The 54,764-nt window shown below is 66.0% G+C and carries 54 protein-coding genes and 2 other RNA genes (2 of these 56 only partly in view); 33 read left to right on the forward strand and 23 right to left on the reverse strand.

Annotated elements, in window-relative coordinates:
* From hemA to ppk2, 5 genes are all read left to right on the forward strand, one after another.
* Positions 1–859, forward strand: partial view of a glutamyl-tRNA reductase gene (hemA, locus tag ABQZ00_RS15520; protein ID WP_323538837.1) — the 3' portion only. 440 nt of this gene lie to the left of the window's left edge; the window shows 859 of its 1,299 coding nt (coding positions 441–1,299); its start codon lies off the left edge, out of view; its stop codon occupies positions 857–859.
* Positions 837–1,922: a peptide chain release factor 1 gene (gene prfA / locus ABQZ00_RS15525; protein WP_055851331.1), complete on the forward strand. Its 1,086-nt coding sequence runs from the start codon at positions 837–839 to the stop codon at positions 1,920–1,922. Before hemA ends, prfA begins: the two co-directional genes overlap by 23 nt.
* Positions 1,919–3,625 (forward strand): O-linked N-acetylglucosamine transferase, SPINDLY family protein, encoded by a 1,707-nt coding sequence (locus tag ABQZ00_RS15530; protein WP_323538836.1) that lies wholly within the window; start codon positions 1,919–1,921, stop codon positions 3,623–3,625. The genes prfA and ABQZ00_RS15530 overlap by 4 nt, the downstream gene beginning before the upstream one ends.
* Before the next feature lie 430 nt (positions 3,626–4,055).
* Positions 4,056–4,574 (forward strand): molybdenum cofactor biosynthesis protein B, encoded by a 519-nt coding sequence (gene moaB / locus ABQZ00_RS15535; RefSeq protein ID WP_115561393.1) that lies wholly within the window; start codon positions 4,056–4,058, stop codon positions 4,572–4,574.
* A 31-nt stretch (positions 4,575–4,605) separates the two neighbouring features.
* On the forward strand, positions 4,606–5,388 hold the full coding sequence (ppk2, locus tag ABQZ00_RS15540) for a polyphosphate kinase 2 (RefSeq protein ID WP_055851321.1): 783 nt from the start codon (positions 4,606–4,608) through the stop codon (positions 5,386–5,388).
* On the opposite strand, the gene ABQZ00_RS15545 is transcribed toward ppk2, so the two are convergent.
* The 4 genes from ABQZ00_RS15545 to ABQZ00_RS15560 form a co-directional block, all read right to left on the reverse strand.
* Positions 5,370–6,599, reverse strand: coding sequence for a hypothetical protein (locus ABQZ00_RS15545; RefSeq protein ID WP_323538835.1), 1,230 nt, complete (start codon positions 6,597–6,599; stop codon positions 5,370–5,372). The two genes, ppk2 and ABQZ00_RS15545, sit on opposite strands and share 19 nt — an antisense overlap.
* An 84-nt stretch (positions 6,600–6,683) precedes the next feature.
* The gene (locus tag ABQZ00_RS15550) at positions 6,684–6,950 is read right to left on the reverse strand and encodes an acylphosphatase (protein ID WP_323538834.1); all 267 of its coding nucleotides are present in this window, start codon (positions 6,948–6,950) and stop codon (positions 6,684–6,686) included.
* Positions 6,950–7,558: a TlpA family protein disulfide reductase gene (locus ABQZ00_RS15555; protein ID WP_323538833.1), complete on the reverse strand. Its 609-nt coding sequence runs from the start codon at positions 7,556–7,558 to the stop codon at positions 6,950–6,952. The genes ABQZ00_RS15550 and ABQZ00_RS15555 overlap by 1 nt, the downstream gene beginning before the upstream one ends.
* Positions 7,555–8,832 (reverse strand): YihY family inner membrane protein, encoded by a 1,278-nt coding sequence (locus ABQZ00_RS15560; protein ID WP_115527186.1) that lies wholly within the window; start codon positions 8,830–8,832, stop codon positions 7,555–7,557. Before ABQZ00_RS15560 ends, ABQZ00_RS15555 begins: the two co-directional genes overlap by 4 nt.
* 110 nt (positions 8,833–8,942) lie before the next feature.
* Here ABQZ00_RS15560 and wrbA point away from each other — a divergent pair, with 110 nt between their 5' ends.
* The 4 genes from wrbA (at position 8,943) to ybaK (ending at position 10,932) form a co-directional block, all read left to right on the forward strand.
* Positions 8,943–9,539, forward strand: coding sequence for an NAD(P)H:quinone oxidoreductase (wrbA, locus tag ABQZ00_RS15565; RefSeq protein WP_323538832.1), 597 nt, complete (start codon positions 8,943–8,945; stop codon positions 9,537–9,539).
* Positions 9,536–9,880, forward strand: a complete 345-nt coding sequence (locus tag ABQZ00_RS15570) for a DUF2069 domain-containing protein (protein WP_323538831.1) — start codon at positions 9,536–9,538, stop codon at positions 9,878–9,880. Before wrbA ends, ABQZ00_RS15570 begins: the two co-directional genes overlap by 4 nt.
* An 88-nt stretch (positions 9,881–9,968) precedes the next feature.
* A complete protein-coding gene (locus ABQZ00_RS15575; protein ID WP_055851295.1) occupies positions 9,969–10,454 on the forward strand; it encodes an asparaginase domain-containing protein in 486 nt (161 codons plus the stop codon).
* 4 nt (positions 10,455–10,458) lie between these two features.
* The gene (gene ybaK / locus ABQZ00_RS15580) at positions 10,459–10,932 is read left to right on the forward strand and encodes a Cys-tRNA(Pro) deacylase (RefSeq protein WP_323515151.1); all 474 of its coding nucleotides are present in this window, start codon (positions 10,459–10,461) and stop codon (positions 10,930–10,932) included.
* A gap of 176 nt (positions 10,933–11,108) precedes the next feature.
* On the opposite strand, the gene ABQZ00_RS15585 is transcribed toward ybaK, so the two are convergent.
* From ABQZ00_RS15585 to sufT, 5 genes are all read right to left on the reverse strand, one after another.
* Entirely contained in the window at positions 11,109–12,806 is a 1,698-nt protein-coding gene (locus ABQZ00_RS15585; protein WP_323538830.1) for a S8 family peptidase, read from the reverse strand.
* Positions 12,807–13,147: 341 nt separating this feature from the next.
* Positions 13,148–14,557: a S8 family peptidase gene (locus ABQZ00_RS15590; RefSeq protein ID WP_323538829.1), complete on the reverse strand. Its 1,410-nt coding sequence runs from the start codon at positions 14,555–14,557 to the stop codon at positions 13,148–13,150.
* Positions 14,558–14,820: 263 nt separating this feature from the next.
* The gene (locus ABQZ00_RS15595; protein ID WP_323538828.1) at positions 14,821–16,566 is read right to left on the reverse strand and encodes a S8 family peptidase; all 1,746 of its coding nucleotides are present in this window, start codon (positions 16,564–16,566) and stop codon (positions 14,821–14,823) included.
* A 314-nt stretch (positions 16,567–16,880) separates the two neighbouring features.
* On the reverse strand, positions 16,881–17,966 hold the full coding sequence (locus tag ABQZ00_RS15600) for a branched-chain amino acid aminotransferase (protein ID WP_323538827.1): 1,086 nt from the start codon (positions 17,964–17,966) through the stop codon (positions 16,881–16,883).
* Between the two features lie 65 nt (positions 17,967–18,031).
* Positions 18,032–18,586, reverse strand: a complete 555-nt coding sequence (sufT, locus tag ABQZ00_RS15605; RefSeq protein WP_011260066.1) for a putative Fe-S cluster assembly protein SufT — start codon at positions 18,584–18,586, stop codon at positions 18,032–18,034.
* A 174-nt stretch (positions 18,587–18,760) separates the two neighbouring features.
* Between sufT and ABQZ00_RS15610 the strand changes: the two genes are divergently transcribed.
* Positions 18,761–19,180 carry a hypothetical protein gene (locus tag ABQZ00_RS15610; RefSeq protein WP_055851280.1) on the forward strand — a complete coding sequence of 140 codons (420 nt, stop codon included), beginning with the start codon at positions 18,761–18,763 and terminating at the stop codon, positions 19,178–19,180.
* A 145-nt stretch (positions 19,181–19,325) separates the two neighbouring features.
* On the opposite strand, the gene ABQZ00_RS15615 is transcribed toward ABQZ00_RS15610, so the two are convergent.
* The 3 genes from ABQZ00_RS15615 to ABQZ00_RS15625 form a co-directional block, all read right to left on the reverse strand.
* Positions 19,326–19,718: a DUF6714 family protein gene (locus ABQZ00_RS15615; protein WP_323538826.1), complete on the reverse strand. Its 393-nt coding sequence runs from the start codon at positions 19,716–19,718 to the stop codon at positions 19,326–19,328.
* Between the two features lie 67 nt (positions 19,719–19,785).
* The gene (locus ABQZ00_RS15620; protein WP_407078658.1) at positions 19,786–21,228 is read right to left on the reverse strand and encodes an NAD(P)(+) transhydrogenase (Re/Si-specific) subunit beta; all 1,443 of its coding nucleotides are present in this window, start codon (positions 21,226–21,228) and stop codon (positions 19,786–19,788) included.
* Positions 21,229–21,359: 131 nt separating this feature from the next.
* Positions 21,360–21,671 carry an NAD(P) transhydrogenase subunit alpha part 2 gene (locus tag ABQZ00_RS15625; RefSeq protein WP_055851467.1) on the reverse strand — a complete coding sequence of 104 codons (312 nt, stop codon included), beginning with the start codon at positions 21,669–21,671 and terminating at the stop codon, positions 21,360–21,362.
* A gap of 113 nt (positions 21,672–21,784) precedes the next feature.
* On the opposite strand from ABQZ00_RS15625, the gene ABQZ00_RS15630 reads away from it, so the two are divergent.
* Genes ABQZ00_RS15630 through ABQZ00_RS15640 form a run of 3 tightly spaced genes read left to right on the forward strand, consistent with a single transcriptional unit; the run spans position 21,785 to position 23,189 of the window.
* On the forward strand, positions 21,785–22,348 hold the full coding sequence (locus ABQZ00_RS15630; protein WP_323538825.1) for an RNA polymerase sigma factor: 564 nt from the start codon (positions 21,785–21,787) through the stop codon (positions 22,346–22,348).
* Positions 22,345–22,692: a hypothetical protein gene (locus ABQZ00_RS15635; RefSeq protein ID WP_323538824.1), complete on the forward strand. Its 348-nt coding sequence runs from the start codon at positions 22,345–22,347 to the stop codon at positions 22,690–22,692. The genes ABQZ00_RS15630 and ABQZ00_RS15635 overlap by 4 nt, the downstream gene beginning before the upstream one ends.
* Before the next feature lie 5 nt (positions 22,693–22,697).
* A complete protein-coding gene (locus ABQZ00_RS15640; protein ID WP_055851463.1) occupies positions 22,698–23,189 on the forward strand; it encodes a DUF3106 domain-containing protein in 492 nt (163 codons plus the stop codon).
* Positions 23,190–23,308: 119 nt separating this feature from the next.
* Here ABQZ00_RS15640 and ABQZ00_RS15645 read toward each other — a convergent pair whose 3' ends face one another.
* Together ABQZ00_RS15645 and ABQZ00_RS15650 are read right to left on the reverse strand one after the other, a co-directional pair.
* The gene (locus ABQZ00_RS15645) at positions 23,309–24,400 is read right to left on the reverse strand and encodes an NAD(P) transhydrogenase subunit alpha (RefSeq protein ID WP_323538823.1); all 1,092 of its coding nucleotides are present in this window, start codon (positions 24,398–24,400) and stop codon (positions 23,309–23,311) included.
* A 132-nt stretch (positions 24,401–24,532) separates the two neighbouring features.
* Complete coding sequence (locus tag ABQZ00_RS15650; RefSeq protein ID WP_055851269.1) at positions 24,533–25,132, reverse strand: TetR/AcrR family transcriptional regulator; 600 nt, start codon at positions 25,130–25,132, stop codon at positions 24,533–24,535.
* A 130-nt stretch (positions 25,133–25,262) separates the two neighbouring features.
* Between ABQZ00_RS15650 and ABQZ00_RS15655 the strand changes: the two genes are divergently transcribed.
* Together ABQZ00_RS15655 and ABQZ00_RS15660 are read left to right on the forward strand one after the other, a co-directional pair.
* Positions 25,263–26,126: an alpha/beta hydrolase gene (locus tag ABQZ00_RS15655; RefSeq protein WP_323538822.1), complete on the forward strand. Its 864-nt coding sequence runs from the start codon at positions 25,263–25,265 to the stop codon at positions 26,124–26,126.
* Between the two features lie 136 nt (positions 26,127–26,262).
* A non-coding RNA gene (locus ABQZ00_RS15660) (sX9 sRNA) lies at positions 26,263–26,338 on the forward strand.
* Between the two features lie 332 nt (positions 26,339–26,670).
* On the opposite strand, the gene pacR is transcribed toward ABQZ00_RS15660, so the two are convergent.
* Complete coding sequence (gene pacR, locus ABQZ00_RS15665) at positions 26,671–29,028, reverse strand: PacR family protein (RefSeq protein WP_115561382.1); 2,358 nt, start codon at positions 29,026–29,028, stop codon at positions 26,671–26,673.
* A gap of 205 nt (positions 29,029–29,233) precedes the next feature.
* On the reverse strand, positions 29,234–31,483 hold the full coding sequence (locus tag ABQZ00_RS15670; RefSeq protein ID WP_323538821.1) for a DUF1631 domain-containing protein: 2,250 nt from the start codon (positions 31,481–31,483) through the stop codon (positions 29,234–29,236).
* Between the two features lie 133 nt (positions 31,484–31,616).
* Between ABQZ00_RS15670 and ABQZ00_RS15675 the strand changes: the two genes are divergently transcribed.
* The 4 genes from ABQZ00_RS15675 to ABQZ00_RS15690 are packed head-to-tail and all read left to right on the forward strand — an operon-like array spanning position 31,617 to position 34,501.
* Positions 31,617–32,192 (forward strand): nitroreductase family protein, encoded by a 576-nt coding sequence (locus ABQZ00_RS15675; RefSeq protein ID WP_323538820.1) that lies wholly within the window; start codon positions 31,617–31,619, stop codon positions 32,190–32,192.
* Positions 32,189–33,175, forward strand: coding sequence for a 5'-3' exonuclease (locus ABQZ00_RS15680; protein ID WP_323538819.1), 987 nt, complete (start codon positions 32,189–32,191; stop codon positions 33,173–33,175). Before ABQZ00_RS15675 ends, ABQZ00_RS15680 begins: the two co-directional genes overlap by 4 nt.
* The gene (locus tag ABQZ00_RS15685) at positions 33,172–33,723 is read left to right on the forward strand and encodes an NUDIX hydrolase (RefSeq protein WP_005988855.1); all 552 of its coding nucleotides are present in this window, start codon (positions 33,172–33,174) and stop codon (positions 33,721–33,723) included. Before ABQZ00_RS15680 ends, ABQZ00_RS15685 begins: the two co-directional genes overlap by 4 nt.
* Positions 33,704–34,501, forward strand: coding sequence for an N-formylglutamate amidohydrolase (locus ABQZ00_RS15690; RefSeq protein WP_323538818.1), 798 nt, complete (start codon positions 33,704–33,706; stop codon positions 34,499–34,501). The genes ABQZ00_RS15685 and ABQZ00_RS15690 overlap by 20 nt, the downstream gene beginning before the upstream one ends.
* 135 nt (positions 34,502–34,636) lie before the next feature.
* On the opposite strand, the gene pip is transcribed toward ABQZ00_RS15690, so the two are convergent.
* Both pip and prmC read right to left on the reverse strand, forming a co-directional pair.
* The gene (gene pip / locus ABQZ00_RS15695; protein WP_115512442.1) at positions 34,637–35,578 is read right to left on the reverse strand and encodes a prolyl aminopeptidase; all 942 of its coding nucleotides are present in this window, start codon (positions 35,576–35,578) and stop codon (positions 34,637–34,639) included.
* A 135-nt stretch (positions 35,579–35,713) separates the two neighbouring features.
* Positions 35,714–36,568 (reverse strand): peptide chain release factor N(5)-glutamine methyltransferase, encoded by an 855-nt coding sequence (gene prmC / locus ABQZ00_RS15700; RefSeq protein WP_323538817.1) that lies wholly within the window; start codon positions 36,566–36,568, stop codon positions 35,714–35,716.
* 202 nt (positions 36,569–36,770) lie between these two features.
* Here prmC and ahpC point away from each other — a divergent pair, with 202 nt between their 5' ends.
* The 6 genes from ahpC to ABQZ00_RS15730 all read left to right on the forward strand — a co-directional run bounded on the left by ahpC (position 36,771) and on the right by ABQZ00_RS15730 (position 42,992).
* The gene (gene ahpC, locus ABQZ00_RS15705; RefSeq protein ID WP_011036070.1) at positions 36,771–37,334 is read left to right on the forward strand and encodes an alkyl hydroperoxide reductase subunit C; all 564 of its coding nucleotides are present in this window, start codon (positions 36,771–36,773) and stop codon (positions 37,332–37,334) included.
* A gap of 190 nt (positions 37,335–37,524) precedes the next feature.
* Positions 37,525–39,117 (forward strand): alkyl hydroperoxide reductase subunit F, encoded by a 1,593-nt coding sequence (gene ahpF / locus ABQZ00_RS15710; protein ID WP_055851236.1) that lies wholly within the window; start codon positions 37,525–37,527, stop codon positions 39,115–39,117.
* Positions 39,118–39,207: 90 nt separating this feature from the next.
* Entirely contained in the window at positions 39,208–40,149 is a 942-nt protein-coding gene (locus ABQZ00_RS15715; protein WP_055851233.1) for a LysR substrate-binding domain-containing protein, read from the forward strand.
* A 397-nt stretch (positions 40,150–40,546) separates the two neighbouring features.
* Positions 40,547–40,987 carry a nucleoside diphosphate kinase regulator gene (gene rnk, locus ABQZ00_RS15720; protein WP_055851460.1) on the forward strand — a complete coding sequence of 147 codons (441 nt, stop codon included), beginning with the start codon at positions 40,547–40,549 and terminating at the stop codon, positions 40,985–40,987.
* Between the two features lie 51 nt (positions 40,988–41,038).
* Positions 41,039–42,007 carry a transaldolase gene (locus ABQZ00_RS15725; protein WP_323538816.1) on the forward strand — a complete coding sequence of 323 codons (969 nt, stop codon included), beginning with the start codon at positions 41,039–41,041 and terminating at the stop codon, positions 42,005–42,007.
* 415 nt (positions 42,008–42,422) lie between these two features.
* Entirely contained in the window at positions 42,423–42,992 is a 570-nt protein-coding gene (locus tag ABQZ00_RS15730; RefSeq protein WP_323521734.1) for a type 1 glutamine amidotransferase family protein, read from the forward strand.
* Between the two features lie 314 nt (positions 42,993–43,306).
* Here the strand turns inward: ABQZ00_RS15730 and msrA are convergent, their stop codons facing one another.
* Together msrA and ABQZ00_RS15740 are read right to left on the reverse strand one after the other, a co-directional pair.
* Positions 43,307–43,957, reverse strand: a complete 651-nt coding sequence (msrA, locus tag ABQZ00_RS15735; RefSeq protein ID WP_323538815.1) for a peptide-methionine (S)-S-oxide reductase MsrA — start codon at positions 43,955–43,957, stop codon at positions 43,307–43,309.
* 96 nt (positions 43,958–44,053) lie between these two features.
* The gene (locus ABQZ00_RS15740; protein ID WP_323521732.1) at positions 44,054–44,569 is read right to left on the reverse strand and encodes an SgcJ/EcaC family oxidoreductase; all 516 of its coding nucleotides are present in this window, start codon (positions 44,567–44,569) and stop codon (positions 44,054–44,056) included.
* A gap of 124 nt (positions 44,570–44,693) precedes the next feature.
* Between ABQZ00_RS15740 and ABQZ00_RS15745 the strand changes: the two genes are divergently transcribed.
* Genes ABQZ00_RS15745 through ABQZ00_RS15755 form a run of 3 tightly spaced genes read left to right on the forward strand, consistent with a single transcriptional unit; the run spans position 44,694 to position 47,769 of the window.
* Positions 44,694–45,401 (forward strand): helix-turn-helix transcriptional regulator, encoded by a 708-nt coding sequence (locus tag ABQZ00_RS15745; protein ID WP_055851220.1) that lies wholly within the window; start codon positions 44,694–44,696, stop codon positions 45,399–45,401.
* Complete coding sequence (locus ABQZ00_RS15750; protein ID WP_323517751.1) at positions 45,398–47,308, forward strand: ATP-binding protein; 1,911 nt, start codon at positions 45,398–45,400, stop codon at positions 47,306–47,308. Before ABQZ00_RS15745 ends, ABQZ00_RS15750 begins: the two co-directional genes overlap by 4 nt.
* Complete coding sequence (locus tag ABQZ00_RS15755; protein ID WP_055851215.1) at positions 47,305–47,769, forward strand: response regulator; 465 nt, start codon at positions 47,305–47,307, stop codon at positions 47,767–47,769. Before ABQZ00_RS15750 ends, ABQZ00_RS15755 begins: the two co-directional genes overlap by 4 nt.
* A 151-nt stretch (positions 47,770–47,920) precedes the next feature.
* On the opposite strand, the gene ABQZ00_RS15760 is transcribed toward ABQZ00_RS15755, so the two are convergent.
* Together ABQZ00_RS15760 and ABQZ00_RS15765 are read right to left on the reverse strand one after the other, a co-directional pair.
* Positions 47,921–48,151 (reverse strand): putative signal transducing protein, encoded by a 231-nt coding sequence (locus ABQZ00_RS15760; RefSeq protein ID WP_055851211.1) that lies wholly within the window; start codon positions 48,149–48,151, stop codon positions 47,921–47,923.
* Positions 48,151–48,792 (reverse strand): glutathione S-transferase family protein, encoded by a 642-nt coding sequence (locus ABQZ00_RS15765; protein WP_323538814.1) that lies wholly within the window; start codon positions 48,790–48,792, stop codon positions 48,151–48,153. The genes ABQZ00_RS15760 and ABQZ00_RS15765 overlap by 1 nt, the downstream gene beginning before the upstream one ends.
* A gap of 310 nt (positions 48,793–49,102) precedes the next feature.
* Here ABQZ00_RS15765 and ABQZ00_RS15770 point away from each other — a divergent pair, with 310 nt between their 5' ends.
* Entirely contained in the window at positions 49,103–50,842 is a 1,740-nt protein-coding gene (locus ABQZ00_RS15770) for a glutamine--tRNA ligase/YqeY domain fusion protein (RefSeq protein ID WP_055851208.1), read from the forward strand.
* Positions 50,843–50,901: 59 nt separating this feature from the next.
* Here ABQZ00_RS15770 and ABQZ00_RS15775 read toward each other — a convergent pair.
* Positions 50,902–50,978, reverse strand: a non-coding RNA gene (locus tag ABQZ00_RS15775) — sX9 sRNA.
* A 380-nt stretch (positions 50,979–51,358) separates the two neighbouring features.
* On the opposite strand from ABQZ00_RS15775, the gene ABQZ00_RS15780 reads away from it, so the two are divergent.
* From ABQZ00_RS15780 to rlmM, 4 genes are all read left to right on the forward strand, one after another.
* Positions 51,359–52,288 (forward strand): DMT family transporter, encoded by a 930-nt coding sequence (locus ABQZ00_RS15780; protein ID WP_323521729.1) that lies wholly within the window; start codon positions 51,359–51,361, stop codon positions 52,286–52,288.
* Between the two features lie 565 nt (positions 52,289–52,853).
* Entirely contained in the window at positions 52,854–53,222 is a 369-nt protein-coding gene (locus tag ABQZ00_RS15785) for a hypothetical protein (RefSeq protein ID WP_115561371.1), read from the forward strand.
* 24 nt (positions 53,223–53,246) lie between these two features.
* Entirely contained in the window at positions 53,247–53,807 is a 561-nt protein-coding gene (locus ABQZ00_RS15790) for a nucleoside deaminase (RefSeq protein ID WP_055851196.1), read from the forward strand.
* A 21-nt stretch (positions 53,808–53,828) separates the two neighbouring features.
* On the forward strand, positions 53,829–54,764 hold the 5' portion of the coding sequence (rlmM, locus tag ABQZ00_RS15795) for a 23S rRNA (cytidine(2498)-2'-O)-methyltransferase RlmM (protein ID WP_323538813.1). 108 nt of this gene lie beyond the right edge of the window; the window shows 936 of its 1,044 coding nt (coding positions 1–936); the start codon lies at positions 53,829–53,831; its stop codon lies off the right edge, out of view.

Consider the following 54,764-nt stretch of genomic DNA (forward strand, 5'->3'; position numbering starts at 1 on the left):
TACCCGTGTCGGCGCCAATCCGGTGTCGGTGGCCTCCACCGCCGTGCGCCTGGCACAGGAGTCCTTTGCCCGGCTCAACGAATCGACCGTGTTGCTGGTCGGCGCCGGCGAAACCATCGAGCTGGCCGCCAAGCACCTGAGCGAAGGCCGCGTGCGGCGCCTGTTGATCGCCAATCGCACCCTTGCGCATGCGCAGACACTGGCCAGCCAGCACGGCGGCTATGCCTTGCCGCTGACGGATCTGGAACGCCATCTGGCCGAGGCCGATGTGGTGTTTTCGGCCACCGCCGCGCGCGAGCCGGTCATCACGCGGGTGCAGGTGGAACAGGCGCTGCGCGCGCGCAAACGCAAGCCGATGCTGTTGTTCGACCTGGCGGTGCCGCGCGATATCGAAGCCTCGGTGGCGACGCTGAGCGATGCCTACCTGTACACCGTGGACGATCTGGAACGCGCGGTCGAAGACAACCGCCGCAGCCGCCGCGAAGCCGCAGACCAGGCCGAGGCGATCATCGACCTGCAGGTGGCGCGCTATGTCGAGACCGTGCAGGCCAACGCGCGCCAGGCACCGCTCAAGCGGCTGCGCGCGTTCGGCGACAGCACCCGCGACGAATTGCTGGCCAAGGCGCGTCAACAGTTGAGCAACGGCAAGCCGGCCGACGAAGTGCTGGAGCAACTGGCGCATGCGCTGACCAACCGCCTGTTGCACCCGCCGACCGCCGCGCTGCGCGATGCCGCGCTCAACAACGACCTGGAATTGACCAGCGCGGCCGACCGGCTATTCCCGGAAAAGCCCGGTTACCCACATCCCCCTGTAGCTACCCCGATCGTGAGGACTGATGACGCCGACCCTGCGCCGTAAGCTCGAAGCGCTGGCCGAGCGCCGCGAAGAACTGCAGCACCTGTTGTCCGACCCGGACGTGGTCAACAACAACGACAAGTTCCGCAGCCTGTCGCGCGAACTGTCGCAACTGGAGCCGGTGGCCGTAGCGCTGGAAGACGAGGCGCGCGCCAAGGCCGACCTGAGCGCGGCCGAAGCCATGCGCAACGATCCGGAAATGCGCGAGTTGGCCGAAGAGGAAATCGCTGCGGCACAAGCGCGCCTGGACGAACTGGATGCGCAGCTGGCATTGCTGTTGGTCCCGCGCGATCCGCGCGACGACGGCAATCTGTTCCTGGAAGTGCGCGCCGGTACCGGCGGCGACGAGGCGGCGATCTTTGCTGGCGACCTGTTCCGCATGTACGCACGTTATGCCGAGCGCCAGGGCTGGAAGGTCGAAATCGAATCCGACAGCCCCGGCGAACACGGCGGCTACAAAGAAGTGGTCGCGCGCGTGGTCGGGCGCGGCGCGTATTCGCGGCTGAAGTTCGAATCCGGCACCCATCGCGTGCAGCGCGTGCCGGCGACCGAGTCGCAGGGCCGCATCCACACATCCGCGGCGACGGTGGCGATCATTCCCGAAGCCGACGACGTGGAAGAGATCGTGATCAACCCGGCGGATTTGAAGGTGGATACCTTCCGCTCGTCCGGCGCCGGCGGCCAGCACGTCAACAAGACCGAATCGGCCATCCGCATCACCCACGTGCCCAGCGGCGTGGTGGTGGAATGCCAGACCGAGCGCAGCCAGCACGCCAATCGCGACAAAGCGATGAAGCGGCTGAAGGCGCAATTGGTGGAAGCCGAACGCAGCAAGGCCGCGGCCGCCGAAGCGCACACGCGCAAGTTGCAGGTGGGCAGCGGCGACCGCAGCCAGCGCATCCGTACCTACAGCTTTCCGCAGGGCCGCATCACCGACCACCGCGTGGAGGGGCTGACCCTGTACGACCTGCCCAACATCATCGAAGGCGATCTGGATGCGTTGGTCGCACGGTTGCTGCACGAGCATCAGGCCGACGAACTGGCGCGGTTGAGCGACAGCCCGTGAGTGCCAACGTCCCGCGCGAGCTACTGCAGCTGCGCGAGGCGGTGCAGCGGCAGCCCGGCGATTTCGTTGCGTGGTTGATGCTCGCCGATGCCGAACTCGGCATGGGCGGCATCGCTGCTGGCGAGTTGGCCGTGCAACGCGCGTTGGCCCTGCATCCCGGCCACCCGGAAGCGATTGCGCGACTTGGGCGCGTGCGTTGGGCGCAACAGCGGCATGCCGAGGCGTCGCGTCTGCTGCAGCAGGCATCGGACGTGGTGCCGCAGCATCCGGGCATTGCGCTGTGGCTGGGCCATGCCTTGGAAGACGCCGATCAGCCGGAACAAGCGGCAGCGGCCTATACACGCGCGTATCACCTGCTGCCTGACGAGCCGTACATCGCCGCGCAGCTGCTCAACTGGCGACGTCGTTTATGCGATTGGCGCGGCCTGGATGCCTTGGCCGCACAGGTCCGTAACGCCGTGGCACAGGGCGCAGCGGCGGTGGAGCCGTTCGCGTTCCTGAGCGAAGACGCCACTGCGGCCGAGCAACTGGCCTGTGCGCGCACGCGTGCGCAGGCGATCGCCTCAAGTCTGCAGCCACTGCCACCAGTTGCGCTACGCAGCCGCGGCGGGTTGCGCGTGGGCTTCGTGTCCAATGGCTTCGGCGCACATCCCACCGGTGTGTTGACGGTGGCATTGTTCGAGGCATTGCAGCGGCGCCAACCCGAGCTGCAGCTGCACCTGTTTGCGACCAGCCAGGACGACGGCAGCGCAATTCGCGCGCGCTTGACGCAGGCCACGACCCTGCACGATGTCACCGCGCTTGGGCATCTGGCCACCGCGCAGCACATCCGTGCGCAGGGCATCGACGTGTTGTTCGATCTGCGCGGCTGGGGCGGTGGCGGACGCCCGGAAGTGTTCGCGCTGCGGCCGGCGCCGGTGCAGATCAATTGGCTGGCATACCCGGGTACCTCCGGTGCGCCCTGGATGGATTACGTACTGGGCGACGCGTTTGCATTGCCACCGTCGTTGGGGCCGTTTTACAGCGAGCAGGTGCTGCGCTTGAACCGCGCGTTTCAGCCGTCGGACACCACGCGCACGCCTGGCGAACCGCCGTCACGCACCGCGTGTGGGTTACCCGCGCAGGGCACGGTGTTTTGCTGTTTCAACAATAGCTACAAACTCAATCCGCGCAGCATGGCGCGCATGCTGGCGGTACTGCATGCGGTGCCCGGCAGCGTGCTGTGGCTGTTGTCGGGGCCGGGCCAGGCCGATGCGCGGTTGCGAGCGGCAGCACAGGCGCAGGGCGTGGATGCGCAGCGCCTGGTCTTCATGCCGAAGTTGCCACACCCGCAGTATCTGGCACGTTACCGGCACGCGGATCTGTTTCTGGATACGCATCCTTATAACGCGCACACCACCGCCTCCGATGCGTTGTGGGCGGGCTGTCCGGTGCTGACCACGCCCGGCGAGACGTTTGCCGCGCGGGTCGCGGGCAGCCTCAATCAGCATCTGGGGCTGGAAGAGATGAACGTGGCCGACGACGCGGCGTTTGTGGCCAAGGCGGTGGCATTGGCAAGCGATGCGGATGCGTTGGCCGATCTGCGTGCGCGGCTGGCTGAGCAACGGCAGCGCAGTGGCGTTTTCGATATGGATGGGTTTGCGGACGATCTTGCGGCCCTGCTGCAGACGATGGCGCGGGAGCGTGGTTGGTTCGGGGTTTAGATGTCGGCCAAACACTGCCGGTGGACCTGCTGCCTTCTCCCGTCGGGAGAAGGTGGCGCGCAGCGCCGGATGAGGGTGCGAGCAAGCCTGCAATGCTCAGGCTGTGACCGATCGTCAATGCTCGGGGGCTCTACTGATCACTGCTGCCTTGTGCTCACCCCATGTAGCAAGTGCTGCCATGCAGGCTTCGCCCGTACCCTCACCCCAACCCCTCTCCCGCAGGAGAGGGGCTTTGGTCACTGCGCTGGCACCTGAGAAGAAAGGATTTTGTGCCTGCGCGCCGAAAGCTCCGGCGCACATGATGGCTGACGCTAGAAATTTCCAGCACTGATCGACTTTCAACACTAATCGACATGCAACGCTCGAACTCTAATCCTCGAATTCACACCACGGCGCTGTACCCGGCCGCTGCAGCTGGTTACGCTGCGGCATGCCTTCTACTCCCGACTTCATTCCCCTGCGCTTGTGCGTGCTGACAGTGTCCGACAGCCGCACGCTGGCTGACGACCGCTCCGGCGATTACCTGGCCGACGCCCTCACCCAGGAAGGCCACGTGCTGCACGACCGTGCGCTGTGTCCGGACGATCGTTACCGCATGCGTGCGGTCGTGTCGGCGTGGATTGCCGATGCGCAGGTGGACGGCATCCTGGTCACCGGCGGCACTGGCTTTACGGGCCGCGACAGCACGCCTGAGGCGATCACACCGCTGCTGGACAAGATCATGCCGGGCTTCGGCGAGATGTTCCGCGCCATCAGCGTGGAAGAAATCGGCACGTCTTCGCTGCAATCGCGCGCGTTTGCGGGGCTGGCCAATCACAGCTTCGTGTTCTGCCTGCCCGGCTCCACCTCGGCGTGCCGCACGGCGTGGGAAAAGATCGTGCGTGCGCAGCTGGATGCGCGCACCAAGCCATGCAATCTGGCGACATTGCGTCCACGGCTGGGCGAATAGCCTGCGCGTTCGATCGTTGAACGGAACCCGCATGTCGCACCTGAAACGCAAGGCCTATAAAAAGTTGCTGGCACCGCTGCAGTTGGAGCTGGTCGGCATGGCGCGCTGGTTGCGCCACACCAATCAACGCGCCCTGGTGCTGGTGGAAGGCCGCGACACCGCCGGCAAGGGCGGCGTGATCCAGACCATCGCCAGCCATCTCAACCCGCGCCAGTGCCGGGTGGTGGCACTGCCCAAGCCCAACGACCGCGAAAGCACGCAGTGGTATTTCCAGCGCTATGTGACGCATCTGCCGGCCGGCGGCGAGTTGGTCCTGATGGACCGCAGTTGGTACAACCGCGCCGGCGTGGAACGGGTGATGGGCTATTGCACCGACGCGCAATACGAGGCGTTTCTGGAGCAGGCGCCGCGCTTTGAACAGATGCTGGTCGATGACGGCATTCTGCTGTTCAAGTACTGGTTGTGCGTGGACCAGGCCGAGCAGGAAGAACGCTTTGCCGAGCGTCACGAAGACCCGCTCAAGGGCTGGAAGCTGTCGCCGGTGGATCTGCAATCGCGCACCAAATACGACGATTACACCGCCGCCCGCGAGCGCATGCTCGAAGTGACCCATATCCCGGATGCGCCGTGGACGCTGGTGGACTTCAACGACCAGAAACGTGGCCGGCTGAGCCTGATCCGCGATCTGCTGGATCGGCTGCCGGACACCGCGGTGCCCGACGAGCCGCTAGCGCTGCCGCCCCTGCACGGCAAGCCGCACAAGGAGCGCTACGGCGTGCTGGAACCGATCGACGATTACGCCGGCCAGTCCTGAGAAACTTCGTCGCTGGCCGTGGTGGCGCGCGGCAGCGGATGCAGGCCGGCCTGACGTTCGGCCTGCTCGGCCTGCAGCACCAGCTGGCTCAGGCGCTGACTGAACAACTGCATGAAACCGCGGTGCAGCGGGCGCATCGCTTCCATGTAGTCCACATCGTCGGCTTGTGCGCCGAGCGGGCTGCAGGACGACAACAGCACTTCGTCCAGGCGTAAGGCGCTGTCGGGCAAACGGACCAGCGCAGCGCGACGCAACCAGTCGCGCATGCCTTCGCGGTATTCGGCGGCCAGGATGTAGGCCACTTCGACCTGGTCCAGGTCCACGTCCGGGTTCCATGCCAGCACCTGGATCACCTGCGAGCGCTCGTCCAGCATGCGGCCTTCGGCCACCAATGCATGCAGTTGCTGCAGCAGCCGCCACTGCACGCCGGCCGCGTCGCGTTGTGCGGTCGGCATCGCTTCGATCGCCAGCGCCAGACGGCGCGAGAACAGGGCCGGTACATCGGCCAGGACCACCGGGCCCGCATCGGCGCCCAGCAGGAAACGCTCGGTGCGCAGCGCGGCGGTGTCCGGCAGATAACCGTCCTGCAGCGGGCGCATCACACCGTGATCGAGCAGCGACAGCACCACGTCGAGCCAGTAGCGGCGATCCTGCTGCAGCGCGCGGTTGACCGAGGCGTTCTGCCAGGCGGTGCGTCCCTCGTCCAGACGTGCGATGCAGGCCTGTGCATCCATTCCATCCCACGGCGCGCGGGTGGCATCGTTGGGGTCGAAGGTTTCGGCGCTGAGCATGCCGGCGCCAAAGCGGTGCCAGGCGGCGCCACGCTGGGTGTCGGTCGGGTCGAGGCGGGGGGTGGCAGGCGCGGCCGGAGCCGTCGGGCGCAGCAACGCCGCGTAGGCATCGGTCCACGATTCTGGAAGGCGTGCGGACATCGGGTAGGTCGCCGCCGGCTGCGCCAGACCGCGACGCGCCAGACGCAGGCTCCACGCCACCGCACCGATCACGATGCCGCCAAACGTCCACGCCAGCAGCCAGCTGGTGGCCGCCTGTTCGGGCTGCAGGACGCGGGTGGACGGCTGCACGAACAGCAACCAGCCACTGCCCAGCAGCGCACCGAGATAGAGCCACGGCCCGAACTGCGTCAGCTGGTGATTGCGGCGATGTGCCGCCGGAGCGTGCCCGTCGTTGTGATCTTGAGATGGAGCGGCCATTACATTCCCCTGAACGCCTGATCGCGTTGAGAAGGTTATCGGCGAAGCAACGCAACTCTGTTGCCCCGCCGTGGCGGCACGCACTCAGCCAGTTACAAATTCTTCAGTCGACTGAACCGCACACGCCGTGCGTGTCACCGATGTCACCTGCGCCGCTGGCGGGCCTTGCCACAGCCAGGTTTCCAACGCATCCAGTGCGGCCTGGCTGCCGACGGCGACCACCTCCACGCTGCCGTCCGGCTGGTTGCGGGCGTGCCCGTACACACCCAGCGCCAGCGCGCGCTCGCGGGTGGAGGCGCGGTACCACACGCCCTGCACTGTCCCGCTGACCACAAAACGCGCCGCCTGCATCACCCCGCCTTGCCGGTGATGCCGACCGCCGCTTCGATGTCGCGGGCGGTGACCGGGCCGAGGAACTGCTTGGCGACCTTGCCGTCCGGGCCGATCAAATAGGTCATCGGCAGGCCGCGTGGCGTGGCGAAGTCCTGCGGCGGCTGATACGGGTCCAGGATCGCCACCGGGTAGGACACCGGGTGGTCCTTCAAAAACGCCTGCATGTCGGCGGCGGTGATGTCTTCGTAGGCCAGGCCCACCACTTCGACGCTGTCGCGCATGGTGTGCAGTGCCGACAGCTCCGGCATTTCCTTCAGGCAAGGCGCGCACCAGGTGGCCCAGAAGTTGACCACCACCCACTTGCCGCGATGCGCGGCCAGGTCGTAGGTCTCTCCCGACACTGTGGGCAGCGACAGCTTCGGCATCTCGGCGGTCTGCTGCACCACCGAGGTGTTGGCCGCGCTTGCCGGGTCAGCGGCGGGTTTTTCGGGTGCCTGGGTGGCCGTGGCAGGCGCTGCCGCCGAATCGGTCGCAGCGGGCGTGCCCTCGCCGGTGGGCTTGCAGGCGGTCAGGATCAACAGCGGCAACAGCAGCGCGCATGCGCCGCGCACAAGACGCATCGTCATGGAGGATCTCCGGGGAGGTGGGTGTAGAGGTCGCCGACCGGTTGCGCCAGCACGCCGCGCAACGGTTGACGCAATTGTTCCAGCGCGGCGGCGGCGGCCTGGCCGTAGGCATCGTCGCGACACGGTAGCGGGCGGTCTTCGATCGGCACGCGTAGCTGACAGTTTTCGTAGAGTTCGGCCAATGGCACCACGTCCAGATCGCGCGCCAGCAGCCATTGGCCGCGCTCGTCGCGCCGTAGCAGGCGGATGCGTTTGAGCTCGCACAGCAGTTCCTGCATCAGCGTGTCGGTGAGCATCGGCTCCAGCGCAAGAATGCGGTCTTCGTCCAGGCCGTTGCCGTGGATGCGTGCCTGCCGGAAACGGCCGAGCAGACGCAGCAGGCCATAAATTTCAAAGCCCGGCGGCAGGCGCATGGCTTCGGGCTGATAGCGAAATGCGGACATCGACGATGCCAGCGACGCGCCCAGCAACACCGACACCCAGCTGAGATAAATCCACAGCAGCAGGATCGGCAGCGCCGACAGCGCGCCGTAGATGCGCTGATAGGTCTGGAAATTGCCCAGATAGAAGCCAAAGCCCCATTTGACGATTTCCATCAGGATCACCGCCAGCAGCGCGCCAGGCAGCGCGTGACGCAGGCGCACCACATGCTGCGGCACCACGCGGTAGATCAGTACGATGCAGACGAACTCCACCGCCATCGGCGCCAGCCGCCAGGCGAATTCGGCCAGCCACTGGCCTTCGGTGGTGCGGAACAGCGGCAGCGCGAACACATAGGCCGCCATCGCCATCGAGGCGGCGGCGAGCATCGTACCCAGGGTCAGCACGGTCCAGTAAATCAAAAACCGCGTCACCTTGGGCCGCGCGGCAGCCACCCGCCAGATGCTGTTGAAGGTCTGTTCGATGCTGTGCAGGGTGATCAACAACGAGGCCACCAGCGCCACCATACCGGCGACGGTGAACTTGCCCAGATCTTCCAGCGAACGGTTGAGATAGTTCTGCACCGAGCGCGCAGCGCCGGGCACGAAGTTGTTGAAGATGAAGTCGGTGAGCGCGTCCTTCCATTCGTTGAATGCAGGAAACGCCGACAACACGCCGAACACCACGATTGCCAGCGGCACCAGCGCAAACACCGTGGTGTAGGCCAACGAGGCCGCGGCCTGGAACAGGCGGTCGTCCAGAAAGCGGCGCCACAGAAAGCGCCCGAAACTCACCGTCCGCGCGCGATCGCGCAGACGCTCTTTCCATTGGTGGAGTTTGTTCACACGCGACATCGCGCAAGGGTACCCGATGCGCCGTCATCGCGGCCTTGTCGCACCTGCGGCGTGCAGGCAGGCGGCGGCATGGCCGATACTGCGGCAACTCAACATGCGGCAGAGGCACGATGGCGGAGATTCTGGTGCTGTACTACAGCCGTGGCGGCTCGGTGGCGCGGCTGGCGCGGCAGATCGCGCGCGGCATCGGCGAGGTGCCGGGCATGAGCGCGCGGCTGCGCACGGTGCCACCGGTGGCTGCGGTCACCCAGACCAGCGCCCCACCGGTACCGGACGAAGGCGCGCCGTATGTGGACCGCGCCGATCTGGCCGAATGCAGCGGCCTGCTGCTGGGCAGCCCGACCCGCTTCGGCAACATGGCCGCACCGATGAAACACTTCCTAGACAGCCTGGGCGCCGAATGGGCCACCGGCACCCTGGCCGGCAAGCCGGCAGGCGTGTTCACCTCCACCGCCTCGATGCATGGCGGCCAGGAATCCACCCTGCTATCGATGCACCTGCCGCTGCTGCACCACGGTTGCCTGATCGTCGGCATCCCGTTTACCGAGGCCGCGCTCAGCCACACCACCAGTGGTGGCACCCCGTACGGCGCCAGCCATGTGTCCGGCGCCGGTGGCGACCCGCAACCCAGCGAGGACGAAACCCTCCTGGCGCGCGCGCTCGGCCGCCGCGTGGCCGACATCGCACGCCGGCTCGCCGCGCCGTGAGCCTGCGCGCCGTGCATTGGCTGCTGACGTTTGCGCTGCTGGCGCTGACTGTGGTGTACGTGATCTGGTTTCACGACGACCCGCGTCGCACCGCCGCCTTGCTGGTCTTCGCGCTGCCGCCGGCACTGACCGGCCTGCTGGCTGTGCGCAGTGCCCGTGCCCGCTTCTGGGCCGGCACCTTTGCGCTGGGCTGGTTCAGTCACGGCGTGATGGCGGCCTGGAGCCAGCCCCACGTCCGTGGGCTGGCGTGGCTGGAACTGCTGCTGGCGCTATTGGTCATCGGGTTGGTCAGCGGGCCCGGCGTTGCCGCGCGCTTCGGCAAAAAACGCATCCCGCGCTAACGGCTGCGCCCTGCAGGGCGCGCCGCCGCGCCGTATCATGACTGCCCTCGCGCGGCCTGCACCGCGCACGCTTGAAGGATCCGCAGCAATGGAAGACCTCCTGATCGTCACCACCGGTGGCACGATCGACAAGATCTACTTCGACGACAAATCCGACTACCAGATCGGAGACCCGCAGATTGGCCAGATCCTCAAGGAGCTGGGCGTGACCTTCCGCTTCTCGGTCATTCCGATCATCCGCAAGGATTCGTTGCACATCACCGAGGCTGATCGCGAGCTGATCCGCGCCACCATTGCCGCCCAACCGACTCGCCACGTGTTGATTACCCATGGCACCGATTCGATGGTGGCAACCGGCAAGGTGCTGCAGTCGATCGCCGACAAGACCATCGTGATGACCGGTGCGCTCAACCCGGCGCGTTTCCGCGGCTCGGATGCGGAGTTCAATATCGGTTGCGCGGTCGGTGCGGTGCAGTCGCTGCCGGCCGGCGTGTATATCGCCATGAACGGGCGGATCTGGAATCCGGAACAGGTGCGCAAGAACGTCGCTGCCAACCGTTTCGAATCGCTCTGAGGTCATGAGCAAGGCCACTCGCGCGACCAAGGCGTTGGACGCTGCCGGCGTGGCCTACGTGCTGCACCCTTACGACTATCAACCCGACGCAGACGCCAAAGGCCTGCAGGCGGCAACCGCGCTTGGGCTGGCACCGCAGACGGTACTGAAAACATTGATGGCCTGGGTCGACGACCTGGCCGTGTGCGCGGTCATTCCCTGCAACCGGCGCCTGTCGCTGAAACAACTGGCCAGCGCGTGCGGCGGAAAGTCCGCACGCATGATGGACGTGGCCGATGCCGAACGCCGCACCGGCTACAAAGTGGGCGGTATCAGCCCGCTCGGTCAGCAGCGGCAGGCGCCGGTGCTGATCGAAGCCACCGCGCTGGACGCACCAGCACTGTGGATCAATGCCGGCCAGCGTGGCTTGTTGCTGGAATTGCCCGGCGCGCAGCTGCTGCAGGCCCTCACTGCACGGGCTTGCGTGCTGTGCGAGTAACAGCGGCCACCAAACCGTAGCGCGCACCCGTCAGGTCCGCATGGACGGCATGCTCAGCACCGGAACGTAGGCGTGGTACAGACCGCACCCAGCATCGGCCGCGCCCACCTGGTGGTAAGCGCAGCCGGTGTGTCGGCGGTCTTAAGCCCGCATCGGGAGCCGTGCTCCCGCGATGCTCAGTACGTCGCCGTGACGCTGACCCCTGAAAACGCCAGCGTCGCCTTCAACCGCACGTAATACGTGCCGGCCGCCGGTGCGTTCAGTGTGCAGCTGTCGGCATTGCCCGGCAGCAGGCTGCGGCAGGAGTAGGCGGTGTCGGTGGGCAGTGCAGCTGCGCGTAGCGACAGATCCGCATTGCCGCTGCCCCCGTTGAGCGCCACCTTGAGCGAGCGCGTACCGGCCGGCACGTTGATCTGGTAATACAGCACATCCGACTGCGCTGCACTCAAACCGGTACGTGCCACATTCCTTGCCAAGGTGGTCGACGCGATCACCGCCGCCACCGCGCCATCGGCATTGACCAGCCCCGCACCGCACCCCTGCGTGCAGGCAACCGGCAACGGCCGGGCGCTACTTTTGAGCAGGGCTTTCACCATGGCCGGCGTGAGCGGATTCAGCGCCACCGACTGCATCAGCGCCACCACACCAGCCACATGCGGTGCAGCCATCGAGGTGCCGCTGTAAGACGCGTAAGCCGCATTCCCCGGCACCGTGGTGCCGCTGTTGAGCGTGGAGACGATGGCCTGCCCCGGCGCTGCAATATCCACGCCTTTGCCGAAGTTGGAGAAGCTGGCCTTGGCACCCGCCGAGGTGGTGGCCGCCACTGCGATCACGTTCGGGCAATTGGCCGGCACGCTGGTGGCCACATCCATATTGCTGTTGCCTGCCGCCACCACCACCGAGCTACCACGCGTCACCGCACCGGCGATGGCCGTGCTCAGCGTTGTCGAACAACTCCCCGCACCACCCAGCGACAGATTGATCACCGTGGCCGGATTCGGATTGGCCGGCACACCGGTGACCTTGCCGCCCGATGCCCAGACGATCGCATCGGCGATATCGGACATGTACCCGCCGCAGCGGCCCAATACGCGCAGCGGCAGCAACTTGGCATTGAACGCCGTGCCGACCACGCCGCCGGCATTGTTGCCGACCGCCGCCACGATGCCGGCCACATGCGTGCCATGCCAGCTGGAGCTGGAGGCGGACGCACCGGGCCCGCATTCGTTTGCCGCCGTCCAGTCGCCCTGGTCGGCGGCAGTGGCGTCGCGCGCATTGCCGTCGCGCGCCGTCGCCGGGTCGACGATGAAGTCGTAGCCGGGCAGCACATTGGCGTCCAGATCCGGATGCTTGGTGATGCCGGTATCGATCACCGCCACCACGATGCCCTTGCCGGTGGTGCGGTCCCATGCCGGCCGGATGTTGAGACCGGCGGTGCTGGTGCCCATCGCCCACTGCTGGGGCACGCCGGGATCGTTGGGCACCAGCAAGGGACGCATCAATACGTCCACTTCCACACGTTTGACGGCCGGGTCGGCGGCAAGGCGCCGCATCAGGCTTTCCGCATCCACGCGATCCAGTTTGCGATCGGCCACCAACAGCATCGGGCCGGTGCTGAGCCGGCGCGTGGCGGACAACCCCAGCGCGCGCCCGCGCTGTGCAGGCACGGCGCTGGCGATCTCGCGCCACGGCGCAGACAGGCCGGTCGCACGGCTGCTGCCGACACGGTCCTTGTAGCTGACGATGAAACGTTGATGGGTGGAACTGGACGCCAGCCCTTGCAGGCTGACTTCGCCGGCAGTGGCATAAAACGTGCAGGACAACGCACAGACAAACGCAGCGTGGCGCAGCACACCAACCGAGACATGCGACATGGATCAACCCTCCCCAAGGAGCTGAAAATTCGGAAGACAACGCGCTGACGCCCTCTACGACGCGCACTGCCTGATCGTGGGGCGGTTGCACACGGCCATGCCTCACGTGCGGTGGCTATCGGCGCGCCGTTTGCGGGGCTGAAGCGGCAGCAAGGCAGCGCCAGGCGCTTTGTTCAGCCATTGCCGCCGCCGGTTGGCCGACGCCCAGTCGTGGCCTATGCCCAAACGCACACTGCCCCGCCGAAGCGGGGCAGTGCAGGATTCAAAACACCGACAGCTGCGTCGGGGCCGGCCCGACGTCGATGCCGGCGGTCAGGCCGGCATCGCGCCTTGCCTTCGCCTTACGGGGTCTGGCTGACCGCACCCGCCGCGTTGACGATACCGGCGCCGCAGCCGCCCGAGCAGGCGCCCGGCAACGGACGTGCGGTGTTCTTCAGCAGGGTTTCCACCGCCGCAGGCGTCAGCGGACGGCTGGCCGCCGATTGCATGAGCGCAACCACGCCGGCCACGTGCGGGGCCGCCATCGAGGTGCCGTTGTAGGACGCATAGCTGGCACTGCCCGGCGTGGTGGTGCCGCTGTTCAAGGTCGACAGGATCGCCGAGCCCGGGCCGGAGATGTCGATGGTGGTGCCGAAGTTGGAGAAACTCGAACGCGCACCGGCCGAGGTGATCGACGCCACCGAGATCACGTTGGCGCAGCTGGCCGGGGTGAAGTTGGCCACGTTGGCATTGCTGTTGCCGGCCGCCACCACCACCGTGGTACCGCGCGACACCGCACCGTTGATGGCGTTCTGGTAGGTACTGGAACAGGTGCCGTTGCCGCCCAGCGACATGTTGATCACCTCGGCCGGATTGGCGTTGGCCGGCACGCCGGACACCGTGCCGCCGGAGGCCCACACGATGGCGTCGGCGATATCGGATGTTGTGCCACCGCAAAGGCCCAGGGCACGGATCGGCACGACGCGCGCATTGAACGCGGTACCGGCAACACCGGTGCTGTTGTTGGTGACCGCGGCAATCGTGCCGGCCACATGGGTGCCGTGCCAACTCGAATTGGCGGCCGGCACGCCGGTTCCGCACTGGTTGGCAGTACGCCAGTCGCCCTGGTCAGCCGGATTGTTGTCGCGGCCGTTGTTGTCGCGCGCGCGCGCCGCATCGCTGATGAAGTCGTAGCCCGGCAGCACGTTGGCATTGAGATCCGGGTGGCTGGTAATGCCGGTGTCGATCACCGCCACCACCACGCCGGTGCCGGTGGCGGTGTCCCAGGCCGGACGCACGTTGATGCTGGACGCGGTGGTACCGAAGCCCCACTGCTCGGACAGCCGCGCGTCGTTCGGGGTCAGCGTCGGATACATGATCTGATCGATCTCCACGTAGTCCACGCTCGGATCGGCGGCGATGCGGCGCATCAGCGTCTCGGCTTCAGCACGGTCCAGGCCACGGCTGGCCTTGAGCACTTCCGACCCCAGCGCGGTGCGGCGCACGTGGTTCAAACCCAGCGCGCGACCGGCGCGGGCCGGCACGGCGGAAGCGACCGAATTGAGCGATGCGCGCATCGACGTCGGGCTCACTGTCGGGCTGCTGCCGTCCTTGTACTTGACGATGAAGCGGTCCAGCGTGGGCTGCGATTCCAGACCGGACAGATTGACCTGACCGGCAAACGCCGGCACGGCCAGCAGGGAGGTCAGCGCGGAAACACCCAGCACCACCAGTGCGCGTGCAGGTGCACGACGTTGCGACACATTGGACATCGATCGTTCCTCAAGAAGTAGAAGTGCCGCAGCTGCGGCGAGATGACCGAGCCCTTGCCGCAACACCGCGGATCGGGCCGGACGAAACGGGCGCTGGCGCCCGTCGAAACGACTGTCCGGTGTCCATTCCGGCCGAGCGGCAATGCCCTGCCTGCGCCTGCCGAAACGGCAGACGTGGGCGGACATCGCAGATGAGGTGTCGCGCTGGGACAGCGCTGCCTGGCCACGCGGCCAGACAGCGCAACAGCGTCGAACGGCAACGTTTAGTAGCTGGCGCTCAAGGTCACGCCAGAGAACGTGCTGTACGCCTTGACCCGCACGTAATACGTGCCGGAGGGCACGCTGATGTTGCAGGTTTCGGTATTGCCGCTGAGGTACGGACGGCAGGCGTAGGTGGTGTCGGTCGGTGCACTGCCGGCGCGCACGTACAGGTCTGCATCGCCGGTGCCGCCGCTGATCGCCACGGTGAGCGTGCCGCTGCCGGCGGGAACGGCGATGGTGTAGTTCAGCTCCGCACCGCTGGCCGCACCCAGGCCGGTGACCGGCGTGCCGTTGGTCAGCGTGTTGCCGGTTCCGCCACCGCCACCACCGTTGCTGCCGCTGATGGCTGCCGTCACCGCGGCGTCGGCATTGACGATGCCGGCACCGCAACCGCCGGAACAGGCACCCGGCAATGCGCGTGCGGTGTTCTTCAGCAGGGTTTCCACCGCTGCCGGAGTGAGCGCGGTCGGCGCGACCGACTGCACCAGCGCGACCACGCCGGCCACATGCGGCGCCGCCATCGAGGTGCCGTTGTAGGACGCGTAGCTGGCATTGCCCGGGGTGGTGGTGCCGCTATTGAGCGTGGACAGGATCGCCGAGCCCGGCGCGGACACATCGATGCCGGCACCGAAGTTGGAATAGCTGGCCTTGGCACCCGCCGAGGTGGTGGCCGCCACCGCGATCACGTTGGCGCAGTTGGCCGGCAGCGAGCCGGACACGTTGGCCGAGCTGTTGCCGGCCGCCACCACCACAGTGGTGCCACGCGACACCGCACCGCTGATGGCGTTCTGCATGGTGGTCGAACAGGCACCGCCGCCGCCGAGCGACATGTTGATGACCTCGGCCGGGTTGGCGTTGGCCGGAATGCCGCTGACGCTGCCGCCCGACGCCCACACGATGGCGTCGGAGATGTCCGACAACGAGCCGCCGCACTTGCCGAGCACGCGCACCGGCACGACCTTGGCGTTGTAGGCGGTACCGGCCACGCCGGTGCTGTTGTTGGTCACCGCAGCGACCGTGCCGGCCACATGGGTGCCGTGCCAGCTGGAGTTGGAGGCCGGAATCCCGGTGCCGCACTCGTTGGCGGCATACCAGTCGCCCTCGTCTGCAGGGTTGCTGTCGCGGCCATTGCCATCGCGCGCAGCCGTCGCGTCGCTGATGAAGTCGTAGCCGGGCAGGATGTTGGCGCTGAGGTCGGCATGCGTGGTGATGCCGGTGTCGATCACCGCCACCACAACGCCGGTCCCGGTGGCCTTGTCCCAGGCCGGACGGATGTTAAGGCCGGCATTGGTGGTGCCAAAGCCCCACTGCTCGGACAGCCGGGTGTCGTTCGGGGTCAGCGTGGCGCGCAGGATCTGATCCACTTCCACGCTCTGCACGTTCGGGTCGGCGGCCAGTTGACGCATCAGGGTCTCGGCCTCGGCACGGTCCAGCGCGCGGTCGGCCTTGATCAGCTCGGGCCCCAGCGCCAGACGGCGCACCGCGTTCAGACCCAGCGCCTTGCCGGCCTTGGCCGGAACTGCGCGTGCGGCGGTGCGCAGCGAGGTGCTCAGCACGGTGGGACTGGCCAGCGCAGTGCTGCCGTCCTTGTAGGTCACGATGAATTTCTGGTGGGTCTGGGCAGTGGCAAGACCGTCCAGGTAGACCTCACCGGCAAACGCAGGTGTTGCCAGCAATAGGGAGGTCAGCGCGGTGGCGCCCAGGACGGTAAGCGTGCGACGACGCTTGCGGAATGACTCGTTCGACATCGAATTCCCTTCCAAATCAAAGAGAACCGCCTTGGCGGTGTAATCCGGCACCGCCTGCATAGGTCGGCGCCGAGTCCCCGAATCAATCCCCTGTTATTGATCCGTTCAGCGAACCTATCCCACTCCAACCAAACTGGACAATACGAAATCGACACTTTTGAAACTTAAATATCAGTTTTGTGACAAGCGTCATGTCTGCTCAGTCCGCTTCCCACAGTTTTTTGACGGGATGCATGTCGCCCTGCTGCATGGCAGGCAAAAAAAAGCCCCTGCGCTGACGCGCAGAGGCCTGTTTTTGACGCTGTAGCGCTGACTCAGGACAAACGTACCAACCAGCCATGCCGGTCCGGCACGCGGCCGTACTGGATATCGGTCAATTCCTGGCGCAGCGACATGGTCACCTCGCCCGCCGGCGCGGACAGATCGCCCACCGCAAAGCCGTCGCCCTTGAGCTCACCGATCGGGGTGACCACCGCGGCGGTGCCGCAGGCAAACACTTCGACAATCTCGCCCGACGCCACGCCCTGCTTCCATTCGTCGATGGACACCTTGCGCTCGACCACACGCATGCCGCGGTCGCGGGCCAGCTGCAGGATGCTGTCGCGGGTGATCCCTTCCAGGATGCTGCCGGACAGTTCCGGGGTCACCAGGCTGCCGTCCTGGTAGACCAGGAACACGTTCATGCCGCCCAGTTCTTCGATGTACTTGCCTTCGACCGGATCCAGAAACAGCACCTGCGAGCAGCCCTGCGCATAGGCTTTCTGCTGCGGCAGCAGCGAAGCGGCATAGTTGCCGCCGCACTTGGCCGCGCCGGTACCGCCCTTGGCTGCACGTGCGTATTCGGTGGACAACCAGATCGACACCGGCGCCACGCCCTTGGCGAAGTACGGGCCGGCCGGACTGGCGATCACGTAGTACGAGGCCTTGTGCGCGGCGCGCACGCCCAAAAAGGCCTCGTCGGCGATCATGAACGGGCGGAAATACAGGCTGGTCTCCGGCGCCGACGGCACCCAGCCGGCGTCCACGGCCACCAGCTGGCGCAGCGATTCGACAAACAGGTCCACCGGCAATTCCGGCAGCGCCAGACGACGCGCCGAGCGCTGCAGGCGTTCGCCGTTGGACTGCGGGCGGAAGGTCCAGATCGAGCCATCGGCATGCCGGTAGGCCTTGATGCCTTCGAAGATCTCCTGGCCGTAATGCAGCACCGACGCGGCCGGGTCCAACTGCAGCGGGCCGTAAGCACGCACTTGCGCGTCGTACCAGCCCTGCTCGTTGTTCCAGGAAATGGCGACCATGTGGTCGGTGAAGTGCAGCCCGAAACCGGGCGCGGCCAGGATCACGGACAGTTCGTCGGCGCTGCGCGGCGACGGAGAACGGGTGGAAGCGAAGGACACGGACACCGGAAGATTCCTGTATGGCGGGCGAAAGGACGCGGCGCCACATCTGCGGACATGGCGCCTGACGATCAGAGCATGCCGGTCTCGAGACGGGCCGCTTCGGACATCATATGCCGGCCCCACGGCGGGTCGAACACCAGCTCGACATCGGCCTCGGCAATGGTCGGGATCATTTCCACCTTGCTGCGCACGTCGTCGACCAGGATCTCGCCCATGCCGCAGCCGGGCGCGGTGAGCGTCATCTTGACGTCCACCCTGCGCTGATTGTCCTCTTCGCGATGGCTGACCACCGCTTCGTAGACCAGGCCCAGATCGACGATATTGAACGGAATTTCCGGGTCGAAGCAGGTGCGCAACTGCTGCCACACCAGTGCTTCCACTTCTTCGTCGCTGGCGTTGGCGGGCAATTCCAGCCCCGGCGGGGCCTCCTTGCCGATCGCATCGCCATCCTTGCCGGCAATGCGGAACAGATTGCCTTCGACAAAGACCGTGTAGCTGCCACCCAGGGCCTGGGTGATATAGCCATAACTGCCTGCGGGCAGGGTCACCGAATCGCCCTGCGGCACCATGACGGCATCGCAATCGCGTTCGAACTGGACGGGTTCGCTGCTACGGGAGTACATGGGCTGGATATGGGGCCGCGCCGGACGCGCGCAAGTCGGCCATTCTAGCCGACCGCGATGGCGCCGCCGCCGCTGGCCGCCAATCCCTTCAACGACGCTGCATTCCATCTGCCGATGCAGTGCGTCGCAAAGTGCGGCATGCGCTCTATTATGTGCGCACTGTCAGGAGCTCCAATGCCGCCCACCTCCGCGTCCGCCAGAAGCGCCCACTGGCTCTGGCCCCCGCTCCTGTTGCTGGGAAGCGTCACCGCCCTCATCGCCTGGCTGCTCATCGCCCTTGCGCTCGGCAACCAGGCCGGCTGGATGGCGGTACTGGTCGCACTGGAAGTGGTCTGGATGCTGCGCCTGGGCACATTGCGTGCCGGCAGGTTGCGTATCGGCGTGGCGGTGGCGACCACCGCATTGATCATCGTCGGTGCCAACTGGGGCATTGCCTCGGCGCAACTGGGCGGGTCGCTGGGCCTGGACCCGTGGACCTCGGCCCAGAAAATGGGCCCTCGCCTGGCCTGGACCCTGCTGCAACTGGCCAATAATGCGTTCGACCTGCTGTGTTACTTCGCAGCGGTGGTCGTGGCGTGGTGGGCTGCGCGCTGAATTTGATTGCAGCGTAGCCGCCACTGCCAGGCGGGCGTGAGCACCGGCTTGCAAGCGCTGATGCTCGCCGCTGGAGACGCGCTTGGTCGACAGCAACAAGCCGGGCGTCGAAGCGGGTTCGGCGTGGCTCAAGGCTCCGAAGATCTCAGCGATAGCTGGCGCCGGGGGCCCAATACTCCTCGAGCGCGCATTGCGCAGATTCGATCCATTCGGACCCGTCGGTAAATGCCAGCGTGTCCAAGGCCGCTATTACCATGCGTTCTTCGGCAGCGGACAGGCTGCCGAAGCGCAACGGCTCCCGATCCGGCGGGCGCAGCGACTGCAGCAAGGTATCTGTGGCGTTGGATGCAGCGTTCCCACTGTTGCGCAGCGCGTGCTGCAGCAGATGTGGCAGATAGAAGCGCCACGAAACACTGTCCAGGTGGTGGATTCCACAGCAATACCGCTCGAGATACTCTGCCGTTACCTGGTCGCGCACCGCGTCGAACGGCGGCACCTCGGCATGGTCGTCAATCGCGTTTCCGGCACGCAGCGACATGGGTGGGCGGTCGCTCATCGTGGAAAGACTTTTGCCGTGCGTCGGCACGTGAGTGGAATGCCAGACGTCAATGCCCGCCCCCATCCAGCGCCTTTAGCTCGCTGACCAGCGCGCTGGCCGCTTCGGCACCGTCGCCGTAGAGCATGCGGGTGTTGTCGGCGTAGAACAGCGCATTTTCGATGCCGGCAAAGCCGGTGCCCTTGCCGCGCTTGATCACCACGGTATTGCGTGAATTGACCACGTCCAGGATCGGCATGCCGTAGATCGGGCTGGCCGGGTCGGTCTTGGCGACCGGGTTGACCACGTCGTTGGCGCCAATCACCAGCGACACATCGGTGCTGGCGAACTCGGGATTGATGTCGTCCATGTCGGCGATCAGGTCGTACGGCACGCCGGCTTCGGCCAGCAGCACGTTCATATGCCCGGGCATGCGCCCGGCGACCGGGTGGATCGCAAACTTCACCTTGACCCCGCGCGCGATCAGCCGCTGCGCCAGCTCCCAGATCTTGTGCTGCGCCTGCGCCACCGCCATGCCGTAGCCGGGCACGATCACCACCCGCTCGGCGAAGGCCATCATCGCGGCCACATCGCTGGCCTCGATGGGTTTTTGCGCGCCGCTGATCTCCTGCGCCTGCCCGCCGCCACCGAAGTTGGAAAACAGCACGCCGCTGATCGGCCGGTTCATCGCCTTGGCCATCAGCCGGGTCAGCAGAATGCCGGCCGCGCCCACCATCATGCCGGCAATGATCAATGCCTCATTGCCCAGCACATAGCCTTCAAACGCCACCGCCAGGCCGGTAAAGGCGTTGTAGAGCGAAATCACCACCGGCATGTCGGCACCGCCGATCGGCAGCGTCATCAACACGCCCAGCGCGAGCGCCACGGCGAAGAAGGCGATGATCGCCAGCGGCTGCAGGCTGGTGGCGGCCCAGATGCCGAGCGCCAGGACGGCCAGCGCCACCAGCAGATTGACCGCCTGCTGGCCGGGAAAGGTCACCCGTCGGTCGAGCCGGCCATCCAGTTTGGCCCAGGCGATGATCGAGCCGGACAAGGACACCGCCCCGATCGCCGAGCCGATCACCGCCAGCATCACCGTGGTGGTGTCCGGCCGCCGCGCTGCCAGTTCGGCGATCGCCTGCGCGCTCCAGTGCGCAGTGTCGCGATTGGCGAAGAAGGAAAACCGCAGCAGCTCCACCGCGCCGATCGCCGCCGCCGAGCCGCCGCCCATGCCGTTGTACAGCGCCACCATCTGCGGCATGTCGGTGATGGCCACCTTCTTGGCCGACCACCACGCAACCCCGGTGCCGATCGCCAGCGCTGCCAGGATCAGCGGCACGTTGTGCAGTTCCGGCAGGAAGAACGTGGCCACCGTGGCGATCAGCATGCCGGCGCCGGCCCAGCGGATGCCGCTACGCGCGGTCCTGGGAGAGGCCATGCGTTGCAGGCCGAGCAGGAACAGGGTCGCTGCGATCAGGTAGCTACTCTTGATGAGGATCGGCAAAAGGTGCATCAGCAGCCACGCTCCAGAGAAGGACATCTGCCCGAACGGCAGCACATAAACCAGGAAGCCCAGCGCGAAGCCGAGCAGCGGGACAAGTACGGCGGCGGCCAGCACCGCTGCGATGCGTAGGCGCCGTACGTTCAATCTTTCGCGTCGCGCTTGGCCGGATCCGGCTTGCTGGATTTGAACATGTCCAGCATCCGCTCGGTCACCACATAGCCGCCGGCTGCATTGCCCGCGCCCAGCACCACCGCGACGAACCCCAGCGCTTTTTCCAGCGTGGTGTCGGCATGCCCAAGCACCACCATCGCGCCGATCAGCACGATGCCGTGGATGAAGTTGGAGCCGGACATGAGCGGGGTATGCAGGATCACCGGCACCCGCGAGATGATCACGTGGCCGGCGATGGCCGCCAGCATGAAGATGTACAGCGCTACGAACCCGTCGCTCATCGTCTTTCGCTCCACTGGCCGGTGCGGCCCGCCGATCATACCCACGCATCGGGCATGTCAACCGAATCGGCGCTGGGCCGTTGACGTCGTATCGTCTTCGCGGAAGCTACGCTGTGCTGGTGGGAACCCCTTTCGATCCGCAGCCTTCTACAACGGCCGCTGCCGTCCCGGTGTCGCTGGACGCCTTTTTGGCGGGCATCGGTCCGCGTGCGTTCCGTTTTGCCGAGGCCGGTCTGCGTCACCGCGAAGACGCGCTGGATGCCGTGCAGGACGCCATGGTCAAGCTGCTCGGCTACCGTGAACGGCCGGCCGAGGAATGGACACCGCTGTTCTGGAGCATCTTGCGCAGCCGCATCATCGACCTGCAGCGCCGCCGCACGTTCCGGCTGAAATTCTGGGCACCGGCCGAGCGCGCCGATGACGAAGGCCCGATCGAGTGGGCCGACCCCGGCATCGGCCCGGTCGGCGCGCAGCAACATCAGCAGGCCTACCAGCGGCTGGTCCAGGCGCTGCGTAGCTTGCCGGCGCGCCAGCGCGAGGCGTTCACGCTGCGCGTACTGGAAGACCTGGATGTGGCCACCACCGCCAAGGCGATGGGCTGCTCCGAAGGCTCGGTCAAAACTCACCTGTCGCGCGCGCGCGACGCGTTACAAAAACAGTTCGAGGATTTCCTGTGAACCGCTCCCACGATCCGGCCCAGTTCGATGCGCAACTGCGCCAACTGCATGCCGCCGCGCTCACCAGCCTGCCGCCGCAGACCCTGGCACGCCTGCGCCTGGCACGCCACGCGTCGGCGCCGCGTCCACGCCGCGGTTACTGGTTGCTGGCCACCGCCTGTTCGGGTCTGCTGGCCGTTGCTATCGGCCTGCAACTGCGACCGGGCGACACTGCACCCACAAGCGTCGCGCCGACCCAGGCAGTGGCCGGCAACAGTGCCGGCACCGACACCGACGACCTGCTGACCCAGAACCCCGACCTGTATGTCTGGCTCGGGTCCGATACCGCTTTGGCCATGGAATGAGCACGATGACCCGCACCACCCGCCTGCTGTTGACCCTGCTGCTCTGCGCCGGGCCGTGCGCGTCGCTGTTGGCACAGGACCGCCCGCCGCCGGGCCCGCCAGGGCCACCGCCGATGGACGGACACGGCCCGCATGGCCCAGGCCCACGCAACGAGACGCCGATGCCGGAGTGGGACAAGCTGACCCAGCAACAGCGCCAGGTGCTGATCGATGCGCTGCGCGAGCGCTGGAACGATGTGCCCGAAGAACGTCCGCGCATGTACCGGCATGCCAGTCGCTGGCTGGACATGACCCCCGAACAGCGCAAGCAGGCCAAGGCCGGCATGGACCGCTTCCGTAACATGAGCCCGGACCAGCGCCGCGAAGCCAAGGCCTTGTTCGACCGCATGCGCGCGCTCAACCCGCAACAGCGCAATGAACTGCAACAACGCTGGCAGAAGATGAGCCCGGCCGAACGCAGCGCCTGGTTACGCGACCACCCGCCGACGGACGATTGAACGCCGCCGCACTGGCCGCCCGGATGCTCCGGCGTGCGATCACACCTTCAGAGTTCAGACACCAGCACGCGCCAGCGGGTCTTCGAAAGTCGCCGCGTGCTTTGCAGACAGACGGCGCCTTACGTCGCCGGTGTGGCCGACCAACGCGTCTTCGCCAGCAACTCATCGTCCCAGTCGAATGACAGCGCACCGTCGCTGATCAACAACACGGCGAACGCGTAGACGTTGCGCGCAAACATCTCGCTGGCATGCACGGCGCCCTGGCTTGCCAGATTGAGCGGCCCGGCGACCACCACGCCATCGAGATCAACGGTTTCGCCCGGACGCGTAGCCGCGCAATTGCCGCCGGTTTCCGCAGCCAGATCCACGATCACGCTGCCGGCGCGCATGCCCTGCACCATCTCCGTGGTCACGATCTTTGGCGCCGGTCGCCCCGGCACGGCCGCAGTGCAGACCACCACATCCACGCCTTTAAGATGCTCGGCCAGGCGGCGCTGCTGCTCGGCGCGTTCGTCGTCGGTGAGTTGGCGTGCGTAGCCGCCTTCGCCGGCAGCGCTGACGCCCAGATCCAGAAAGCGCGCACCCAGGGACGCGATCTGCTCGCGGGTTTCCGGGCGCACGTCGAAACCTTCCACCTGGGCGCCCAGCCGTTTGGCCGTGGCGATCGCCTGCAAGCCGGCCACGCCCGCACCGATCACCACCACTTTGCAGGGGCGCATCGTGCCGGCGGCGGTGGTGAGCATCGGGAAGAACCGCGGCGCCAGTTGCGCGGCCAGTAACACGGCCTTGTAGCCGGCCATGCCGGCCTGCGAACTCAGCACGTCCATCGATTGCGCACGCGTGGTGCGCGGCAGGCGCTCCAGCGGAAACGCCACCAATTCGCGCGTGGCAAATGCCTGCGCACGCGCCGGGTCGGCATCGGGTGCAAGCATGCCGATCACCACTGTCTGCGGTTTGCACAACAGCAAGACATCGGTCGGCGGTGCCTGCACACAGAGCAGCATGTCGGCCTGATCAAGCGTGTGTGCGCTGGCAAGTTGCGCACCGGCCTGCAGATATGCCGCATCGTCCATGCTGCTGGCGCGGCCGGCGTCCGGCTCGATCCACACATGGGCGCCAAGCGCGACCAGCTTCTTGACCGTTTCCGGCGTTGCCGCCACCCGGCGTTCGCCTGCCGCCTGTTCTTTCAGCACCAGCACCTGCACAGCCATGGGTTGCTCCGGTCTCGCGCTCAGTGCGGCGATGCTAGCAGAGCGCGGCCGCGGCGCCTGGCACGTGTGCTGCGCTGGCTGCTGGCCAGGCCGCACGTCAACCCGTACCGCGTTTTCCCCGCAGATCGCGCCTCAGGGTTCAAGCACCGCATGCAGCAACGGGGCGAACACCAGTTCCGGCGCAAACGCGCGCAAGGCGTCGTGCTTGCGGTCGATCGCCAGCGACGCATAGCCGTGCACTGCGCTCCACGCCAGCAGGGTGCGCTGTTCCAGCAGCTCGGCGTCTGGCGCGCTGCCGTGACGGGCACTCCACTGTATGCGCACCGTGTCGCGCAGACAGGCCATGGCTGCCTCGCTGGCCTGTAGCAGCCGTGGCAGGCTGCGCGAACGCAGGTCCAGGCCCAACATCAGCCGGAACTGCTGCGGATAGTCGATGGCGAATCGCAGGTAGCCCAGTCCACAGCCCAGCAGCGGGTTGGCAAGTTCCTGCTGGGTTGCGTGGATGCGCGCGAGCATGCGTTCGTAGCCATCGGCCGCCACTTCCGCCAACAACCCGTCCAGCGAGCCGAAGTGGTGCGCGGGTGCGGCATGCGAGACCCCGGCGCGGCGCGCACATTCGCGCAAGGTCAGCCCACGCACGCCCGATTCGCCGACCAGCTCCCAGCCAGCGCGACGCAATGCGGCCGGCAGATCGCCATGGTGATAGCCAGCAGGAACGTCTGATCGCGACATGGCGGCTTCGTTTATCGGGAGCTCAGTGGAGCAGATCATCTTGACGCTGACAAGATTCAATCGGCAGACTTGTGTCGCATCTTGTCGGCGACAAGATGTGCGACGCGCCCTCCCCTACAAGGACTCCCCCATGAGCTCGTCCATCGCCAAATTGCGTGCGCGGCTGCTCCGCGGCCTGATGCGCACAGTCAGTCGCCTGGCCCCCGGCCCGACGGGCCGCTCTCTGGCGCGCCGTTTCGTCACCCCAGGTGAGGCCGGGCGTCGACAGGCAGCGACCATCGCCGCGACCTTGACCGATGTGCAACAGCAGACCCTGCGCGTCGATGGCATCGACATCGCCGTCTACCAATGGGGCGACCCCGCGCAGCAGCCGTATGTGCTGCTGTCGCATGGCTGGGCCAGCTACGGCCTGCGCTTTGCGGCCTGGGTGCCGCAGCTGCGCGCGCTTGGCTATGCGGTGCTGGCGTTCGACCAGGCGGCACATGGCCTGAGCAGCGGCAAGATCAGCAACATGCCGCATTTCGTCAAGATACTGCGCCAGATCGGCGAGCGCTTTGGCCACCCTGCGGTGTTCATCGGCCACTCGCTGGGGGCGGCCTCGGTGGTGTTTGCCGACGACCCGGCATGGCGTCCGGCCCGTTATGTGTTGATCGCCCCGCTGGTGGCGCCGGCCGCCAGCGCGCAACGTCAGTTCCGCGCCTTCGGTATCGCACCCGGCGCATTCGCACCGTTCGAAAATTGGCTGATCCAGCTCACCGGCAAGTGTTTTGCCGACTTCGATGCGACCGCGCACCTGCCGCACTTCGATCGCCCGGCGCTGATCATCCACGACCGCCGCGACCGCGAGACGCCGTGGGAAGAAGGCGCACGCTTTGCCGCACTCTGGCCAGCCGCGCAGCTGTTCAGTACCGAAGGACTGGGCCATAACCGCATGGTCGATCACGCCTCGGTGATCGCGCGGGCGCTGGAGTTCATTGGCCCGGCATCGCGCTGAGTAGCGCGCTCCGGGATGCAGTCATCGCGGGCGTGGTTACCGGAGTGCGAGGATCAAGGCAACTGCATCGGGTAATAGCGGCTGACAAAAGAACTGTAATCACCGCCAAGCGGGCGCGGCCGGTGCTCGGTGCCGCATGTACCACGCGTACCCTCCGGTTCCTCCGGGCCGTCCACACCAAACTGGCGGATGCTCGCTACGTTTTGTTAGCCGCTCTAAGCGTGTTGCGCAATCCGATCGCAAATGTAGCGCTTACGTATTGCACGACAAGGCAGCACACGTCGCGTTTGCTGCTGCAGTGATTCCGCGCCTGCCGATGAGTCACTTCGAAAGAGTCGCCTGGCCATCCGAACCGCCACGACGCCGCAAACATCCGGCGTCTGCCGCAGGAGCCCGACGACTCCAGGAGTCCAAACGCCGACACGGCAAAACCCTCGTGACGGTCGCGCCAGCGACGCATATCCACTCTTCAAAGCACGCTCGCCGAAGGCAGCGACACAGCCTCCGACGCGCAGCGACAGCGCTGCGCAATCGATGCAATCGCTCAGTGCACCGTGCCGTTGTTGTGCAGCGGATCCAGCCGGTCGATCACGCCCTGCATCGCGCTGTCGAACGCGCCGTCGTTGATGTGTTCGCGCAGGCGCCCCAGCCGCACCATCACCGCCAGTTCTTCCGGCGAGGCGACGCAGAAACGCACACCGCGGCGGTTGACGAACAATAGCCGCTGCGAAATCGGGCTGACCCACGACAGCTTGCCTGCCTGCACCTTGCCGTCCTTGTCGACGAAATCCAGCCAGGTGCCGATGTCCATCGCACGGAACCGTTCGGCGTCGGCACTGTCGATGCTCTGCGCCACCGCTTCGGCACCCAGCACTACGCTGACGCTTTCGGCCGCTGGCGGCGGCAGGTTGACCTGCGGCAGTTCCGGCAAGGCTTTTTCCAGCTCCGGGCGTGCCTCGGCGATGGCCTGCAAGGTGTCGTGCAATGCCGTGATCGCCACCACCACCGCGTCGCCATGCAAGCCAACGCTGGCGAACACGCGATGCAGCGCCGGTTGCCAGACCTGCAGCCACGGCTTGCCGATGATGTGGCGGCGCGCCTCGCTCAGTTCTTCCAGCACGCCATCGGCCAGCGCCAATGCCTCAACCGTGCCGGGACCTTCGTCGCCATCGCGCAGGATCGCCATGGTCAGGTGATGCAGCCACGGCTGGCGCAGGAAGTCTTCCACCGCCTTGGGCAACGGCGCACCGGCCAGTACGCGCTGCTCCAGCTCCGCCAGCGCGCGGTTGCGCGCCAGCTCCAGTTTTTCCTGGCCGCGCTGGGTTTCGGTGGCGCGGCGCTCGGCAATTTCCACACGGCGGCGGTGCTGCGACAGGAAGTCGCGGAACTCTTCTTCCAGGGTCAGGAAGATCGCCAGGTTCTCGTTGAATTCGGCCACCAGACGGTCGACGATTTCTTCGACCTTGCCCATCAGCACGCGCTCGGCGGCGCTGTCGCCGTTGTTGCCCTCGCAGGCCTCGGCAAGCGAATTGAGCAGGCGCCGCGCCGGGTGAGTCTTCTGCACGAACATCTTGCGGTCGAGCAGCGCCACTTTGACGAAGGGCACTACCAGCCGGCCGATCATTTCGCGCGAGCGGTTTTCCAGATCGCGCTCGTCCAGCATCACGTCGAACAGCATGCCGACCAGATCGATCGCATCCTCGTCCATCGGGTCCAGCTTTGCGGTGGCCGGGTCCACGCCCAGACGCGTAGCGCTGTTGAGCACTTCGTTCTTCAGACGCTGCGCAAGCGATTCATTGTCGTCGCCGATGGCCGCCTGCAGCGTTGCGCTGGGCGTGGCCTGCAGCAACGACAGCACCGACATCATTTCGCGCTGGCTCAGCGGGCGTTGCTGGCCCACTGCCACCGACGCAGCCGAGGCCGTGCTGTCGCGCACGCTACGGGTCTGCTGCAGCAGTTCGTGCAGTGCATCCAGCAGCATGCCCTGGCTGCCGCCAGGATGATCGGCCTCGCCTTCCATACCGCCAGCGCCGCCACCATCGGCATGGCCGCGTTGCGCGGCGGCCTGCATGCGGCCGCGGCTATGCGCCCAGCGATCCAGAAAGCGATTGGCCCAGGCTGGCGCGTATTGGTCGTTCTGATCGTCGCCGCCCATTTCGGCGTCGCCGCCATAAGCGTCGGCCTGCGCGCGCGCTTCGGGCGTCTCGCCACGTGGCTGCATGCGCGGCGGCGGGCGCTTGGGCTGCGAAATTTCCGGCATCACGCCGGCCTTGACCAGGGTTTCGTCCAGACGCGCATACAACTTGCCGATCGGTTCGGCCAGGTCGCGCTCGCATAGCTTGATCACTACCAGGCGCACTTCCGGCGCCAGATCGCAGGTGGCGAACGCTTCGTGGATCGCCACGCCCAGATGTTCCGGACCGAACGGATTGGTGTCGGCCACCAGTTCCAGGCCACCGGCAATCCAGCCCAGGCGGCGGTCGACACGCGCCAGCACCTGCTTGAAATCGCGCAGCAGCACGGTGGCAAGGTTGCGCACTGCCAGCCGCGATTCGAGTACGTGCTCGGGCACCAGACTGAGCGGGCCGGTGCCCATGTCACCGGCCAGTACCACTTCGGCCGACAACGGCGTGCCGAGCAACAGCGCCTGCCAGCCGTCTTCCAGCTGTTGGCGGAATTGGGTGGTCACGTCTTCGCGCTTGCGACGCAACTCGCGCATGCCATCGAGAAACAGCAACTGTGACGCGCCGGCGGATTCGGCGCGATCGAACAGGACATCATCGAAATGTGCGACTGCAGCTGCAAACACCTGCACCAGCGCGGGCACGAACGCGTCGTGCGCCTGCTCGAGCAAGCGTTGGTCACGGCCCGGATGTCCCGACGGACTGGGCTGAAAAGTCATGCGCAAAGGCTCCCCGCCTCTGCAGGCGTGAAAATATTCAAACGAGTAAAAACAGACGCGGCCCCAAATTCCGCCCTCGCATGGTAGGCGTTTCGCTCGTTCGTTAAGTGTGACGCAGCTCTCACTTTACTCGTGACCGCCCAGGGTTTGCGTGTCAAGGAGACATCGTAGCCCGCAACCTTGCGGTGGAGCCTGCCGGCACCCGTTATACGCCTGCGGGGGTTAAGCCTTGAGGGGGGTCAGACGCGTCCAGCCCGTCGACCACGTCCTGCATCGCGCTGTAGAAAGCGTCTTCTTCACGGTGCAGGCGCAGGCGGTCCAGCCAGACCATCATGGCCAGCTCTTCCGGCGAGGACACGCACAGCCGCCCGCCGCGCCGATTGACGAACATCAGCCGCCCGGAAATCGGGCTGATCCACGACAGTTTGCCCGGTTGGACGCGGCCTTCGCGGTCGACGAAGTCCAGGCTGGTGCCGATTGCCATGGCGCGAAAGAAGTCAGCGGTGATGCGGTCGAATTCCACCTGCCCGCCCGCATCGAGCATCGGGGTCAACGGCTCTGCCACCGGGTCGGCGGGGCTGGGCACCAAGCGCAATGCGGTCAGGGTGGGGGCAAGCGCTTCCGCATGGGCAGCAGCCGGCGTGGGCGCCAGCGCGCGCAGCAATTCCTGCAAGGCCTGTTCGGCTTCGCGCGGCCCCAATCCGGCCAGCGCAAACGCCTGCAGCAACGGCGCACGCTGCGCATCCAGCCCGGGATCGCTGCGCGCAGCCGTCAGCTGCGCCAACACGGCGTCTCCCACCGCAATGGCGGTGTCCAGGGCCGGGCCGGCGCCATCGGCGCGCAACGCAGCCTGTTGCACGCTCGGATGCCAGACGCGGCTGAGAAAGTGCTCCACCACCGGCGGCAGCGATCCGCGTGCCAGCCGCTCTGCCAGCGCCTGGGCGGCAATGCTGCGTGCGCGTTCGCGGCGTTCTTCGGCACGTTGCAATTCGTTGGCGCGGCGCTCGGCAATCTCCACGCGTCGCCGGTACTGCTCGTAACTGGCGCCGAACTCGGCCTCCAACGCCAAGAACACCGCTGGATGCTCGTCGAAGTCGCGCACGATGGTGACGACTGCCGCCTCCACCTGCGCCAGCAAGGCCTGTTCGGCCGCGCTTTCGCCGCCATTGCCGTCGCAGGCATCCACCAGCAGATTGAGCAGACGACGCGCCGGGTGGCCATCGCGCACGAACAGATGGCTGTCGAGCATCGCCATCTTGGCCATCGGCACCAGCAACTGCCCCAGCAGGCGGCGTTGCGCATCGGAAAGCTGGCTCTGCACCAGGATCGCGTCGAACAGCAGCGCGATCAGATCCAGCGCATCGGCATCGTTGGGGTCCAGGCAGGTGGTGACCGGGTCGACGCCAAGCGAGGCAGCCGCGCGCATGAGGTGCTGCCGCAGTGCGTGCGGCAAGCCGCGCTGCCCGTCGTCGATGCTGTCGAACCCGGCGCCGGGCATGGTCTGCAGCAGCGACAACGCCGAAACCACCTCACGCGGCGACAGCCGCCGCTGCGCGACCGACTCCAACCGCCCGGCATCGGGCTCGCGCAGGTGGCGCGCCTGTTGCAGACGCTGGTGCAACGCGGCCGGCAGCACTTCGCGGCCGCTGCGCAGATGCACGTCGATCACCTTGACGTCGACCAATGCCCCCTGCCCGCCGGACCAGTCGGCAAAAAACCGTGCGATCCAGTCCGGCGTCTCGGTGGTGTCCTCGTTGCCGGTCTTGCCCTGGCGCGGGATGCCGCCGCGGCGATGGCGCGCCTGCGGCAACTCGCGCAGGCTGGCAACCTGCGCCAACGCCTGTTCCAGCTCTGCGTAACGCTGGCCGACGCGCGGCATCAGCTGCTGCTCGCAGACCTTGATGACCGCCAGATGCACTTTCGCCGCCAGCGTCACGCCCTGGAAGGCCTCGTACAGCGCCACGCCCAAGTGCTCAGGCCCGAACGGATTGCTGTCGCCATCGATGCGCAGCCCGCCGGCGATGAAACCCAGATAGCGATTGAGCCGCATCAACTCCGGCCGCCATTGATGCTGCAACGCGCCGGCCAGATTGCGCACCGCCAGCCGGACTTCAAGATCCTGTTCGGGTAGCAGGGTCAGCCCGGCCGCGCCGCGTGCCAGGCTACGCTCGGCCGACAACGGCCGCGCGGACTCCAGGCCCTGCCAGGCCTTGGCCAGATGCCCGCGAAAGCGCGCGGTGATCGGCTCGCGCTGCTGCCGCAAGGCCTGGATGGCTTCCATGAAATCGTTCTGGGCCGCGCCGGCATCGGCCGCCAGGCGGAACAACGCCTCGGCCAGCGCGTCCTGCACGTCGATGAATGCATCGGCCAGCGGCACCAGCACGATGTCGCGCACCTGATCGAGCAGTTGCGGGTTGCGGCTGGGCAGAGGATCGGTGGACACGAACTGGGTCATCGGACAACGCTGAAGGAGCGGGCAGGAAGGGGCGATGCCGTTGCAGCAGGCGTCACCCGGCCGGCCATCATGCGGCGGGCGTTGGGAAGGGCCCGTCTATAATTGACTTATTCGTCGCCCAGAACCGCAAATTATGCATGCACCGTATTCGCTACAGGCGCTGGACGCGCGTCGTTCGGTCCCCTCCAAACAATTGGGCGAGCCCGGCCCGGATGAAGACACCTTGCTGCGCATGCTGACATCGGCCGTGCGCGTGCCCGACCACGGCAAGCTGGTGCCGTTCCGTTTCCTGCGCATCAGCGGCGACGCGCGGCATGCCCTGGGCGACTTTCTGGCCGAACGCACCCAGGCCGCCGATCCGCTGGCACCGCCGGCGGTGGTCGAAAAAGACCGCAACCGCTTCAGCGACGCACCATTGGCGATCGTGGTCATCGCCTCGCTGCGCCCCGAGCACAAGGTGCCCGAGCAGGAACAGCTGCTCACCGCCGGCTGCGTGTGTTTTGCATTGCTGCAAGCCGCGCAGGCGCATGGCTTCGCCGCGCAGTGGCTGACCGCCTGGATGGCCTACGACCCGGCCGTCAGCGGCTATCTGGGCCTGGGCGAAAACGAGCGCATCGCCGGCTTCATCCATATCGGCACGCCGCGCATGCAGGTGCCGGAGCGCGAGCGTCCGGACCCGCGCGCCTTGTTGCGCGACTGGACCCCATGAGCACGCTGCCGGGTACCATTGCCGCGGCGCTGCCGGGCGGTCCGCGCCCGGAGCCGCTGTATCTGATCGATGCCAGCCTGTACGTGTTTCGCGCCTGGCATTCGATCCCGGACGAGTTTCAGGACGCACAAGGCTGGCCGACCAATGCGGTGCACGGCTTTGCGCGTTTTCTGCTGGACCTGCTGGAACGCGAGCGCCCGCAGTACATCACCATCGCCTTCGACGAAGCGTTGGACAGCTGCTTTCGGCATGCCATCTACCCAGCCTACAAAGGCAACCGCGAGCCGGCACCGGATGCATTGCGGCGCCAGTTTGCGCATTGCAAGGCACTGTGCGCGGCACTGGGCCTGAGCGTGCTGGCGCATCGCGAGTACGAGGCCGACGATCTGATCGGCAGCGCCTTGCACAGCGTGCGCGCGCAAGGCTTGCGCGGGGTGATCGTGTCAGCCGACAAGGATCTGTCGCAATTGCTGTTCGAGCACGACGAACAGTGGGATTACGCGCGCAACTTGCGCTGGGGCATGGACGGGGTAAAGGCGCGCCATGGCGTGCATGCGCATCAGATTGCCGACTATCTGGCGCTATGCGGCGATGCGATCGACAACATTCCCGGCATCACCGGCATCGGCGCCAAATCGGCAGCCGTGCTGCTGGCGCACTTCGGCAGCCTGGATGCCTTGCTGGAACGCATCGACGAGATCCCGTTTCTGCGCTTGCGCGGCGCCGCGCAAATGGCCGTGCGGCTGCGCGAACAGCGCGACCATGCGTTGTTATGGCGCCAGCTCACTACCATTGCATTGGACGCACCGCTCGGCTTGACCGACGCCGGCTTCACGCGCACGCAGGCCGATGCGGACATGCTGATCGGCTTATGCGACAGCCTGCGTTTCGGGCCGCTCACGCGCCGCCGCCTGCTGGCCGTGTGCGACGGCGCCGCACTGCCGCCCCCTCCCGCTTCCCTGTCTCAAGGCACCTACCCATGAACCGACACGACACCCCGCCCACCGTGGTTTACGAAGGCAAGTACCAGCGCATGGTCGTGCGTGGCACCTGGGAATATTCCGAGCGTGTGCATGCCGGCGGCCTGGCCGCGATCATCGTGGCGGTGACGCCGGACGATGCGATGTTGTTCGTCGAGCAATTTCGCGTGCCGCTGCAAGCGCGCACCATCGAAATGCCGGCCGGGCTGGTGGGCGATGTGCATGCCGATGAATCGATCGAGCTGTCGGCGATCCGCGAACTGGAAGAAGAAACCGGCTGGACCGCCGAACACGCCGAAGTGCTGATGATCGGCCCCACCTCGGCAGGTGCCAGCAGCGAGAAGATCGCGTTCGTGCGCGCCACCGGGCTGCGCAAGGTCGGCGCAGGCGGCGGCGATGCCAGCGAAGACATCACCGTGCATGAAATCCCGCGCGCGCAAGTCGGCGCGTGGCTGGTGCAGAAGATGGCCGAGGGCTATCAGATGGATCCCAAGTTGTGGGCCGGGCTGTATCTGGTCGATCACGCACTGGATGGCACGCCGCGTGGTTGATGCCGCTGCCGGTCACTTGCTTGGCCCCGAGGATCCGCCAGCGTTCACCGTGCACAACGCGCAGGCGGCATCGCCGTGGCTGTTGATCGCCGATCACGCCGGCCAGCGCGTGCCCGCACGGCTGGCAAATCTGGGCCTGCCGCAGCAGGAGCTGGACCGCCATATCGGCTGGGATATCGGAATCGCACAGGTCACCCGCCTGCTGGCCAACGCGCTGGATGCGATCGCCATCACCCAGACCTATTCGCGCCTGGTGATCGACTGCAACCGGCCAGATGGCGCGGCCAGCCGGATGCCCGACATCAGCGACGGCACATCCATTCCCGGCAACCTGGCGTTGACCGCCGCCGATCGCCAGCAACGTATCGATGCGATCTTCGCGCCGTACCACGCACGCATCGCGGCCGAACTGGATGCACGTGCGCAGCGCGCCCAACCGACGCTGCTGGTGTCGATGCACAGCTTCACCCCGGTGATGGCCGGCAACGCGCGTCCCTGGCATGCCGGCGTGCTGTACCACCGCGACACGCGACTGGCGCATCGTTTGCTGGATGCCTTGCGCGCGGAACCGGATCTGGTGGTTGGCGACAATCAACCGTATGCGGTGAGCGATGCCACTGACTACGCCATTCCGGTCCATGGCGAAGGCCGCGGCCTGCTGCATGTGGAACTGGAAATCCGCCAGGACCTGATTGGCGACACCGCCGGGCAACAGGCATGGGCAGATCGATTGGCGCGCATCCTGCCGCCGCTGGCCCAGGCGCTGTTGCCACACTGAAACGACAACCACCGTAGGAGCGTGCCTGCGCGCGAGGAAGCGTTATCGATAACGCCTCATCGCACGCGGGCACGCTCCTACGAGTCATGCAGCAGCGTGAGCTGGCGCATCACTCGCCTGCGCCCGACGGCTCGCTCAAGCAAACCCGTCGGTCGCGCGCACCAGTGCATCGACATTTTCCGGCTCGAAGGCCGAATGCCCCGACGCCGGGCTGATCTGCAGCTGCGCCTTCGGCCACGCCTTGTGCAGATCCCAGGCGCTTTGCAGTGGGCAGACCACATCGTAGCGGCCATGCACGATCACCCCGGGGATGTCGGCAATGCGGTGCGCATCGCGCAACAACTGGCCTTCCACCTCGAAGAAGCCCTTGTTGACGAAGTAGTGGTTTTCGATACGTGCGAAGGCCAACGCAAAGTGCGCGTCCTCATGCCCGGTGACGAAGTCCTCGTCCACATGCAGAAAGCTGGTGGCGCCTTCCCACACGCTCCAGGCCTTGGCGGCGGCCAGGCGCGTGGCCTCGTCGTCGCTGGTCAGGCGGCGATGGAAGGCGGCGACCAGATCGCCGCGTTCGTCTGCCGGGATGGCGTTGATGTAGTGCTCCCATGCATCCGGGAACAGCCGGCTGGCGCCTTCCTGATAGAACCAGTCCAACTCGAAACGACGCAGCAAAAAGATGCCGCGCAGCACCAGTTCGGTGACCTGCTGCGGGTGGGTTTGCGCATACGCCAAGGCCAACGTCGAGCCCCAGCTGCCGCCGAACACCTGCCAGCGGTCGATGCCCAACTGCGTGCGCAAGCGCTCGATGTCGGCGACCAGATCCCAGGTGGTGTTGTCGGTGAGATCGGCATGCGGGGTAGACCGGCCGGAGCCGCGCTGATCGAACAGCACGATGCGGTACTTGGCCGGGTCGTGGAAGCGCCGCATCTTGTCGTTGCAGCCGCCGCCCGGGCCGCCGTGCAGCATCACCACCGGTTTGCCCTGAGGGTTGCCGCACTGTTCGAAATACAGCGTGTGGCGGTCGTCGACCTTCAGGCTGCCCTGCTCGTAGGGCGTGATCTCGGGATAGAGCGTGCGCATGCGTCGGTCCTGGGCGAAAACCCGCATTGTAGCGATCGACGATGGAGCCAACGGCTGCGTCTTCCCGTGGCGAGGTGTGACTGCGCATGCCGGCGCGCAATGACTGCACCGTCGGCGACGCTGCACCAGCCACCACTACCGCGTCGCGCCCTCCTCCCAGCAGCCCAACGTCACCCGATCGCGCTGTTCCAGATCCTGATGCGTGGCCACCTGCGCAAACCCGCGCGTGCGCAGCAACTCGGCCACGGCCGCGCCCTGATCCCAGCCATGCTCGAGCAGCAGCCAGCCGCCTGCGCGCAGATGTGCGGGCGCATCGGCCACGATCGAACGAATGTCATCCAGCCCGTCGCTGCCGGAGGCAAGTGCACTGGCCGGCTCGTAACGCAGATCGCCCTGCGCAAGATGTGGGTCGCCGGCTGCGATATACGGCGGGTTGCTGGCAATCAGATCGAAGCGCTCGCCGGCCAGTGGTCCGAACCAGCTGCCCTGCCGGCATTCCACGCTCGATAGGCGGTGGCTGTCGGCGTTGCGCTGGGCGATGGCGAGCGCGGCCGCGCTGGCGTCGGTAGCGATCACCTGCGCCTGCGGCCGCTCGCTGGCGATCGCCAGCGCGATCGCGCCGCTACCGGTACCCAGATCGGCCACGCGCCGGCCGGGCGCCTGGTCCAGACGCTCCAGCGCCAGCTCGACCAACGCTTCGGTGTCGGCACGCGGAATCAGCGTGGCCGTGGAGACGGCAAGGTCCAGGGTCCAGAACCCGCGCGAACCGGTCAGGTAGGCCACCGGCTCGCCAGCCTGCCGCCGCTGCACCAAGGCGTCGAAGGCCTGCGCGATGGTCGCCGGCACAGGGTCGCGGCCGTGCGCGAACAGCCAGGCGCGGTCGCGGCCCAGTGCATGCAGCAGCAGCGGCTCGGCATCGGCACGCTCGATCCGCAGCGCAGCCTGCCGCAGCAGCTGTTCGGCGGGGATGCCTGCAGGATCGTCGCTCATACGGGTCATTCACTCATGCGAAACATCGGCCGACCATTATCGGAGATGGACCGGCCCACCCGTAGCGCCAGATGCCGTCTGCAATATCGATAGCCAAAACCTATCTATGCAATTCCATTAATCGATTTGAGAAATCTATCGATCCTGCCTACCATGACGGCTGTTCCATCCCCTGCCCCCTTTCATCGCACGAGGAAACTCAATGTCTCTCATCAACACCCAGGTCCAGCCGTTCAAGGCGAATGCGTACCACAACGGCAACTTCATCGAAGTCACCGAGGCCAGCCTGAAGGGCAAGTGGTCGGTGCTGATCTTCATGCCCGCCGCATTCACCTTCAATTGCCCGACCGAAGTGGAAGACGCCGCCGACAACTATGCCGCGTTCCAGAAGGCTGGCGCCGAGGTGTACATCGTCACCACTGACACGCACTTCTCGCACAAGGTGTGGCACGAGACCTCGCCGGCCGTGGGCAAGGCGCAGTTCCCGCTGATCGGCGACCCGGCCCACAAGCTGACCCGCGCCTTCGGCGTGCACATTGAAGAAGAAGGCCTGGCCCTGCGCGGCACCTTCATCATCAACCCGGAAGGCGTGATCAAGACCCTGGAAATCCACGACAACTCGATCGCCCGCGACGTCACCGAGACGCTGCGCAAGCTGACCGCAGCGCAGTTCGTGGCCAACAATCCTGGCCAGGTCTGCCCGGCCAAGTGGAAGGAAGGCGCCAAGACCCTGGCTCCGTCGCTGGACCTGGTCGGCAAGATCTAAGCCGCCGCGCATCCCTGGCCCGGTTCATCGGGCCGGGGGTGAACCGGAGCCGGTGCCGAGCTGCCCGCCAGCCATCGCCAGCACGCATCCCGACCTCGCGCCGGCTGCGGTTCACCTCCTTCCTTCCCCGGCGACCTGCCCTTCGGCAGCGACGCCACGCCCTCCCCTTGCCCATTCCCAGGAGTTTTCCATGTTGGATGCCAATCTCAAGACCCAGCTGACTGCCTACCTGGAACGGGTCACGCGCCCGATCCAGATCCACGCCTCGATCGACGACAGCGACGGCTCGCGCGAAATGCTCGACCTGCTCGAAGACCTGGTGCTGCTGTCGGACAAGATCAGCCTGGACGTCCACCGCGATGACAACCAGCGCAAACCCTCGTTCGCGCTGACCTCGCCTGGCCAGGACATCTCGCTGCGCTTTGCCGGCCTGCCGATGGGTCACGAGTTCACCTCGCTGGTGCTGGCGCTGCTGCAGGTAGGCGGTCACCCGTCCAAGGCTGCCGCCGAGCTGATCGAGCAGGTGCAGCATCTGGATGGCGACTACCAGTTCGAAACCTATTTCTCGCTGTCGTGCCAGAACTGCCCGGACGTGGTGCAGGCGCTGAATCTGGCGGCCGTGCTCAACCCGCGCATCAAGCATGTCGCCATCGATGGCGCATGGTTCCAGGACGAGGTCGAAACCCGCCAGATCATGTCGGTGCCCACCGTCTACTTGAACGGCGAGCTGTTCGACCAGGGCCGCATGACGCTGGAGCAGATCGTCGCCAAGCTCGACACCAATGCCGCAAAGCGCGATGCCGCCAAGATCGCCGCCAAGGACGCCTTCGACGTGCTGGTGATCGGCGGTGGCCCGGCCGGCGCGGCAGCAGCGGTGTATGCCGCGCGCAAGGGCATTCGCACCGGTGTGGCCGCCGAGCGTTTCGGTGGGCAGGTGCTGGACACCATGTCGATCGAGAACTTCATCTCCGTGCAGGAAACCGAAGGCCCGAAGATGGCGGCCGCGCTCGAACAGCACGTGCGTCAGTACGATGTGGACATCATGAATCTGCAGCGCGCCGAGCAGCTGATCCCGGCCGGTGCCGATGGCCTGGTCGAGATCAAGCTGGCCAATGGCGCTTCGCTCAAGAGCAAGACCGTGATCCTGTCCACCGGTGCGCGCTGGAGGCAGATGAACGTGCCGGGCGAAGACCAGTACAAGAACAAGGGCGTGGCCTACTGCCCGCACTGTGATGGCCCGCTATTCAAGGGCAAGCGCGTGGCGGTGATCGGTGGCGGCAACTCGGGTGTGGAAGCGGCGATCGACCTGGCCGGCATCGTGGCGCATGTCACGCTGGTGGAGTTCGACGACAAGCTGCGTGCCGATGAGGTACTGCAACGCAAGCTACGCAGCCTGCACAACGTGCGCATCATCACCAGCGCGCAGACCACCGAAGTGCTGGGCGACGGGCAAAAGGTCACCGGCCTGGTCTACAAGGACCGTACCGGCGGCGACAGCCAGCACATCGATCTGGAAGGCGTGTTCGTGCAGATCGGCCTGCTGCCCAATACCGAGTTCCTGCGTGGCACGGTGGAGCTGTCGCCGCGCGGCGAGATCATCGTCGACGACCGTGGCCAGACCAGCGTACCGGGTGTGTTTGCGGCAGGCGATGCCACCACGGTGCCGTACAAGCAGATCGTGATCGCGATGGGCGAAGGCTCCAAGGCCGCACTGAGCGCATTCGATCACCTGATCCGCTCCAGCGCACCGGTCAGCGCCGAAAACGTTGCGCAGGCCGCATAAGCGCAACGACAGCCATCGCCCGGCCACGCCGGGCGCTAAGCTGCATCACGCGTCAGTCGTTAACCGTCACCGCCTTGAGGGCTGCTGCACATGAATCTGCGTGACTTGAAGTATCTGGTAGCCCTGGCCGACCACAAGCATTTCGGCCGCGCCGCGACGGCGTGTTTCGTCAGTCAACCGACGCTGTCCACCCAGATCAAGAAACTCGAGGACGAGCTGGGTGTGCCGCTGGTAGAGCGCGCACCGCGCAAGGTGATGCTGACGCCGGCCGGCCGCGAAGCGGCGATGCGCGCACGCGGCATCGTTGCCGAAGTGGAACAGATGAAGGAAGCCGCGCGGCGCAGCCAGGATCCGGAAGCGGGCACCGTGCGGCTGGGCATCTTCCCCACGCTGGCGCCCTATTTGTTACCGCATGTGGTGCCGCGCATCCGCGAGCGGTTTCCGCGGCTGGAGCTGCTGTTGATCGAAGAAAAAAGCGACCGACTGATGCACCAGTTGCGCGAAGGCCGCCTGGATGCGGCACTGCTGGCGCTACCGTTGCAGGACGATCAGCTGCATGCGGAATTCTTGTTCGAAGAACCCTTTGTGCTGGCAGTCCCGGAAGGCCATCCGCTGTCGCGCCACGACAGCATGACGCTGGACGATCTGTCCGAACAACGCCTGTTGTTGCTGGAAGACGGCCACTGCCTGCGCGAACAGGCGCTGGATGTCTGCCATCTGGCCGGCGCGCTGGAGAAGTCGGAATTCCAGGCCACCAGCCTGGAAACCTTGCGTCAGATGGTCGCTGCCAATGTCGGCGTCACCCTGCTACCGCTTCTGGCAGTCAAACCGCCGGTCGCCCGCTCGGAAAACATCCGCCTGATTCGCTTCCGCGAAGACAAGCAACCCAGCCGCCGCATTGCCATGGCGTGGCGTCGCAGCTCGGCCATGACCGCGTTCCTGGAGCAGCTGTCGCAGTTGTTCAAGGAATTGCCGGAGAGCCTGTTTACGCTGGATCAGCCTGCGACAGGCCCCAAGGCGGTGGCGGCTTAGGGAATCGGGAATCGGGAATCGGGAATCGCAAAAGCGTTTCATGGCTGTGGTCGCTTTGCGCGACATTCGTAGACAACAAACATCGGCGGCGCGCAAGCGGCGCCTTTTGTTTTTTCCAGCTGGTGTTTTTCTTCGGCTGCAGATTCATCGGTGTAGCCACTCCGTCTGGCTTACCTGGGCAGGCATTTGATCCTGCCATCTGCGCCCTTAGAACTCTCTCGCAGCGCTCGCTTGATCGCCGCGTTAACGCCAGTGGCTTGAAAAAAGAACCACGTCGGCCTGCCCCAAGTCACCACATGTTTCCGCCGGGCAGCATGTATTGGGATCGGCCAACGGCGCCCTCATCTTGTCGGTGCCGCTTGCCATGTTGGCGAGCCGTATTCGTCAGGAGAGTGCCATGACTTCCCAACATCACAGCGGCTTGCCGCCATCCATCCTTGTTTCCAGCCACGACCTCGCCCGGCTTGAGGCCTTGCTCGATTCCCCCGCCTTCAACAAGCATCCCGCCGCCACTGCGCTGAGCGACGAACTGGGCCGCGCACGTGTGCTGCCGCCCGACCAGATTCCCGGCGATGTCGTCACCATGCACTCGCGCATCGAATGCGAAGACCAGCTGCACGGCGAACGGCATACGCTCACCCTTGTGTACCCGCATGAAGCCGATGTCCAGCACAGCCGCATCTCGGTGCTTGCGCCGGTGGGCAGTGCGCTGCTTGGCCTGTCGGTCGGCCAGAGCATCGACTGGCGCACGCCTGACGGGCGCGACCTGCGCTTGCGCGTGACCGCCGTACACGATCAACCCGCAGCCGCGGGCGACTTCCAGCGCGCGGCGCGCTAACGTAGCGCGCTGCGTCATCCCCGACCCGTTCCACGATTCGAGAGAACCCGCATGACTGCATCCCCCTCCAAGCTTGCCCAACTGCGCGACCTGTCTGTCGTTGTTGCCGACACCGGCGATTACGACGCCATCAAGCGACTGAAGCCGGTCGACTGCACCACCAATCCCACTCTGGTCAAGAAGGCGCTGGACCTGCCGGTCTATGCCGATCTGATCGAGCGCGAACTGGCCTGGGGCCGCGAGCACGGCGGCGACGATCGCACCGCCACCATCCACGAGGTCGCCGACCGTCTCACCATCGGCGTGGGCGTCAAGCTGGCCGAACTGGTGCCGGGGCGCGTGTCTACCGAAGTGGACGCCGACCTGGCTCACGACACCGAGGCCACCATCGCCAAGGCGCGCAAGTTCATTGCGATGTACGCCGAGCGTGGCGTGTCCAAGGACAAGATCCTGATCAAGATCGCAGCGACCTGGGAAGGCATCGAAGCCGCCCGTCAGCTGCAACGCGAAGGCATCGACTGCAACCTCACGCTGATCTTCAACCACTCGCAGGCGCTGGCCTGCGCGGAAGGCGGCGTGTTCCTGATTTCCCCGTTCGTGGGCCGCATCCTGGATTACTACGTCGCCCAGGGGCAGACCCCGGCCAACATCGATGAAGACCCGGGCGTGGTGTTCGTGCGCACCGTCTACAACGAGTTCAAGCGACGCGGCTCGTCGACCGTGGTGATGGGCGCCTCGTTCCGCTCCACCGCGCAGATCGAAGCGCTGGCCGGCTGCGACCGCCTGACCATCTCGCCGGATCTGCTGGAAAAGCTCGACGCCGAACACGGCGAGTTGCCGCGCAAGCTCTCCCCGGCCAAAGCCGAAACCGTGCAGATCACGCCGATCAATAGCGACAGTTTCGCCAACGACCTGGCGGCCGACCCCATGGCCACCGAAAAGCTGGCCGGCGGCATCGACACCTTCGCCAAGGATCTGCAAGCCCTGCGCAAGACCATCGCCGACAAGCTGGCCGGCTGATTGTCTTAACGTACAAGTGCGACCACCAACGCCCGCGGCCGATGCTGCGGGCGTTGTCGTTTTCGGGGTTGCAGCGGCAGTCGCACCGGGGCTTGGAATCCCGGCCGAATACGACTTCCCGCGTATCCGATACAACACCCGCAAGTCGATGCCGCTGCGTCGCGCACCTCTCTGGCGCTGGCCCACGCGGTCTAGTGAGGTAACGCAGGTAACGCGACGGATCTGATCGACACTGCGTGCCTCGCACAGCGTGGCCATCCTCAGCCGCCCCGCGCATCTGTCAAGCAAGCTCCGTTCGAGCAGCCGATGGACCAGGCCGCGATACCGCCCGCCCCCTGCGCGTCTGCACACCTTGCTTACAATCGCCGCGCGCGCACTGCCTAGAATCCAGAGACCTCAACTGGTGTAGCGGACAATGGCAAACATTGCAGTGGTGATGGTCGATGGTGTGGCCGATTGGGAAATCGGTGTGGTGCTGCCAGCGGCGCGCGAGTGGTTTGGCGATCAGGTAGCCATTGCCAGCATCGATGGTCAGCCGGTGCAGTCCATCGGCGGGCTGCGGATCGCTCCGGAATTCGCGCTCTCGGATCTGGCGCCGCTGGACGCGGACCTGTGGATCCTGCCCGGCAGCGAGCGCTGGCAGGCAGGCGAAATCCCCGGCTTAAGCGGTCTCTTGGTCGAACGCGTGCAACACCAGCGACCGGTCGCCGCCATCTGCGGCGCCACCATCGCGCTGGCGTATGCAGGCCTACTCGACGAACGCGCGCATACCAGCAACGCGCTGGCGTTTTTGCAGGAACATGTGGTGCCCTATGCCGGGGCCGCACAGTATCGCCACGAGAAAGTCGTCACCGCTGACAGCGTCATCACCGCACCCGGCACCAGCCCGGTCGGCTTTGCGCTGGCCTGCATGCGTCTGCTGCATCCCGAACGCACCGACACGCTTGCGCAGCTGCGCGGCATGTTTGCCGGCGAATTCGTCTGAGTCAACGGATTCAAGCACGCCCAGCGCGTTGCACCCACTGAGTGCTGTGATTCGCCGCACCGATGCATTGCACCGATTGGCTGCAATGATCCGCTGGCCAGTTTGCCTATCAACCACACGAGGCGACGGCAGCGCGTCTTGCGCACGCCGCACAAAAAAAGATGGCTACGTCGTCTCCGACGTAGCCATTCAAGTTGCCTGGCATGCACTCCCATGCGCTGCCTGATCGTGATAACGCTGCCGGTCACTATTGGCCATCGGCGCGCTGCCACGATCACGTGGTTGACAGCGCTTCAATCCGGCCTGCCTTTCCGTCAGGCATCCAGCCCGATCGGGCAGCTCACTCCCGTGCCGCCAAGCCCGCAATAGCCATTGGGGTGCTTGGCGAGATACTGCTGGTGATCGTCTTCGGCGTAGTAGAACGTGGGCGCCGGGAAACGGATCTCCGTGGTGATTGCGCCATACCCTGCGGCATCCAGCTGCTGCTGATAGGCGTCGCGGCTGGCAAGTGCCGCGTCGTATTGCGCTTGCGTCGTGCAATAGATGGCCGAACGGTATTGCGTGCCGACATCGTTGCCTTGCTGCATGCCCTGGGTGGGGTCATGGCTTTCCCAGAACGTGCGCAGCAACTGCGCGAACGACACCGACGCTTCGTCGTACACCACCAACACCGCTTCGGTATGGCCGGTCTGTCCGGAGCACACTTCCGCGTAGGTCGCATTGGGTGTCTCGCCGCCCGCATAGCCCACTGCGGTGGTGTACACCCCCGGTGCGCTCCAGAACTTGCGTTCCGCGCCCCAGAAGCAACCAAGCCCGAATTGCACCTGGGCCAGGCCGGTAAATTCCCCGCGCAACGGGTGACCGTTGATCAGGTGCGTGTTGTGTAGCGGCAGCGCTTGCTCGCGTCCTGGCAGTGCCTCGCCCGGACGTGGCATACGTTGTTTAAAGGCGCCGATTCCCAGCATGGTGCAACTCCGCAATCGTGAGGATTGCCTGCTGGATGGCGCCGGCCGCAGCAGCTTTCAAGCCTGCCCGACCGGCGCTCGCCGCCGATGCAGCGCTTACTTGGCCTTGGCGACCGCCGCACGCGTATCGACTTCCGGCATCGCCGAGCTGTGGTGGTTGATGATCAACCACTTGCCGTCGCGCTTCTCGTAGACGAAGGTGTAGCGCGCCTGCACGTCGCTCTTCTTGCCGCTCTTGTCGGTCAGCGTGAAGGTGTAGACGCCGGCATCCACCGCGCTGTCGTCATCGAGCACACGCACGGTGCGGTAATTGATCACGCCCTTGGGCTTTTTGGTCAGGAACAGTTCGAAGTAGTTTTCGATCTGCTCGCGCGAGGCGCGCACTTCGTTGGAGACCGTCGGCAGCAGCACGCCGTCCGGCGCGTACAGATCGGCCACCTTGTGCGGGTTGCCTGTCGCCAGCGCGGCATTCCAGGTGTCGAACAGCGCAGCGACTTCGCGCTCTTCGCCGCCAGCCGGCAGTGCGGCCTTGTCTGCGTAGTGCATCACACCGCCGGCCAGCGCCGGGGTGGCAGCCAGAGCCAGAACCAAAGAGAACAGGGTGCGGCGCATGGAAAATCTCCGTTAGGTTGTTGTGGGTGCCTCATCGGGCAAGCTCAGTATCGAAATCAAACACCCCCAACAATTCTGCCGATTGGCATATACTCAAATATGCTGATCGGCCTAGAACGAACCTATGGAAGCCCCTACCAATGCTGGCGATTGGCGCCTGACCTTGCGGCGCGAGGCCTCAGACAGCGCACGTTGGCAGGCGCTCTTGGAGGCGGCCGTGGCCCTGCGTCAGGCCCACACGCCGGAGCAAGCCTGCGATGCAGTACTGAGCCGCGTGCTGCTGTTGCTGGGCCTGGAGCACGGCGCCGTGCTGGCGCAGCGCGGGCCGCGCGCGCAGGTGCTTGCCAGCCGCGGGCGGGCACTGCCCCCCGGTGCCAGTGCGGCCGGCGACGGTCACGAAGCCGCCTGGCTGATGCCGCCGCGCCCAAGCGACATGCGCGAAGCCAAAGTACCGATCCATGCCCTGGGCACCACCCACGGCATGCTGTGCGTGGCCTGGACCGACAGCCGCACTGCGCCCGGCAACGATGACGTGCAGGCGCTGCAGGCCTTCGCACTGTTGCTGCCGGCAATGGTGGCCGAACCGGCCAAGCCGATCGCCACGCGTCGGCGCAAACCCCAGCAGGACGACCGCCTCAGTGCGCTGAGCAAACGCGAGAAACAGGTCTTGTCGCTGCTGCCGCGCGGACTCACCAATGCCACGCTGGCAGCTGAACTGGGGATTTCTCCCGGCACGGTAAAAGTGCATGTGGAGCGAATCTTGCAGAAACTTGAGGTAAAAGATCGCACCCAGGCCGCGGTGTACGCGGTCCACGCCGGACTCGCGCTATGAATGCATTGGCAGTGCGTTGGAACGATTGGCCAATCACCCGTAAAAGTCTGGCGGTGGTTACACTGCCGTTGCTGTTGCTGGCCGTGGCGCTGATGGCGATCTATAGCGTGGAGCGGCAGAACATCGCCGCCGAAAACGATGTGCGCCAGACACTGGAAGTATTGAGCGACCTGTACGAAGCACATGCGCTATTGGCCGAAACCGCAGCCGGTGTGCGCGGCTATCGCCTGGTGCGCCGCGATGAATTCCTCACCCCGTACCGCGATGCCGAACCGCGGTTGCAACGCGTGGCCGAACGGCTCTCGCAACGCATCACCGACCCGGTGCAGGCGCAGCGATTCGCGCGCATCAAGCCGCTATTTGCGGAAAAAATGCAGGGTTGGCGTCGTTTGCTGGCACCGGACCTGAGCCGCGAAGAAGAGATCCGTCAGCTCTGGGACGGCAAGTACAAGCTCGACATCCTGCGTGCGGAACTGCGCGAGTTGCGCAATTACGAAACCGCGCAGTTGCAAGTGCGCACCGCCAAGGCGCAAGGGCTGCGCCAGCGCAATCTGATCATCACCCTGAGCGCGGCCATGCTCGGCGGCCTGGGCGCGGTGTTTGCGGTGGCGTGGTTCGCCTCGGCCTTGTCCGGGCGGCTGCGCACGCTGGCGGCCAACGCCGACCGACTGGGCGAAGGCCTGCCGCTGGCACCGCAACCGCGCGCCGGCGATGAGTTGGGCCAGGTCGGCCAGCGGCTGGCGCAGGCCAGCGAACTGTTGGCCGCACGCGCGGCCGAAGCGCAACTGGCACGGCGCGATGCAGAAACCGCCAACCGCGCGAAAACCGAATTTCTCTCGCGCAGCAGCCATGAACTGCGCACGCCGCTCAACGCAATTCTGGGCTATGCGCAGGTGCTGGAAATGGACCTGCCCGAACCGGGCCACCGCCGCCATCTGCAGCACATTTTGGGCGCCGGCCGGCACTTGCTGGGGCTGATCACCGAGTTGCTGGACATCGCGCGGATCGAAGCCGATCAACTGGATCTCAGCCCGGAACCCATTTCGGTGCGCGCGGCCGTGCACGAAGCGCTGGGCCTGATCGCGCCGGATGCCGACAAGTACGGCATTGCATTGCAACCGGCCGCCATCGAGGGGCCGTGGACGGTCCGCGCCGACGCGCAGCGGCTGCGTCAGGTGCTGCTCAATCTGCTGTCGAACGCGGTCAAGTTCAATCGTCCCGGCGGTCAGGTGCAGGTCACCGCACAAGCAGATGGCGAACAACTGCGTATCACCGTGGCCGATCAGGGCACGGGGCTGACGCCTGCGCAGATCGAGCGCTTGTTTACGCCGTTCGAGCGACTCGGTGCCGAGCGATCGGCCGTGGAAGGGACGGGTCTGGGCCTGGCACTGAGCAAGCGCCTGATCGAGGCGATGGGTGGGCAGATCGGCGTGGACAGCAGCCGCGATGGCGCACGCTTCTGGATCTCGCTACCGCAAGGCGAGCCGCAACCCAACGAGCCAGCACGCATCCTGCTTCCGCCCAGCACCAGCGGCAGCGCGGTGTGCCGGCTGCTGAGCATCGAGGACAACCCGTCCAACCAAGCGCTGATCCGCACCCTCACCGAGCGTCGCCCGCAATGGCAGTTGCTCGAAGCCGCCAGCCTGGCGCAAGCGCGCGAGTTGTTGCAGCAAGGCGTGCCGGATCTGATCCTGCTGGATCTGCACCTGAGCGACGGCAACGGCGAGGAGCTGTTGCGCGAGTTGCAAGCGCAGCCGGCCACGGCGCAGGTGCCGGTGGTGGTGATCAGCGCCGATGCCACCACCGCCACCCTGGCGCGCGTCGGCAATCAGGGCGTGCGTGCGTATCTGACCAAACCGCTCGACGTGGCGGAATTCTTCACCGTGATCGACAGGCTGCTGGCATGACACGCGACGAAATCCTGGGCTCTCGCATCCTCATCGTCGACGACGAGCCGGCCAATGTGCGGCTGCTCGAAGACCTGCTGCAGCGCGAAGGCTTCCAGCAGGTCATCGCCACCACCGATCCGCTGCGGGTCATGGGGCTGGTGTCGGCGTTCGCGCCGGACCTGATCCTGCTGGATCTGAAGATGCCCGAGCTAGACGGCTACGCGCTGCTGGAACAGCTGGCGCGGCTGTCCGATCCGGGGCATTTCTTGCCGGTGATCGTGCTCACCGCCGACCCCAGCCGCAGCGCGCGCCACCGCGCCCTGGGCCTGGGCGCCAAGGACTTCTTGACCAAGCCGCTGGATACCTTCGAAGTCGCGCTGCGGGTCTGGAACGTGGCCGAAACCACGGTGCTGTTCAAGCGCCTGCGCGCGCTGGCCGCGCCAGAGGCCGCGCCGCCAGGGTGGCGTCAGTCGGAATGATGCGTGCGCGTCGTAGGAGCGCACCTGGGCGCGACCGGGCTTTGCCGATAACGCCCGCGCAGGAGCGCACCCTGGCGCGATGAAGCTTTGCCGATAAACGCCTCGTCGCGCCCAGGTGCGCTCCTACGGGGGGCGCTGCGCTGCTTCAACGCTATAGCGCGCGGGTGACTTCGCCACACAGGCCGATGTCGGCCAGCACCGCCTGCGCCTGACTCAGCTGCAGGTCGGCCACGCAGACCTGCAGCACGCCGAAGGCCGGCAATTCTCCGGCGCCGCCCAGCAGCGATTCGCCGAACACGAAGGCGGTGATGCCGGCATCTTCCAGCGCGTGCTTGGCCAGATGCGCATCGATGATGTGACTGGCGCGATAGGCGATCTGCATCAGCCGCGCTCCGCGCGTTCGCGTTCTGCGCCGTTGCGCCATTCGCGTAGCGCCGGCAGCGCATCCAGGGCAGCCAGGTAATCGCCAGCGGCCTCGAACAGCGGTACGCCATAGCTGGCAAAGCGCAGCGCCACCGGGGCGTACATCGCATCGACGATGCCGAATTCGCCGCACAGGAAGTTGCCGGCATGGCCGTGCTCGGCGCGCAGGCTGGCCCACAGGGCCTGGATGCGGGTGATATCACGCTCGGCCGCTGCATCCCACTGCGCCGGGCCGGGGGGACGGGCCAAATCCATCGGCAGCTGCGTGCGCAACGCGGCAAAGCCCGAATGCATTTCGGCCGCAGCCGCGCGCGCCTGAGCCCGCACCGCCAGATCCGCCGGCCAGCCACGGCCGTCGAGCCAGCGCTCGTTGATGTATTCGCAAATTGCCAGCGAGTCCCAGACATGCAGGCTGTCGTCCCACAGCACCGGCACCCTGCGAGTGGGCGAGTAACCGGCGATGCGCGCCTGGAACTGCGGCGTGTCCAGCGGCAGGCAGACTTCGTCGAACGGCACCTGGAAATGCCGCAATAGCAGCCACGGCCGCAACGACCAGGAAGACAGGGTTTTGTCGCCGATCACCAGACGGGGCAAGGGCATGCGCAGCTCGCTGCAGAGGGTCGGCGCAGCGTACGCGTCGGGGCCGGCCACCGCCAGCCGTGGCCGATCGGGCGCTGCCAGCGCCCTTCACGCACGTTCGCGATGGCACCACCGCCTGCCACCGCTTCCTTCGATAAGGTTTTGAGACTGGCCCTTGACCACGGGATGTCGCTGCTGGCCGGGCGCGCGGAGCCCACTGACGGTGCCGACGGCAGTAAAAACATCGCAAAACGCGCCGCACTGCCCCACCGCCTACCCCTAACCGGTGCCACCGCCTAAACTTGCGGTTTACTTATTGCCGATGCCCCGCATGTCCGAGATTCCAGCCACCGACGCCACCGCCCCGGCGGAGAAGAAAGACTTCATCCGCCAGATCGTTCGCGAGGACCTGGCCAGCGGCAAGCACACGGTCATCCGCACCCGCTTCCCGCCCGAGCCCAATGGCTACCTGCACATCGGCCACGCCAAGGCGATCTGCCTGGACTTCGGCCTGGCGGCCGAGTTCGGCGGGCTGTGCAATCTGCGCCTGGACGACACCAACCCAGCCAAGGAAGACCCCGAGTTCGCGGCCGCCATCCAGGACGACGTGCGCTGGCTGGGCTACGAATGGGCGCAGCTGCGCCACGCGTCGGACTACTTCGATGTGTATTACCTGGCTGCGCAGAAGCTGATCCGCGACGGCCATGCGTTCGTTTGCGATCTCAGCGCAGAGCAGGTGCGCGAATACCGCGGCACCTTGACCGAGCCGGGCCGCAATTCGCCGTACCGCGAGCGCAGCGTCGAAGAAAACCTGGACCTGTTCGGCCGCATGCGCGCCGGCGAATTCCCCGATGGCGCACGTACGCTGCGCGCCAAGATCGACATGGCCAGCGGCAATATCAATCTGCGCGACCCGGCGCTGTACCGCATCAAGCATGTGGAACATCAGAACACCGGCAACGCCTGGCCGATCTATCCGATGTACGACTTTGCGCATTCGCTGGGCGATGCGGTGGAAGGCATCACCCACTCGCTGTGCACGCTGGAATTCGAAGACCACCGCCCGCTGTACGACTGGTGCGTGGACAAGGTGGACCTGGCCGGGCATCCGGCGCTGCTGCAGCCGCTGCTGGACAAGGGTCTGCCGCGCGAAGCCGCCAAGCCGCGTCAGATCGAGTTTTCGCGCCTCAACATCAACTACACGGTGATGAGCAAGCGCAAGCTCACCGCGCTGGTGGAAGAACAGTTGGTGGATGGCTGGGACGACCCACGCATGTACACGCTGCAGGGCCTGCGTCGTCGCGGCTATACGCCGGCGGCGATGCGCCTGTTTGTGGACCGTGTGGGCATCAGCAAGCAGAACTCGCTGATCGATTTCTCGGTACTGGAAGGCTGCCTGCGCGAAGATCTGGATACCACCGCAGCGCGCCGCATGGCGGTGATCGACCCGCTCAAGCTGGTGCTGACCAACCTGCCCGACGGCCATACCGAGACACTGCAGTTTTCCAATCATCCCAAGGACGAGAGCTTCGGCACACGTGAGGTGCCGTTCGCACGCGAGCTGTGGATCGATCGCGAAGATTTTGCCGAAGTCCCGCCCAAGGGCTGGAAGCGGTTGGTGCCGGGCGGCGAAATCCGCCTGCGCGGCGCCGGCATCGCGCGCGTGGATGAGGTGATCAAGAACGACGCGGGGCAGATCGTCGAGCTGCGCGGCTGGCTGGATCCGGAATCGCGCCCCGGCATGGAAGGTGCGAACCGCAAGGTCAAGGGCACCATCCATTGGGTCAGCGCGGTGCATGCGGTGGAAGCGGAAATCCGCCTGTACGACCGTCTATTTTCGGTGGAAAAACCCGACGACGAATCCGAAGGCAAGACCTACCGCGACTATCTCAACCCCGAGTCCAAGCGCAGCGTGCGCGGCTATGTGGAACCGTCGGCGACGCAGGCGGCACCGGAGCAGGCGTTCCAGTTCGAACGCACCGGTTACTTTGTTGCCGACCGCCGCGATCACAGCGCGGCCACGCCGGTGTTCAACCGCAGCGTGACCTTGCGCGATACCTGGGCCAAGTAAGTGCGGCAGCCACTTCGGCGATGCTTGCGGCAACGCAGGCGTCGCTGAGTGGTTGGAGCGGCCAACAAAGCGTAGCGAGCAATCGTGAAGTGGCTGCGGACGGCGCACTCAGAGGCGGTGCGCACGAGTGGTCCATGCCGCACCGGGCACCGGCCTCGCTCGCCTGGCGGCTGCAAAGAAGCGCTGCTAGCTGCTCTGAATGTGCGCATGCAAGCGTTCACCCACTTTGTTCGAACAGCCAGCTTGCGGCCATCCGGCTGCTGATCGCTGCGGTGTCGTAGTCGCGATGCCCACCCGTGCACGCGGCGGCCAATCGTCCGGCGCGACGTCGGCAATCGAACGATCGCTGAGAGGAATGCCAGATCGCATTGGGCACGCTGCTTACGGGCACACGACTGTTGCCCGCTTTATCGCGACACACAGCCATCTCAGGGCGGCGGGCGTGCGTGATCGGCGAGCTTGATCAACGCCGCGCTGCACTGCACGCTGCAGTGGATGGCATGAAGGAGACGCACGATGCGTGAGCGCATGATGATGGGCGTCGCCTGCGGCATCGGTGCGGGCGCGTTGTGGGGACTGGTGTTTCTGGCGCCGCAGTTGTTGTCGGCGTTTACCCCGTTGCAATTGGCGGTGGCGCGCTACCTGTCGTATGGCGCGGTCGCCGCGCTGGTACTCGCACCGCGTGCACGACAAACCGCCGCCCGGTTGGGCCGCGCCGAGTGGTGGGCGCTGGTTCGTCTGAGCCTGATGGGCAATCTGATTTATTACGTCTTGCTGGGCAGCGCCGTGCAGTGGGCCGGTAGCGCGGCCACGGCGCTGATCATCGGGTTGCTGCCGGTGGTGGTCACCATCATCGGCACGCGTGCTGCCGGCGCGGTGCAACTGCGGCGGCTTGCCGCGCCGTGCGCGCTGTGCGTCATCGGCGTGGCGCTGGTAGCCCTGGACACCGTGCAGGACGACTCCGGGCAACAGGCGAGCGACCGCCTCACCCGCATTGCCGGCCTGTTGTGCGCAGTTGGTGCACTGGTCTCGTGGTCGGCGTATTCGATCGCCAATGCGCGCTGGTTGCGTCGCCGTCCCGACCTCTCCGGTGGCGACTGGTCGCTGCTGACCGGCGTGGTCACCGGCGCACTGGCCGCGTTGCTGGCGCCGGCGGCGATGATTGGCAGCGCAGCGCATGCAACGATCGATTGGGCAAGTTTTTGGGGTGTTTCGCTGCTGCTGGGCATCCTGGCATCGGTGATCGGCAATGCCTTGTGGAACCGCGCCAGCCGCGTGCTGCCACTGACCCTGGTCGGGCAGATGATCGTGTTCGAAACCGTGTTTGCGCTGCTGTACGGGTTTGCCTGGGAAATGCGCCTGCCCACGCCACTGGAGCTGGCCGCGATCGCCTGCTTGCTGGTCGGCGTGCTGTGGTGCGCAGCGCTGCATGCGGAAGCGAATTGACGCAACCGGCCTGCGCGCGCATCGGCCTAGATTGCACGCTGTCTTCAATGGAACACCACCATGTGCCTCCCACGACAAGGCAAGCGAGCGCTCTACGGAGCGGTCTTTTCGCTTTCGATCGGCTTGGCGGGCTGCTCGCAGCCGCAGCAAACCGTACAAGCGGTCACCCCGGCCGACGTGCTGTGCATGTTCGTCCCCGACCCGCCCGACGCCGAGCTGCCCAACGCCGACCGCGATGAAAGCATGCAGCAGTTAGCGCTTGCCAACCGTTGCAGCTCTGCACTGCGTCGGCGCCGATGATGACGTCGCAAAAACCGGCAGTCCCCACCAGCGAATGGCGATTGCCTGTGACGGCGCCCGCCACTGCGATGACCAACGCGCGTTTCACCACTGCATATCGGCGCGCGCTTCTACGGTCGGCTCGCTCTCGCGCGCGTCGTGACCGGCAAATGGCGCAGTGCGTCACCCGGCCAGGCACTCTGCGATGCGTCAGGTGTCATACGGACCACATTCGCGGCGGCCAGGGCTTACCATGAAACTCACTTACCGTGATCGGAGCAGCCACATGTCCCGTGCCTTGTCCTGGTGTCTAAGCAGTCTGTTACTGATCGCATCCCTGGTTCTGATGGGCTGTGTGACTGCCCCGCCCACCGAGGCGGCAACCCGTCCAGCGGTGTCGCCGATCAAGCTCGCCCAGGTGAATACCACCTGCCGCACCGATGCCGACTGCATGGTCAAGGACGTGGGCAGCTGTTGCGGCAAGTTGCCGGCCTGCGTCAACGTCAACAGCCCCACCAACCCCAAAGCCGTTGCGGCGCAATGCCAGGCCAGCGGGATGGTGGGTGTCTGCGGCTTCCGCCCGATCGACGCCTGCCAGTGCGTTTCCGGCCAATGTGCCGCAACGCGGGCAACGACCGATACACTGAGACCTTGATTCGTCTCGGCAACCGGTCCACTGATGCTCTACGCGCAAGTCCACCTCACCCTGCCCGCCTGGATTCATGAGTTTGTAGACGCCAGCCGCGCCTATCCCGGCGACGACGACAAGGTGGCGCTGGCCATCGCGCTGTCGCGGATGAACGTGGAAGCGCGCAGCGGCGGCCCGTTTGGCGCTGTCGTGTTCGGCCCGGATCATCACATCATCGCGGCTGCGGTCAACCGCGTGGTGCCGCAAAACACCTCGCTGGCGCATGCAGAGAACATGGCCTACATGCTCGCGCAGCAGCGCCTGCAGACGCCACGCTTGAACGACGTGCTGTCGCCGGTAACGCTGGCCACTTCTGCGCAGCCATGTTGCCAGTGCTATGGCGCCACGGTATGGGCCGGTATCGACCGCCTGTTGATCGGCGCACGCGCCGAAGACGTGATGGCACTGACCGAATTCGATGAAGGCCCGCTGCCTGCCGACTGGGTGGGCGAGCTCACCCGCCGCGGCATCGAGGTGGTCCGCGATGTGCAACGCGAACAGGCTTGTGCGGTGCTGCGTAGCTACGGCGAGGGCGGCGGTGATCATTATTGACCTGTCCTTGCGAGCGCTGCGATGAGCGGACTGCTGTGTTATTGCCGCCAAGGCTTCGAGCCGGAACTGGCGGCCGAACTGAGTGCGCGCGCCGCGTTCGTCGGCATCGCCGGCTATGCGCGTACGCAGCGCAACGATGGCTATGTGCTGTTCGTCTGCGATGAGGCCGCACAGCTGGCTGCAAAGCTGCACTGGCGCGAGCTGATCTTTGCGCGGCAGAAACTGGTGGTACTGGCCGAACTCAAGGGCATCGACCCCAAAGACCGCATCACCCCGATCCTGGCCGCACTGGAAGGGCAGCAGCGCTTTGGCGATTTGTGGGTGGAGCACCCGGATTCGGACGCCGGCAAACCGCTGGCGGGGCTGGCGCGCAGCTTCGGCAATGCGTTGCGCCCGGCACTGCGCAAGGCCGGCCTGCTCACCGACAAGCCGCAACCGCGACTGCCGCGCTTGCATGTGTGTTTTCTCGATGGCGACCACGCACTGCTGGCGGTAGCCGATGCCGACGACAGTGCGCCGTGGCCACTGGGCATTCCGCGCCTGAAGTTGCTGCCGGAAGCGCCATCGCGCTCGGCACTGAAGCTCGACGAAGCGCTGCTCACCCTGCTCACGCCAGAGGAACGCGAGCGTCTGGTCAAACCCGGCATGCGAGCGGCCGATCTGGGCGCCGCACCCGGCGGCTGGACCTGGGTGCTCACCCGCCAACATGTGCATGTCACCAGCGTCGACAACGGCCCGCTACGCGAGCATGTGCTGGAAACCGGGCTGGTCGAACATCTGCGCGCCGACGGCTTTCACTGGAAGCCGGCGCAACCGCTCGACTGGATGGTCTGCGACATGGTCGAGCAACCGCGCCGCGTGGCCGAACGCATGGCCACCTGGGTGCGCGAAGGCTGGTGCCGCCACACCATCTTCAACCTCAAACTGCCGATGAAAAAGCGCTGGGACGAGACGCGC

Source organism: Xanthomonas sp. WHRI 10204 (genome assembly GCF_040202875.1).
Classification (GTDB): Bacteria; Pseudomonadota; Gammaproteobacteria; order Xanthomonadales; family Xanthomonadaceae; genus Xanthomonas.

What these genes read in the sequence shown, in the direction of transcription:
- prfA (WP_055851331.1), top strand. Translation starts at nt 837, where the DNA reads ATGACGCCGACCCTGCGCCGTAAGCTCGAAGCGCTGGCCGAGCGCCGC.
- moaB (WP_115561393.1), top strand. Translation starts at nt 4,056, where the DNA reads ATGCCTTCTACTCCCGACTTCATTCCCCTGCGCTTGTGCGTGCTGACA.
- ppk2 (WP_055851321.1), top strand. Translation starts at nt 4,606, where the DNA reads ATGTCGCACCTGAAACGCAAGGCCTATAAAAAGTTGCTGGCACCGCTG.
- ABQZ00_RS15545 (WP_323538835.1), bottom strand. Translation starts at nt 6,599, where the DNA reads ATGGCCGCTCCATCTCAAGATCACAACGACGGGCACGCTCCGGCGGCA.
- ABQZ00_RS15550 (WP_323538834.1), bottom strand. Translation starts at nt 6,950, where the DNA reads ATGCAGGCGGCGCGTTTTGTGGTCAGCGGGACAGTGCAGGGCGTGTGG.
- ABQZ00_RS15555 (WP_323538833.1), bottom strand. Translation starts at nt 7,558, where the DNA reads ATGACGATGCGTCTTGTGCGCGGCGCATGCGCGCTGCTGTTGCCGCTG.
- ABQZ00_RS15560 (WP_115527186.1), bottom strand. Translation starts at nt 8,832, where the DNA reads ATGTCGCGTGTGAACAAACTCCACCAATGGAAAGAGCGTCTGCGCGAT.
- wrbA (WP_323538832.1), top strand. Translation starts at nt 8,943, where the DNA reads ATGGCGGAGATTCTGGTGCTGTACTACAGCCGTGGCGGCTCGGTGGCG.
- ABQZ00_RS15575 (WP_055851295.1), top strand. Translation starts at nt 9,969, where the DNA reads ATGGAAGACCTCCTGATCGTCACCACCGGTGGCACGATCGACAAGATC.
- ybaK (WP_323515151.1), top strand. Translation starts at nt 10,459, where the DNA reads ATGAGCAAGGCCACTCGCGCGACCAAGGCGTTGGACGCTGCCGGCGTG.
- ABQZ00_RS15585 (WP_323538830.1), bottom strand. Translation starts at nt 12,806, where the DNA reads ATGTCGCATGTCTCGGTTGGTGTGCTGCGCCACGCTGCGTTTGTCTGT.
- ABQZ00_RS15590 (WP_323538829.1), bottom strand. Translation starts at nt 14,557, where the DNA reads ATGTCCAATGTGTCGCAACGTCGTGCACCTGCACGCGCACTGGTGGTG.
- ABQZ00_RS15595 (WP_323538828.1), bottom strand. Translation starts at nt 16,566, where the DNA reads ATGTCGAACGAGTCATTCCGCAAGCGTCGTCGCACGCTTACCGTCCTG.
- sufT (WP_011260066.1), bottom strand. Translation starts at nt 18,586, where the DNA reads ATGTACTCCCGTAGCAGCGAACCCGTCCAGTTCGAACGCGATTGCGAT.
- ABQZ00_RS15610 (WP_055851280.1), top strand. Translation starts at nt 18,761, where the DNA reads ATGCCGCCCACCTCCGCGTCCGCCAGAAGCGCCCACTGGCTCTGGCCC.
- ABQZ00_RS15615 (WP_323538826.1), bottom strand. Translation starts at nt 19,718, where the DNA reads ATGTCGCTGCGTGCCGGAAACGCGATTGACGACCATGCCGAGGTGCCG.
- ABQZ00_RS15620 (WP_407078658.1), bottom strand. Translation starts at nt 21,228, where the DNA reads ATGCACCTTTTGCCGATCCTCATCAAGAGTAGCTACCTGATCGCAGCG.
- ABQZ00_RS15625 (WP_055851467.1), bottom strand. Translation starts at nt 21,671, where the DNA reads ATGAGCGACGGGTTCGTAGCGCTGTACATCTTCATGCTGGCGGCCATC.
- ABQZ00_RS15640 (WP_055851463.1), top strand. Translation starts at nt 22,698, where the DNA reads ATGACCCGCACCACCCGCCTGCTGTTGACCCTGCTGCTCTGCGCCGGG.
- ABQZ00_RS15645 (WP_323538823.1), bottom strand. Translation starts at nt 24,400, where the DNA reads ATGGCTGTGCAGGTGCTGGTGCTGAAAGAACAGGCGGCAGGCGAACGC.
- ABQZ00_RS15650 (WP_055851269.1), bottom strand. Translation starts at nt 25,132, where the DNA reads ATGTCGCGATCAGACGTTCCTGCTGGCTATCACCATGGCGATCTGCCG.
- ABQZ00_RS15655 (WP_323538822.1), top strand. Translation starts at nt 25,263, where the DNA reads ATGAGCTCGTCCATCGCCAAATTGCGTGCGCGGCTGCTCCGCGGCCTG.
- pacR (WP_115561382.1), bottom strand. Translation starts at nt 29,028, where the DNA reads ATGACTTTTCAGCCCAGTCCGTCGGGACATCCGGGCCGTGACCAACGC.
- ABQZ00_RS15670 (WP_323538821.1), bottom strand. Translation starts at nt 31,483, where the DNA reads ATGACCCAGTTCGTGTCCACCGATCCTCTGCCCAGCCGCAACCCGCAA.
- ABQZ00_RS15675 (WP_323538820.1), top strand. Translation starts at nt 31,617, where the DNA reads ATGCATGCACCGTATTCGCTACAGGCGCTGGACGCGCGTCGTTCGGTC.
- ABQZ00_RS15680 (WP_323538819.1), top strand. Translation starts at nt 32,189, where the DNA reads ATGAGCACGCTGCCGGGTACCATTGCCGCGGCGCTGCCGGGCGGTCCG.
- ABQZ00_RS15685 (WP_005988855.1), top strand. Translation starts at nt 33,172, where the DNA reads ATGAACCGACACGACACCCCGCCCACCGTGGTTTACGAAGGCAAGTAC.
- ABQZ00_RS15690 (WP_323538818.1), top strand. Translation starts at nt 33,704, where the DNA reads ATGGCACGCCGCGTGGTTGATGCCGCTGCCGGTCACTTGCTTGGCCCC.
- pip (WP_115512442.1), bottom strand. Translation starts at nt 35,578, where the DNA reads ATGCGCACGCTCTATCCCGAGATCACGCCCTACGAGCAGGGCAGCCTG.
- prmC (WP_323538817.1), bottom strand. Translation starts at nt 36,568, where the DNA reads ATGAGCGACGATCCTGCAGGCATCCCCGCCGAACAGCTGCTGCGGCAG.
- ahpC (WP_011036070.1), top strand. Translation starts at nt 36,771, where the DNA reads ATGTCTCTCATCAACACCCAGGTCCAGCCGTTCAAGGCGAATGCGTAC.
- ahpF (WP_055851236.1), top strand. Translation starts at nt 37,525, where the DNA reads ATGTTGGATGCCAATCTCAAGACCCAGCTGACTGCCTACCTGGAACGG.
- ABQZ00_RS15715 (WP_055851233.1), top strand. Translation starts at nt 39,208, where the DNA reads ATGAATCTGCGTGACTTGAAGTATCTGGTAGCCCTGGCCGACCACAAG.
- rnk (WP_055851460.1), top strand. Translation starts at nt 40,547, where the DNA reads ATGACTTCCCAACATCACAGCGGCTTGCCGCCATCCATCCTTGTTTCC.
- ABQZ00_RS15725 (WP_323538816.1), top strand. Translation starts at nt 41,039, where the DNA reads ATGACTGCATCCCCCTCCAAGCTTGCCCAACTGCGCGACCTGTCTGTC.
- ABQZ00_RS15730 (WP_323521734.1), top strand. Translation starts at nt 42,423, where the DNA reads ATGGCAAACATTGCAGTGGTGATGGTCGATGGTGTGGCCGATTGGGAA.
- msrA (WP_323538815.1), bottom strand. Translation starts at nt 43,957, where the DNA reads ATGCTGGGAATCGGCGCCTTTAAACAACGTATGCCACGTCCGGGCGAG.
- ABQZ00_RS15740 (WP_323521732.1), bottom strand. Translation starts at nt 44,569, where the DNA reads ATGCGCCGCACCCTGTTCTCTTTGGTTCTGGCTCTGGCTGCCACCCCG.
- ABQZ00_RS15745 (WP_055851220.1), top strand. Translation starts at nt 44,694, where the DNA reads ATGGAAGCCCCTACCAATGCTGGCGATTGGCGCCTGACCTTGCGGCGC.
- ABQZ00_RS15750 (WP_323517751.1), top strand. Translation starts at nt 45,398, where the DNA reads ATGAATGCATTGGCAGTGCGTTGGAACGATTGGCCAATCACCCGTAAA.
- ABQZ00_RS15755 (WP_055851215.1), top strand. Translation starts at nt 47,305, where the DNA reads ATGACACGCGACGAAATCCTGGGCTCTCGCATCCTCATCGTCGACGAC.
- ABQZ00_RS15760 (WP_055851211.1), bottom strand. Translation starts at nt 48,151, where the DNA reads ATGCAGATCGCCTATCGCGCCAGTCACATCATCGATGCGCATCTGGCC.
- ABQZ00_RS15765 (WP_323538814.1), bottom strand. Translation starts at nt 48,792, where the DNA reads ATGCCCTTGCCCCGTCTGGTGATCGGCGACAAAACCCTGTCTTCCTGG.
- ABQZ00_RS15770 (WP_055851208.1), top strand. Translation starts at nt 49,103, where the DNA reads ATGTCCGAGATTCCAGCCACCGACGCCACCGCCCCGGCGGAGAAGAAA.
- ABQZ00_RS15780 (WP_323521729.1), top strand. Translation starts at nt 51,359, where the DNA reads ATGCGTGAGCGCATGATGATGGGCGTCGCCTGCGGCATCGGTGCGGGC.
- ABQZ00_RS15785 (WP_115561371.1), top strand. Translation starts at nt 52,854, where the DNA reads ATGTCCCGTGCCTTGTCCTGGTGTCTAAGCAGTCTGTTACTGATCGCA.
- ABQZ00_RS15790 (WP_055851196.1), top strand. Translation starts at nt 53,247, where the DNA reads ATGCTCTACGCGCAAGTCCACCTCACCCTGCCCGCCTGGATTCATGAG.